Origin of the sequence: Lentibacillus kimchii (assembly GCF_042666895.1) — a bacterium.
GTDB lineage: Bacteria > Bacillota > Bacilli > Bacillales > Amphibacillaceae > Lentibacillus > Lentibacillus kimchii.
On the sequence record NZ_JBHTGR010000002.1, the window covers coordinates 57672 to 115342 of the forward strand.

Annotated in this window: 58 protein-coding genes, 1 pseudogene and 1 riboswitch; of the genes and pseudogenes, 50 read left to right on the plus strand and 9 right to left on the minus strand. The window is 47.1% G+C overall.

Going from position 1 to position 57671, the window contains the following annotated elements; genetic code table 11:
- Window positions 1-33: 33 nt before the first annotated feature.
- Genes ACFQU8_RS01640 through ACFQU8_RS01655 form a run of 4 tightly spaced genes read left to right on the plus strand, consistent with a single transcriptional unit; the run spans window position 34 to window position 6217 of the window.
- On the plus strand, window positions 34-765 hold the full coding sequence (locus tag ACFQU8_RS01640) for a heptaprenylglyceryl phosphate synthase (RefSeq protein ID WP_382357421.1): 732 nt from the start codon (window positions 34-36) through the stop codon (window positions 763-765).
- Window positions 758-2962, plus strand: coding sequence for a DNA helicase PcrA (pcrA, locus tag ACFQU8_RS01645; protein ID WP_382357497.1), 2205 nt, complete (start codon window positions 758-760; stop codon window positions 2960-2962). Before ACFQU8_RS01640 ends, pcrA begins: the two co-directional genes overlap by 8 nt.
- A gap of 12 nt (window positions 2963-2974) precedes the next feature.
- A complete protein-coding gene (gene ligA / locus ACFQU8_RS01650) occupies window positions 2975-4978 on the plus strand; it encodes an NAD-dependent DNA ligase LigA (protein WP_382357422.1) in 2004 nt (667 codons plus the stop codon).
- Window positions 4979-4990: 12 nt separating this feature from the next.
- A complete protein-coding gene (locus ACFQU8_RS01655; RefSeq protein WP_382357423.1) occupies window positions 4991-6217 on the plus strand; it encodes a CamS family sex pheromone protein in 1227 nt (408 codons plus the stop codon).
- A gap of 64 nt (window positions 6218-6281) precedes the next feature.
- On the opposite strand, the gene ACFQU8_RS01660 is transcribed toward ACFQU8_RS01655, so the two are convergent.
- Entirely contained in the window at window positions 6282-6530 is a 249-nt protein-coding gene (locus ACFQU8_RS01660; RefSeq protein ID WP_382357498.1) for an asparagine synthase-related protein, read from the minus strand.
- A gap of 277 nt (window positions 6531-6807) precedes the next feature.
- On the opposite strand from ACFQU8_RS01660, the gene gatC reads away from it, so the two are divergent.
- The 13 genes from gatC to ACFQU8_RS01725 all read left to right on the plus strand — a co-directional run bounded on the left by gatC (window position 6808) and on the right by ACFQU8_RS01725 (window position 17340).
- Window positions 6808-7098, plus strand: a complete 291-nt coding sequence (gene gatC, locus ACFQU8_RS01665; protein ID WP_382357424.1) for an Asp-tRNA(Asn)/Glu-tRNA(Gln) amidotransferase subunit GatC — start codon at window positions 6808-6810, stop codon at window positions 7096-7098.
- A gap of 14 nt (window positions 7099-7112) precedes the next feature.
- Entirely contained in the window at window positions 7113-8582 is a 1470-nt protein-coding gene (gene gatA, locus ACFQU8_RS01670; RefSeq protein ID WP_382357425.1) for an Asp-tRNA(Asn)/Glu-tRNA(Gln) amidotransferase subunit GatA, read from the plus strand.
- Window positions 8579-10009, plus strand: a complete 1431-nt coding sequence (gene gatB, locus ACFQU8_RS01675) for an Asp-tRNA(Asn)/Glu-tRNA(Gln) amidotransferase subunit GatB (RefSeq protein ID WP_382357426.1) — start codon at window positions 8579-8581, stop codon at window positions 10007-10009. The genes gatA and gatB overlap by 4 nt, the downstream gene beginning before the upstream one ends.
- A gap of 141 nt (window positions 10010-10150) precedes the next feature.
- A complete protein-coding gene (locus tag ACFQU8_RS01680; protein WP_382357427.1) occupies window positions 10151-11050 on the plus strand; it encodes a diacylglycerol kinase in 900 nt (299 codons plus the stop codon).
- Window positions 11051-11480: 430 nt separating this feature from the next.
- Window positions 11481-12362: an ABC transporter ATP-binding protein gene (locus ACFQU8_RS01685; protein WP_382357428.1), complete on the plus strand. Its 882-nt coding sequence runs from the start codon at window positions 11481-11483 to the stop codon at window positions 12360-12362.
- Between the two features lie 2 nt (window positions 12363-12364).
- Window positions 12365-13174 (plus strand): ABC transporter permease subunit, encoded by an 810-nt coding sequence (locus ACFQU8_RS01690; RefSeq protein WP_382357429.1) that lies wholly within the window; start codon window positions 12365-12367, stop codon window positions 13172-13174.
- Window positions 13175-13428: 254 nt separating this feature from the next.
- The gene (locus tag ACFQU8_RS01695; protein ID WP_382357430.1) at window positions 13429-13707 is read left to right on the plus strand and encodes a DUF3953 domain-containing protein; all 279 of its coding nucleotides are present in this window, start codon (window positions 13429-13431) and stop codon (window positions 13705-13707) included.
- Between the two features lie 115 nt (window positions 13708-13822).
- The gene (locus tag ACFQU8_RS01700; RefSeq protein WP_382357431.1) at window positions 13823-14146 is read left to right on the plus strand and encodes a hypothetical protein; all 324 of its coding nucleotides are present in this window, start codon (window positions 13823-13825) and stop codon (window positions 14144-14146) included.
- A gap of 57 nt (window positions 14147-14203) precedes the next feature.
- Window positions 14204-14665 carry a hypothetical protein gene (locus tag ACFQU8_RS01705; RefSeq protein ID WP_382357432.1) on the plus strand — a complete coding sequence of 154 codons (462 nt, stop codon included), beginning with the start codon at window positions 14204-14206 and terminating at the stop codon, window positions 14663-14665.
- 97 nt (window positions 14666-14762) lie between these two features.
- A complete protein-coding gene (locus tag ACFQU8_RS01710; protein ID WP_382357433.1) occupies window positions 14763-14924 on the plus strand; it encodes a hypothetical protein in 162 nt (53 codons plus the stop codon).
- 228 nt (window positions 14925-15152) lie between these two features.
- On the plus strand, window positions 15153-15452 hold the full coding sequence (locus ACFQU8_RS01715; protein WP_382357434.1) for a hypothetical protein: 300 nt from the start codon (window positions 15153-15155) through the stop codon (window positions 15450-15452).
- 166 nt (window positions 15453-15618) lie between these two features.
- Entirely contained in the window at window positions 15619-17016 is a 1398-nt protein-coding gene (gene rlmD / locus ACFQU8_RS01720; RefSeq protein WP_382357435.1) for a 23S rRNA (uracil(1939)-C(5))-methyltransferase RlmD, read from the plus strand.
- 90 nt (window positions 17017-17106) lie between these two features.
- Window positions 17107-17340 carry a hexameric tyrosine-coordinated heme protein gene (locus ACFQU8_RS01725; RefSeq protein WP_382357436.1) on the plus strand — a complete coding sequence of 78 codons (234 nt, stop codon included), beginning with the start codon at window positions 17107-17109 and terminating at the stop codon, window positions 17338-17340.
- A gap of 73 nt (window positions 17341-17413) precedes the next feature.
- Here the strand turns inward: ACFQU8_RS01725 and ACFQU8_RS01730 are convergent, their stop codons facing one another.
- Window positions 17414-17692, minus strand: coding sequence for a phospholipase (locus ACFQU8_RS01730; protein ID WP_382357437.1), 279 nt, complete (start codon window positions 17690-17692; stop codon window positions 17414-17416).
- 269 nt (window positions 17693-17961) lie between these two features.
- Between ACFQU8_RS01730 and cyoE the strand changes: the two genes are divergently transcribed.
- The 6 genes from cyoE (at window position 17962) to ACFQU8_RS01760 (ending at window position 21715) form a co-directional block, all read left to right on the plus strand.
- Complete coding sequence (gene cyoE, locus ACFQU8_RS01735; protein WP_382357438.1) at window positions 17962-18903, plus strand: heme o synthase; 942 nt, start codon at window positions 17962-17964, stop codon at window positions 18901-18903.
- Window positions 18904-18963: 60 nt separating this feature from the next.
- Window positions 18964-19236 carry a GNAT family N-acetyltransferase gene (locus ACFQU8_RS01740; RefSeq protein ID WP_382357439.1) on the plus strand — a complete coding sequence of 91 codons (273 nt, stop codon included), beginning with the start codon at window positions 18964-18966 and terminating at the stop codon, window positions 19234-19236.
- Between the two features lie 93 nt (window positions 19237-19329).
- Window positions 19330-19926 (plus strand): transporter, encoded by a 597-nt coding sequence (locus tag ACFQU8_RS01745; RefSeq protein ID WP_382357440.1) that lies wholly within the window; start codon window positions 19330-19332, stop codon window positions 19924-19926.
- A gap of 110 nt (window positions 19927-20036) precedes the next feature.
- Window positions 20037-20360: a PadR family transcriptional regulator gene (locus ACFQU8_RS01750; RefSeq protein ID WP_382357441.1), complete on the plus strand. Its 324-nt coding sequence runs from the start codon at window positions 20037-20039 to the stop codon at window positions 20358-20360.
- Window positions 20353-20913: an HAAS signaling domain-containing protein gene (locus ACFQU8_RS01755; RefSeq protein ID WP_382357442.1), complete on the plus strand. Its 561-nt coding sequence runs from the start codon at window positions 20353-20355 to the stop codon at window positions 20911-20913. Before ACFQU8_RS01750 ends, ACFQU8_RS01755 begins: the two co-directional genes overlap by 8 nt.
- Window positions 20906-21715, plus strand: a complete 810-nt coding sequence (locus tag ACFQU8_RS01760; protein WP_382357443.1) for a DUF4097 family beta strand repeat-containing protein — start codon at window positions 20906-20908, stop codon at window positions 21713-21715. Before ACFQU8_RS01755 ends, ACFQU8_RS01760 begins: the two co-directional genes overlap by 8 nt.
- Window positions 21716-21757: 42 nt before the next feature.
- Here ACFQU8_RS01760 and ACFQU8_RS01765 read toward each other — a convergent pair whose 3' ends face one another.
- Window positions 21758-22747 (minus strand): DmpA family aminopeptidase, encoded by a 990-nt coding sequence (locus tag ACFQU8_RS01765; protein ID WP_382357444.1) that lies wholly within the window; start codon window positions 22745-22747, stop codon window positions 21758-21760.
- 155 nt (window positions 22748-22902) lie between these two features.
- On the opposite strand from ACFQU8_RS01765, the gene ACFQU8_RS01770 reads away from it, so the two are divergent.
- From ACFQU8_RS01770 to ACFQU8_RS01820, 11 genes are all read left to right on the plus strand, one after another.
- Window positions 22903-23571 (plus strand): hypothetical protein, encoded by a 669-nt coding sequence (locus tag ACFQU8_RS01770; RefSeq protein ID WP_382357445.1) that lies wholly within the window; start codon window positions 22903-22905, stop codon window positions 23569-23571.
- 41 nt (window positions 23572-23612) lie between these two features.
- Window positions 23613-24227, plus strand: a complete 615-nt coding sequence (locus tag ACFQU8_RS01775) for a peroxiredoxin family protein (protein ID WP_382357446.1) — start codon at window positions 23613-23615, stop codon at window positions 24225-24227.
- A gap of 40 nt (window positions 24228-24267) precedes the next feature.
- Window positions 24268-24951: a response regulator transcription factor gene (locus ACFQU8_RS01780; protein ID WP_382357447.1), complete on the plus strand. Its 684-nt coding sequence runs from the start codon at window positions 24268-24270 to the stop codon at window positions 24949-24951.
- Window positions 24944-26023 (plus strand): sensor histidine kinase, encoded by a 1080-nt coding sequence (locus ACFQU8_RS01785; RefSeq protein WP_382357448.1) that lies wholly within the window; start codon window positions 24944-24946, stop codon window positions 26021-26023. Before ACFQU8_RS01780 ends, ACFQU8_RS01785 begins: the two co-directional genes overlap by 8 nt.
- A 74-nt stretch (window positions 26024-26097) precedes the next feature.
- Window positions 26098-26243: riboswitch (FMN riboswitch) on the plus strand.
- A gap of 203 nt (window positions 26244-26446) precedes the next feature.
- A complete protein-coding gene (ribD, locus tag ACFQU8_RS01790; RefSeq protein ID WP_382357449.1) occupies window positions 26447-27556 on the plus strand; it encodes a bifunctional diaminohydroxyphosphoribosylaminopyrimidine deaminase/5-amino-6-(5-phosphoribosylamino)uracil reductase RibD in 1110 nt (369 codons plus the stop codon).
- Entirely contained in the window at window positions 27537-28133 is a 597-nt protein-coding gene (ribE, locus tag ACFQU8_RS01795) for a riboflavin synthase (RefSeq protein WP_382357450.1), read from the plus strand. Before ribD ends, ribE begins: the two co-directional genes overlap by 20 nt.
- Before the next feature lie 18 nt (window positions 28134-28151).
- Window positions 28152-29357 (plus strand): bifunctional 3,4-dihydroxy-2-butanone-4-phosphate synthase/GTP cyclohydrolase II, encoded by a 1206-nt coding sequence (locus ACFQU8_RS01800; RefSeq protein ID WP_382357451.1) that lies wholly within the window; start codon window positions 28152-28154, stop codon window positions 29355-29357.
- Window positions 29358-29380: 23 nt separating this feature from the next.
- The gene (gene ribH, locus ACFQU8_RS01805) at window positions 29381-29851 is read left to right on the plus strand and encodes a 6,7-dimethyl-8-ribityllumazine synthase (RefSeq protein WP_382357452.1); all 471 of its coding nucleotides are present in this window, start codon (window positions 29381-29383) and stop codon (window positions 29849-29851) included.
- 172 nt (window positions 29852-30023) lie between these two features.
- Entirely contained in the window at window positions 30024-30176 is a 153-nt protein-coding gene (locus ACFQU8_RS01810; protein WP_382357453.1) for a hypothetical protein, read from the plus strand.
- Between the two features lies 1 nt (window position 30177).
- Entirely contained in the window at window positions 30178-32058 is a 1881-nt protein-coding gene (locus ACFQU8_RS01815) for an ABC-F family ATP-binding cassette domain-containing protein (protein WP_382357454.1), read from the plus strand.
- Between the two features lie 120 nt (window positions 32059-32178).
- Window positions 32179-32850: a hypothetical protein gene (locus tag ACFQU8_RS01820; RefSeq protein WP_382357455.1), complete on the plus strand. Its 672-nt coding sequence runs from the start codon at window positions 32179-32181 to the stop codon at window positions 32848-32850.
- Between the two features lie 209 nt (window positions 32851-33059).
- Here the strand turns inward: ACFQU8_RS01820 and ACFQU8_RS01825 are convergent, their stop codons facing one another.
- Window positions 33060-34403, minus strand: a complete 1344-nt coding sequence (locus ACFQU8_RS01825; protein ID WP_382357456.1) for an FAD-dependent oxidoreductase — start codon at window positions 34401-34403, stop codon at window positions 33060-33062.
- A gap of 169 nt (window positions 34404-34572) precedes the next feature.
- Between ACFQU8_RS01825 and ACFQU8_RS01830 the strand changes: the two genes are divergently transcribed.
- The 7 genes from ACFQU8_RS01830 (at window position 34573) to ACFQU8_RS01860 (ending at window position 42284) form a co-directional block, all read left to right on the plus strand.
- On the plus strand, window positions 34573-35199 hold the full coding sequence (locus ACFQU8_RS01830) for a hypothetical protein (protein ID WP_382357457.1): 627 nt from the start codon (window positions 34573-34575) through the stop codon (window positions 35197-35199).
- Between the two features lie 285 nt (window positions 35200-35484).
- Window positions 35485-36663, plus strand: a complete 1179-nt coding sequence (locus tag ACFQU8_RS01835; RefSeq protein ID WP_382357458.1) for an LL-diaminopimelate aminotransferase — start codon at window positions 35485-35487, stop codon at window positions 36661-36663.
- The gene (locus ACFQU8_RS01840; RefSeq protein WP_382357459.1) at window positions 36664-38334 is read left to right on the plus strand and encodes a thiamine pyrophosphate-dependent enzyme; all 1671 of its coding nucleotides are present in this window, start codon (window positions 36664-36666) and stop codon (window positions 38332-38334) included.
- Window positions 38335-38364: 30 nt separating this feature from the next.
- Window positions 38365-39861: an aldehyde dehydrogenase family protein gene (locus tag ACFQU8_RS01845; RefSeq protein ID WP_382357460.1), complete on the plus strand. Its 1497-nt coding sequence runs from the start codon at window positions 38365-38367 to the stop codon at window positions 39859-39861.
- A 75-nt stretch (window positions 39862-39936) separates the two neighbouring features.
- Window positions 39937-41109, plus strand: a complete 1173-nt coding sequence (locus ACFQU8_RS01850) for a saccharopine dehydrogenase family protein (protein ID WP_382357461.1) — start codon at window positions 39937-39939, stop codon at window positions 41107-41109.
- 74 nt (window positions 41110-41183) lie between these two features.
- Window positions 41184-41948, plus strand: a complete 765-nt coding sequence (locus ACFQU8_RS01855) for an IclR family transcriptional regulator (protein ID WP_382357462.1) — start codon at window positions 41184-41186, stop codon at window positions 41946-41948.
- An 18-nt stretch (window positions 41949-41966) separates the two neighbouring features.
- Window positions 41967-42284, plus strand: a complete 318-nt coding sequence (locus ACFQU8_RS01860) for a DUF3870 domain-containing protein (protein ID WP_382357499.1) — start codon at window positions 41967-41969, stop codon at window positions 42282-42284.
- Window positions 42285-42315: 31 nt separating this feature from the next.
- Here ACFQU8_RS01860 and ACFQU8_RS01865 read toward each other — a convergent pair whose 3' ends face one another.
- From ACFQU8_RS01865 to mreBH, 3 genes are all read right to left on the minus strand, one after another.
- Window positions 42316-43518 (minus strand): acyl-CoA dehydrogenase family protein, encoded by a 1203-nt coding sequence (locus ACFQU8_RS01865; protein ID WP_382357463.1) that lies wholly within the window; start codon window positions 43516-43518, stop codon window positions 42316-42318.
- A gap of 71 nt (window positions 43519-43589) precedes the next feature.
- Window positions 43590-44741: a CaiB/BaiF CoA transferase family protein gene (locus ACFQU8_RS01870; protein ID WP_382357500.1), complete on the minus strand. Its 1152-nt coding sequence runs from the start codon at window positions 44739-44741 to the stop codon at window positions 43590-43592.
- 399 nt (window positions 44742-45140) lie between these two features.
- Entirely contained in the window at window positions 45141-46148 is a 1008-nt protein-coding gene (gene mreBH, locus ACFQU8_RS01875; protein WP_382357464.1) for a rod-share determining protein MreBH, read from the minus strand.
- Window positions 46149-47384: 1236 nt separating this feature from the next.
- Here mreBH and ACFQU8_RS01880 point away from each other — a divergent pair.
- A pseudogene (locus ACFQU8_RS01880) lies at window positions 47385-47771 on the plus strand (CAP domain-containing protein); the annotation flags it as partial.
- 190 nt (window positions 47772-47961) lie between these two features.
- Here the strand turns inward: ACFQU8_RS01880 and ACFQU8_RS01885 are convergent.
- Window positions 47962-49140 carry an MFS transporter gene (locus tag ACFQU8_RS01885; RefSeq protein ID WP_382357465.1) on the minus strand — a complete coding sequence of 393 codons (1179 nt, stop codon included), beginning with the start codon at window positions 49138-49140 and terminating at the stop codon, window positions 47962-47964.
- A gap of 226 nt (window positions 49141-49366) precedes the next feature.
- Between ACFQU8_RS01885 and ACFQU8_RS01890 the strand changes: the two genes are divergently transcribed.
- The 8 genes from ACFQU8_RS01890 to pdaA all read left to right on the plus strand — a co-directional run bounded on the left by ACFQU8_RS01890 (window position 49367) and on the right by pdaA (window position 55538).
- Window positions 49367-50032 (plus strand): SOS response-associated peptidase, encoded by a 666-nt coding sequence (locus ACFQU8_RS01890; protein ID WP_382357466.1) that lies wholly within the window; start codon window positions 49367-49369, stop codon window positions 50030-50032.
- A gap of 99 nt (window positions 50033-50131) precedes the next feature.
- Window positions 50132-50602, plus strand: a complete 471-nt coding sequence (locus ACFQU8_RS01895) for a low molecular weight protein-tyrosine-phosphatase (protein WP_382357467.1) — start codon at window positions 50132-50134, stop codon at window positions 50600-50602.
- A 22-nt stretch (window positions 50603-50624) separates the two neighbouring features.
- Window positions 50625-50930: a YtxH domain-containing protein gene (locus ACFQU8_RS01900; protein ID WP_382357468.1), complete on the plus strand. Its 306-nt coding sequence runs from the start codon at window positions 50625-50627 to the stop codon at window positions 50928-50930.
- A gap of 23 nt (window positions 50931-50953) precedes the next feature.
- Window positions 50954-51778 carry a YihY/virulence factor BrkB family protein gene (locus ACFQU8_RS01905; RefSeq protein ID WP_382357469.1) on the plus strand — a complete coding sequence of 275 codons (825 nt, stop codon included), beginning with the start codon at window positions 50954-50956 and terminating at the stop codon, window positions 51776-51778.
- A gap of 139 nt (window positions 51779-51917) precedes the next feature.
- Window positions 51918-52310 (plus strand): OsmC family protein, encoded by a 393-nt coding sequence (locus tag ACFQU8_RS01910; RefSeq protein ID WP_382357470.1) that lies wholly within the window; start codon window positions 51918-51920, stop codon window positions 52308-52310.
- Window positions 52311-52391: 81 nt separating this feature from the next.
- Entirely contained in the window at window positions 52392-53189 is a 798-nt protein-coding gene (locus tag ACFQU8_RS01915) for a YfkD famly protein (protein ID WP_382357471.1), read from the plus strand.
- Window positions 53190-53364: 175 nt separating this feature from the next.
- Window positions 53365-54675, plus strand: coding sequence for a Na+/H+ antiporter family protein (locus ACFQU8_RS01920; protein WP_382357472.1), 1311 nt, complete (start codon window positions 53365-53367; stop codon window positions 54673-54675).
- A gap of 71 nt (window positions 54676-54746) precedes the next feature.
- Complete coding sequence (pdaA, locus tag ACFQU8_RS01925) at window positions 54747-55538, plus strand: delta-lactam-biosynthetic de-N-acetylase (protein ID WP_382357473.1); 792 nt, start codon at window positions 54747-54749, stop codon at window positions 55536-55538.
- A gap of 274 nt (window positions 55539-55812) precedes the next feature.
- Here pdaA and ACFQU8_RS01930 read toward each other — a convergent pair whose 3' ends face one another.
- Complete coding sequence (locus ACFQU8_RS01930; RefSeq protein ID WP_382357474.1) at window positions 55813-57534, minus strand: bifunctional diguanylate cyclase/phosphodiesterase; 1722 nt, start codon at window positions 57532-57534, stop codon at window positions 55813-55815.
- Between the last annotated feature and the right edge of the window lie 137 nt (window positions 57535-57671).

The window sequence follows — 57671 nt, forward strand, 5'->3', positions numbered from 1 at the left end:
AACACAGTCATTAATCGATCAGGGGGCTATATAGTGAATGCGTTTCTGCAAGATGCCAGGCATGTCTTTAAACTGGACCCAGCCAAATTTATAACGGATGATGATCTCGAGGCTGTTTGTGAATCAGGCACCGATGCTGTGATTGTTGGCGGAACTGACCATGTCACACTGGACGGCGTGCTTGACTTGCTCATGCGCATCCGCCGCTATTCTGTTCCCTGCGGTTTGGAGATCAGCAGCATGGAGGCTATCACACCCGGTTTTGATGCTTACTTGATACCGATGGTCATGAACAGCCGTGATAAGAAATGGATGATGGATATACAGCACCAGGCTATTAAAGCCTATAAAGACTTGATAAATTGGAATGACATGGCAGTCGAAGGCTATTGTATTTTAAATGAAGATGCCAAGGCCTTTCAATATACCAACTGTGATCTGCCGGATCATGATGATGTTGTGGCCTATGCGTATATGGCGGAGCATATGTTTCATCTGCCGATTTTTTACCTGGAATACAGCGGCATGTATGGGGATGAAGAGCTCGTTCAAGAGGTCAGAGAACAGCTCTGTCATACCCAGCTTGTCTATGGCGGCGGAATTGCGTCAAAGGCCCAGGCTCGGGAGATGACGAAACATGCCGATACGATTGTTGTCGGCAATCTGATTTACTTGGATATCGGGGAAGCACTGCAGACAGTTGAGGCAGTTAATACGGAGAACATAGCCAGAGGTGGTGACAAGCGTGCGTCAGACAATGCATGAATTAGTGAATGGCTTAAATGAACAGCAGCAGGAAGCGGTTAAACATACAGATGGCCCGCTTTTGATTATGGCGGGAGCAGGGAGCGGCAAAACGCGTGTGCTGACACACCGCATTGCTTACTTGCTTGCGGAAAAGGATGTTTCGCCCAGAAGTGTGCTCGCTATAACATTTACGAATAAAGCGTCTCGTGAAATGAAGGATCGTGTGAATAAACTCGTTGGCGCTGAGGGCAAACAGATCTGGGTGTCGACTTTTCACGCCATGTGTGTCCGGATTTTGCGCCGGGATAGTGACAGAATCGGCTACAGCCAGAATTTCACAATCCTCGACAGCGGTGATCAGCTGTCAGTCGTCAAACAGATCTTGAAAGACTTGAATATTGACCCGAAAAAATTCAATCCCAAAAGCATGCTGGGACAAATCAGCTCGGCGAAAAATGAGCTGATCACACCGGAGGAATACAGCAAGAATGCTGCGGACTTTTTCCAGCGGCAAGTGTCGCAGATCTATGAACGCTATCAGAAAACGCTGCGGAAAAACCAGGCACTTGATTTTGATGATCTGATTATGCAGACGATTCACTTGTTCGAACGCGTGCCTGAGGTGCTGGAGTACTACCAGCGGCGTTTCCAGTATATCCATGTGGACGAGTACCAGGACACCAATCATGCCCAGTACTATCTGGTTCAGCAGCTGGCAAGCCGGTTTCAGAATCTTTGTGTTGTCGGCGACTCTGACCAGTCGATTTATGGCTGGCGTGGTGCTGATATTACGAATATCATGTCGTTTGAACAGGACTACCCATCGGCACGGGTGATTTATCTGGAACAGAATTACCGGTCGACGAAGTCTATTCTTGAGGCCGCGAACCATGTCATCGCCCATAATACCGGCCGCAAACCGAAAAATTTGTGGACGGACAATCAGGACGGGAACAAAGTGAATTACTACCAGGGAGCGACGGAGCAGGAAGAAGCGTTGTATGTGACCCAGGAAATTCAAAAACTGACCCGTGAAGAGGGATTTTCCCTGGATGATGTAGCGATCCTTTATCGGACGAATGCTCAGTCACGTGCGGTGGAGGATACGTTTCTGAAATCGGATATTACGTATCAGATGATTGGCGGCACGAAGTTCTATGACCGGAAAGAGATCAAGGACCTGATCGCTTATTTGCGTCTGATTACCAACCCGGATGATGATATCAGCTTCGAACGCGTGGTGAACGTTCCGAAACGCGGTGTTGGCCAGACAACGGTTGACCGGCTGCGCGCCTACGCTGCGGATCAGGATATCTCGTTTTACAGGGCGGTTAAAGAGGTTGATTTCATTGGCGTGACGAAAAAGGCTGCGAATGCGCTGTCGGAATTTGGCAGTCTGATTCAGACGCTGACCCAGCAGCAGGAATTTCTGACCGCTACGGATATGGTTGAGGCGGTTATTGAACGGACTGGCTATGAAGATATGCTGAAAAAAGAGCAGTCTCTGGAATCGCAGAGCCGTCTGGAAAATCTGGAAGAATTTAAAACTGTCACAAAGGACTTTGAAGAGGAAGCTGAGGATAAAACGTTAATTGCTTTTCTCACCGATCTGGCATTGGTAGCCGATATTGACAGAACTGAGGAAGACGAAACGGCCAATGAGCCGAAAGTGACGCTGATGACACTGCATGCCGCGAAAGGACTGGAGTTTCCTGTGGTCTTTTTGCTCGGGATGGAGGAAAATGTCTTTCCGCACAGCCGGTCACTGTTTGATGATGAAGGCATGGAAGAAGAGCGGCGTCTGGCTTATGTGGGCATTACAAGGGCGGAACAGAAACTTTACTTAACCCATGCCAAAATGCGCACGATTTTCGGCCGGACGAATATGAATCCGGTGAGCCGGTTTATTACTGAAATTCCGGAAGATCTGGTTGAAGGGATCGAGCAGATGCGCGGGACGCTGTATGGATCGAAGGAAAAGGCATCTGAGACGCCGGCGGCACCTAAGCGCCAGGCCGGCAAAATCCAACAGTCGACCGGTGCTGAAGCACAGACGTGGAATCCCGGTGATAAAGCGGAACATAAAAAATGGGGCGTCGGAACGGTCGTTAAAGTGCAGGGCGAAGATGATGCAATGGAACTTGACATTGCCTTTCCCGCACCAATGGGCGTTAAACGGCTTCTGGCCAAATTCGCACCGATTACGAAACAATAGGAGGTGCTTGACATGGAACAGCAGCAGGCAAAACAGCAGATACAAACATTGCGGGACGTGCTGAATCATTATAATCATGCCTATTATGTGCTCGATGATCCGAGTGTGCCGGATGCCGAATACGACCGGAAAATGCGGGAGCTGATCGAGCTGGAAGAGGCGTTTCCGGAACTGGTGACCGTTGATTCACCGTCCCAGCGTGTCGGCGGTGAGCCGCTCGATGCGTTTCAGAAGGTCGCCCATAATATACCAATGCTCAGTCTCGGAAATGCTTTCAGCGAAGCGGAATTGCGTGATTTTGCCCGGCGCGCTGATGAGGGGACTGATGCGCCGATTTCGTTCGTCTGTGAACTGAAAATTGATGGACTCGCCGTCTCACTTCTTTATGAAAATGGCCGTCTGGTCCGCGGTGCCACCCGCGGCGACGGCACGACCGGTGAGGATATTACAAGCAACCTGCGAACGATCCGCAGCATCCCGTTGTCGGTTCAGGCGGATCAGACGATTGAGGTGCGCGGCGAAGCGTTTATGCCGCATCGATCATTTCTGCGTTTAAATGAGCAGCGCGAGAAGCTGGCCAGGGACCCTTTTGCCAATCCGCGCAACGCAGCTGCTGGCTCCCTGCGTCAGCTCGATCCGAAAATCGCTGCCAGCCGTCATTTGGACGTCTTCCTGTATGGTGTTGGTGATTGGGAAGCTGAGACGTTCACATCTCACAGCGAACGTCTGACACGCCTGCAGGATCTGGGATTTAAAGTGAATCCGGAGTGGCGTCAGTGCCAAACGATTGATGACGTGATTCAATTTGTCAAACACTGGGAACAAGCACGTCCGGAACTCGATTACGATATCGATGGTGTCGTGGTGAAGGTGGACAACACCGCTCAGCAGGAGGAACTTGGTTATACCGCCAGAAGTCCGCGCTGGGCGATTGCCTACAAATTCCCGGCCGAAGAGGTGCTGACTGTCTTGCGCGATATCGAATTAAGTGTAGGTCGGACCGGCGCTGTCACACCGACAGCTGTCCTGGATGCCGTCCGGGTGGCTGGAACAACGGTCAGACGGGCTTCCTTGCACAATGAAGATCTTATCCGGGAACGGGATATCCGTCTCGGCGATGCAGTTATCGTCAAGAAAGCTGGTGACATTATTCCGGAAGTTATCCGGGCGGTGGAGGAAAAACGGACAGGTGAGGAGAAGCCATTTGTCATGCCTGAAGAATGTCCCGAGTGCGGCAGTGAACTTGTTCACCTTGAGGAAGAAGTTGCCCTGCGCTGCATGAATCCGAATTGCCCGGCACAGCTGAAGGAAGCGCTGATCCATTTTGCCTCACGGTCAGCGATGGATATAGACGGTTTGGGCGAAAAAGTGGTCATTCAGCTGTTCCAGGAGAATCTGGTCCATTCAATCGCGGATATTTACCGGCTACAGCAGGATGCGCTGCTGGAACTGGAGCGGATGGGCGAGAAATCGTCTGATAATCTGCTCAAGGCGATTGAAGCCTCTAAAACAAATTCGCTGGAACAGCTGCTGGTCGGACTCGGCATCCGGTTTGTCGGCTCCAAAGCAGCACGGACCCTTGCCGCTCATTTCCAGACAATGGCTAACCTGCAGCAGGCTTCCCGCGAAGCTATTGTGTCAATCGAGGACATGGGTGAGGTGATCGCCGATGCCATTGTGAATTACTTTGCCGCTGACGAGGTGACGCAGCTGCTGAATGACTTGCGAGAGCTTGGTCTGACTATGACGTACAAAGGCCCGGCGCTGGAAGCCGCTGCTGACGATACAGCGTTAGCAGGCAAGACTGTTGTCCTGACAGGCAAAATGAATACCTTAACGCGGTCTGAGGCCAAGGCGCTGGTTGAGCGGTTCGGCGGGTCGGTCACGGGAAGTGTCAGCACAAAGACTGATATTCTCGTAGCTGGAGAGGACGCTGGCTCGAAGCTGAATCGTGCGGAGCAGCTGGGCGTAGCGATTTGGAACGAACAGCAGCTGAAAGATGTTTCGAACGATTAAGGAGTGGGGTATGTGTTAAAAAAACTAACGATGTCACTGGCCGTTGCTATTCTGCTTCTCACAAGCTGTGCGCCATCAATTAATAACGAAGACGAGGTTGTCAAAGACGAGGATAAGTCAGAACAGGAGACGTCGATTGTTTCGAACAAACTGTCAGATGAAGATTACCGGACTCTCCTGCCATACCGTCCCAGTGCCTCCCGAGGCGTTATTACGGGGCAAATGGGGAACCGTCTGGACATCGATGAGGCCGAAACAGGTTTAAGAAGACTTTCCAAAGACTATTTCGATCCTGATGAGTACCTGTTTGAAGAAGGCCAGTATTTGGACTCGGATATGCTGTACAGGTGGCTTGAAAGTTATCCGACGGACGATGAACTCAGTGAATTGAAAAACCAGCTGGAAAAACAGGTGAAAGACAACAAAATCAAGAAAAAAGAGATGGAAAAGCGGCTAGCTAAGCGGAAACAGGCATTAAATCCGCCATTGGATGAAGAAAACGCCACAATAGATGATCATGAACAAAATCCCAAATATGTGTCCCATATTCTGGAGCAGGATTTCTTGAAGCGGCATGATGATGACAAGGTGGAACTGTCCGGTGTATCGATTGGTATTGCTTTAAAATCTGTTTACCGTTTTGAAGTGGAAGGCAATCCTGGCAAGGTGGAGATATCCAAGTCAAAAATGCTGGATAAGGGAAAGGAAATAGCCAAAACCGTGCTGAAGCGCGTCCGGAACATTGACGCGTTAAGCGATATTCCGATTATGATAGCCCTGTACCGGGAAGAAGACGAGAACGCGCCCGTACCGGGAAATTTCGTTGCCAAAACATCAGTGAAAAGCGGCGAAGCAAGCATTAGTGACTGGGAGAACCTTAATGAAGAGAATGTGCTGTTCCCTTCGGATAGAGGGGAAGAAAAAAACTACGACACACAGCAGCTCGTTAAAAACTTCGGCAGCCGAATTGAGGAATACTTTCCAAATTACGTTGGCGTTATTGGAGACGGCTTCTATATCGGTGATGACCTGCAAGAGCTGACACTGGAAATTCCAATTGAGTTTCACGGAAAGGAAGAAGTTGTTGGTTTCACCCAATATGTATCAAAACTCGCGGATGAGATGTTTGAGGACTACTATGATCTGAACATTAACATCAAGTCTGACGAGAAAATGGAAAGTGTGATATCACGGGATGCTGGAGACAGCGAAAAGCAAGTGCATGTTTTTGATACATAAACAGGACTGGGACAAAATACGTTTGTCCCAGTCCTGTTCACTCGCAGCCATTCGTTCACCTGAATCACCAGAGATATTGAACCAGCCGGTGATCACAAAAAGGTGTGCGGACTTCCAGACCGGCCCTGACACTTAGACGATTGGATCGGTCCATCAACATCGGCAGGAAGTGCGTCAAATTGAGAAATTGCATCTCCTGACGGCGTTGTTCAAGTCCCTGGAGCTGAGACTTAGGCATTGCCTGAAGTGCTTCCTCATAGCGTTTCTGAATGTCAGCCGCCGGTGGGCCAGAGCCACATGATCGGATGTCCAGAAACCTTTGTCATCTCGGCCGCGGTGTGCAATTTGTTCGGACATCGTTTCAAGTGTTCGGCGCTTATCTGTTATAGTCTTCATATTTGAACCATCCCGTTATTCCTGACATATCATGTGAACTTTAGGATTATGTTTGTTAGTAGATGAGAAGGGCTGTGTGACATGATTTTGCTTGCTTTGAAACACGGGGATTTGCTATGATCTATTAGTGTGTTTTAGCTTATCTAATGGTATACTGATGGTACATGCTATTTAATGACGGAGGTGTTTTACCAGTGGCAGATATAACGAAAGAGCAGATCAAGCATATCGCTGAAACAGCAAAAATTGCCATAACCGACGAAGAAGCTGACAGGTTTACTGACGATCTCAGTTCGGTCATTCACTATGCCGATAAGCTTCAGGATGTTGATACGGAAGGTGTTGAGCCAACCATTTTCATGACCGATTTGCAGAATGTCATGCGCGATGATGAGCCAACAAATTGGACCTCACGTGAGGATCTATTGAAAAACGCGCCGGACAGGCAGGATGGGTATTTCCGCGTCCCATCGATTTTGGATTAAGGAGGGAATAACTGATGGCCTTATTTGATCACAGCATCAAGCAACTGGAAGAGATGCTACATAAAAAGGAAATATCGGCTGAAGATCTGGTTAATACCTCATTTGACCGGATCAGTGAAGTCGATGACCAGGTTCAGGCGTTTCTGACCCTGGATGAGGAGCATGCCCGCAGTCAGGCGAAGCAGCTTGATGATGCGCCGGATGCCAGTGCCCGTTTGTTTGGTATTCCCAACGGCATTAAGGATAATATTGTGACGAAAAATTTGCGGACAACAAGTGCCAGTCAATTTCTGAAAGACTTTGACAATCCGCTGTACAATGCTGCCGTTATCGAAAAATTACAAGCCGACAAGTCGGTAACAGCAGGCAAATTAAACATGGACGAGTTTGCGATGGGCTCAACAACGGAAAATTCGAGCTTTCAGGTGACACGCAATCCGTGGAACACTGATTATGTGTCAGGCGGATCCAGTGGCGGTTCAGCAGCAGCTGTTGCCGCCGGTGAAATTGTCTTTTCACTTGGCTCCGATACAGGCGGATCTGTCCGTCAGCCTGCTTCTTTCTGCGGTGTTGTCGGCATGAAACCGACGTACGGGCGTGTATCACGCTTTGGTCTGATTGCATTTGCCTCATCGCTGGACCAGATCGGCCCGGTTACACGCTCAGTTGAAGACAACGCCCGCGTGCTTGAAGTGATTGCTGGCCAGGACAAAATGGATTCCACCAGTGCAGCTGCCGAGGTTCCAGCCTATACTGACGCCCTGGATGGCAATATGGAAGGCATGAAGATTGCCGTTCCTAAAGAGTATCTCGGTGAGGGTGTTGCACAGGAAGTTAAAGACGCTGTTATGAATGCGCTGAAAGTTTATGAATCGCTCGGTGCTGAATGGGAAGAAGTGTCCCTGCCGCATTCCGAGTATGCTGTTGCAGCTTACCAGATGATCTCCTCAGGTGAAGCATTTGCCAGCATGGGCCGCTTTGACGGTGTCCGCTTTGGTAAGCGTTCGGATAAAGCAGATAACATGGATGATATGTTTACGTATTCCCGGGCTGAAGGCTTTGGCGATGAAGTAAAACGCCGGATTATGCTTGGAACATTCGCGCTCAGTTCCGGCAATTATGAGGTCTATTATAAAAAAGCACAAAAGGTCCGTACACTGGTTAAACAGGACTTTGACAACATTCTGCGTGACTACGATGTCGTTATCGGCCCAACAGCCCCTGCGCCTGCATTTAAAGCTGGCGAAAGCACTGATGATCCCATGGCTCTGTATATGAACGATATGCTGACTGTTCCCGTGAATCTGGCCGGACTGCCTGGGCTATCGCTTCCATGCGGTTTTTCCGGACAAGGGCTGCCAATCGGCCTGCAAATCATCGGAAAACCGTTTGCGGAAAGCACAGTTTATCGCACGGCGCACGCATATGAACAAGCAACTGAACACCATACAAAACGCCCTCAATTAGGAGGTGCTCAATCATGAACTTTGAATCAGTTATAGGGCTTGAAGTCCACGTTGAATTAAAAACAGCATCGAAAATTTTCAGCCCAAGCCCCAATGCATTTGGGGATGAACCCAATACGAATGTGAATCCGGGTGATCTCGCTTATCCAGGCGTCTTGCCGGTATTGAATGAGGAATCCGTTAACTATGCGATGGAAGCGGCTATGGCCTTGAATTGCGACATTGCCACTGACATGAAATTTGACCGGAAGAGCTATTTCTATCCGGACAATCCCAAAGTCTATCAGCTGTCTCAGTTTGAACAGCCGATTGGATCAAACGGTTCAATAGAGATTGAAGTCAATGGTGAAAAGAAACAAATCGGCATCACCCGCCTGCATATGGAAGAGGATGCCGGCAAGCTGGTTCACCAGGATGACGGTTATTCGCTGGTGGACTTTAACCGCGCAGGAACACCGCTGGTCGAAATTGTTTCCGAACCGGATATCCGGTCGCCGGAAGAGGCCTATGCTTACTTGGAGAAACTGAAAAATATTATTCAGTACACGGGTGTCTCGGACTGTAAAATGGAGGAAGGCTCACTCAGATGTGATGCGAACCTGTCCGTTCGTCCGGTCGGCCAGGAAGCATTTGGTGTTAAAACCGAGCTGAAAAATCTCAACTCCTTCTCCTTCGTCCAAAAAGGTCTGGAATATGAAGCGAAACGCCAGGAGCAGGAGCTGCTGTCGGGCGGTGAGATCCAGTCAGAAACACGCCGTTTTGACGAGAAAACGAAAAAAACGGTTCTTATGCGTGTGAAAGAAGAAGCCGAGGATTATCGCTACTATCCTGATGCGGACATTCCGCCTCTTCACGTTGATGAAGCGTGGAAACAACGGATTAAAGATAAGATTCCAGAGCTCCCGGATGCGCGCAGACAGCGTTATATTCAGGAACTGGAGCTGCCCGAATATGATGCCAGTGTTTTGACCGCTTCGAAAGAGATGGCTGACTTTTTTGAAGAAACCGTCAGCCACGGCGCTGATATTAAACAGACGTCTAACTGGATGATGGATGAAGTGTCTGCCTACATGAACAAGAACGATAAAGAATTGGACGAACTGGCTCTGACGCCTGAGACGTTGGCTAAAATGATCAAATTGATAGAAGACGGCACGATATCGTCCAAAATAGCCAAAAAAGTGTTCGCCGAACTGGTGGAGAACGGTGGCGACCCAGGAAAAATCGTTCAGGATCAGGGACTGGCTCAGATTTCTGACGAAGGCCAGCTGACAGACATTATTACGAAAGTGCTCGATGAGAATGAACAATCGATCATTGACTATAAGAACGGCAAGGACAAAGCTATTAAGTTCTTAGTCGGTCAGGTTATGAAAGCAACGAAAGGCCAGGCTAATCCGCCAATGGTCAACAAGATTTTGCAGCAGGAAATGGATAAGCGGTAACGCCGCCGCGTTGAAAGAGAACGTGTTCAATCGGGCTGCTGTCATATATGGCAGCAGTCCCTTGTTTGACCTTCGACTCAAGGGCGCATTTTGATACGATGCCGCTAAACTGCTTAGTCGTGCGCGGGAGGGGGAGCGGATATGCGAAAAGCACGTATTATTTATAACCCGACATCCGGACGGGAAAATTTCAAACGTGAACTGCCAGCTGTGATGAACCGTCTGGAAATAGCCGGCTATGAAACGTCAGCTCATGCCACAACAGGTGAGGGTGACGCAACGGTTGCGGCTGAACAGGCAGTTGCCGGTTATTTTGATCTGGTTGTTGCTGCGGGTGGTGACGGAACCATTAATGAAGTGATTAAAGGCATAGCCGAGCAGCCGCACCGTCCGAAACTCGGCATTATCCCGACCGGTACGACGAATGATTTTGCAAGAGCTCTGAATATCCCTCGTGCGATTCATAAAGCTGTGGATATCTTAGTGTCGGGTCAGTCAAAACCGCTCGATATTGGACGTGTGAACGAGCACTACTTTATGAATATTGCAGGCGGCGGCAAACTGACAGAGCTGACCTATGATGCGCCGAGTAAATTAAAAACGGTTCTCGGCCAGCTGGCTTATTATGTCAAAGGAATTGAATTGCTCCCGTCATTACGGCCGATACGCAGCAGAATTGAATACGACGGCACCATTATTAATGAAGATATTATGCTGTTTCTTGTTGCCAATACAAATTCAGTTGGCGGATTTGAAAAATTGGCCCCTGACGCCCGGATGGATGACGGTTATTTTGACCTGCTGATTTTGAAGAAAATGAATCTGGCCGAATTTGTCCGAATAGCGACACAAGCTGTGCGAGGGGCTCATCTTGATGATGAGCGCATCATTTACACGCAGGCGAAACATATCAGTGTTGCCACCGATGAAAAAATGCAGCTGAATATCGATGGTGAATACGGCGGGCTGCTGCCAGGGGAATTTGAAAACTTGCCGCAGCATATTGAACTTTTAGTGCCGGACGCGTTTTTGAACCAATGAAGCCGTGCACTTACTGAGGCGAAAATTAACATGATAGAAGTAAAAGACACATCAATTCACATATAATTGGTGTGTTATTTTTTTATTGCGAAACTTATTGTTCATTTTAATTTAGCAGTCACACGTCGCTCTTTATTTGTTTCAAACAGTACCCTTTCATTCCATCTTGACCTGCTATTCATATCATGATTTGATTCGAATATATTCATTTATGAATGCATTCAGCATTTGCTGTATACAGTGTTATGGCAACATAAACTATCCTTTATATTTTTGACGGAAAATTGCATTACTAGAACCTTTCAAAAAGATCCAGAAGCTTAACGGTATGGCTATAAACACGTTCAATCGGAAGAAGTATCTTTTTTCTATCTAACGGGGCTGATGAATTAAACGCCGTCCGCATTCTTATTAAGGAGGACGAGAAAAGATGATTCAAATTGAAAATCTAACGCAACAGTTTTCAAATGGAAAAGGTATATCTGACGTGTCTTTTAATGTAGAAAAAGGCGAGGTGTTCGGATTTCTTGGTCCTAATGGCAGTGGTAAATCAACAACGATACGTCATCTAATGGGGTATATGAAGCCACAGAAAGGTTATGCAACGATTAAGGGATTGGACACATGGGAGAAACAAGCTGAAGCACGAAGTCACGTTGGTTATCTTCCTGGTGAAATTGCTTTTTTGGATGGCATGACCGGTCATGATTTCCTTAATATGATTGCTGGCATGCAAGGTGTTCATAACAAACAACGGCGGACAGAGCTTATTGACAAACTACAATTCAACCCAAAAACGCCAATTCGGAAAATGTCGAAAGGGATGAAGCAAAAAGTAGGCATCGTAGCAACTTTTATGCATGATCCAGATATTTATATACTGGACGAACCAACATCAGGGCTGGATCCTCTTATGCAAAAACTCTTCATTTCTTTGGTGCTTGAGGAGAAAGAAAGAGGAAAAACGTTCCTTATGTCTTCCCATAGTTTTGCTGAAATTGAACGTACTTGTGATAGAGCTGCAATCATTCGGGATGGTAAGATTGCTGCTACGAGAAACATTCATGAACTTCAAACCATGCAACGGAAAGCCTTTAATGTGACACTAACTGAAAAAAAAGATGTTGAAGCCATTTTGGAGTCTGAACTGAAGCCTGAAAAAATCGATGATTTCACCGTAAGCATTAAACTTCAAGGTAATTATGATGCTTTTATTGATACTTTGTCTGGTTATCATGTGAAAAACATCAGTGCTGACGATCAAAGTTTGGAACAAATTTTTATGGATTATTATAATAGGGAGGAGTTGTGATTATGAATTTCTCACTTTATACGCAAATGATGAAAACCAACCTAAAGACTGTTCTCGGCTTTGGTCTTGGTTCAGCATTATACGTCACACTTATGACTTCTCTCTTTCCTATGCTCGATAAGAATATGGAGGAAATTGATAAATTGATTGATATATTCCCTGATGCATTCTTGCGGGCAATGGGTTTAGAATCTTTTAGCAGTTATGGGCAGTTTGTTTCAGCTGAATATTATGGTTTGTTTTATTTGCTTATTCTTGGTGTATTCAGTGTCATGATTGCAGTCCAATTAATTGCAGGCCTTGTTGATCGTGGTTCTATGGCTTATTTGTTGTCAACCCGTGTTTCTCGAGTTCAAATTGCTGTTACACAAATCACAGTACTTATTAGCGGTCTAATTGTTATTCATGTATTAACATTTGGTGGAGGATTTCTTGCTGCCGAATTTTTAATAGATACTGAAAGCACCATTGCATTCGGGGAATTTTTTCAAATTAACGTTGTAGGATTTCTGTTATTTTTTGCAGTGGGAGGTTATTCATTTCTTATTTCGTCTCTGTTTAATGATGAAAAGAATGCCTTTGCATTGGCGGGAGGCTTAACATTCCTGTTTTATGGCATGAACATGATGGGTAAAATTGTGACTGATATTGATTGGATTCGCGATTTCACTCCTTTCTCTTTATACGAGCCAGGTAACATTGCAAGTGGTGAGGCGGATGTCTTGGTATCATCCGCTACGCTTGGTTCAATTGGTATTGCGACATGTGTTATTGCAGTGCTTATTTTCAGGAAACGTAATTTACCACTGTGAAATAGGGTTTGCAGATAGCTTAACCTATAAAGAAGTCTATCTTAAAAAGGGTAGACTTCTTTATGTGTTATTGAATGATTCGATCTATTGTTTTTATAGATCCTTACATTACTAATTAAATTTGTGAAATAATTATGTTAACATTAAGTCAAAAAATTTTTGAGTGAAGTTTATTCAAGGAATGAACTTTTCCCTAATAAGAAATAGTGCCAGAGCCAGGTAATCAAACAGTACAATAATTGGTAACTTCATAAGTGCGTCTTTCTGAAGATGGCAAAATTGAGGGAGGGAAGACTATTTTTAAGATACTGCGAGTAATTTTTTCAATAGTTGTTGCAGTGTTAGCTAGCTATATGCTGATAACTCAAGATTTTGAGCTTATGCCTTACCTGATGCTGGGATTAGGTATATCGACTTTGATTACTGGAGTAGTTGAACTTCAAAATGATAAAAAAGCATTTTGGGGTTATATGAGTATTATTGTTTCGTTGTTTATGTTTTTTGTTTCCATACAGGGATTCTTATTAAATTAAAGGGCGCCATTCCGGTATAAAACTTGATGTTTATGGCGCCCGTTCTGTATATAAGGGCAGATAGATAGTTGATACACCTAAATGACCTAATTTTGTAAAAAAGGCGGGATGACATATGATTGATGCTGGTTGGCTTAACATCGGCAGTTTGATACTGGGATTAGTAGCTTGGATAATTCCTATGATTAATATTGCTGCAAATAAAAAGCAGAAGAATAAGAAATGGATTGCTCTTTCCATTATCATCAGTTTCAGCGCTTGCGTTATCGCAATATGTTTCCAAATTTTTTATAACCTTTACTTGGTGAACATTGAAGACTTTGCTGCTTTGGCGGATACAATGCGCGGTGTAGCTGTTGCTTCAACGGTACTTGCCATTTTTACCATTCTGTTAAATGCACTTACGTTGTTTTTATATCGCGATAGGAGCGTATTATAAAACAATTGGGCGATTCTACGGGCTTATTAAATAGAATTATTGGGATCGAATCGGTTTATGACTGCCTCATCGGATCAGATTGTGGAAAAATGTTTGTGTGAGAGGATAGGAGGGTTAACCATTTTTCTTGTCGTTATTATCATTTTATTGCTTGTGATATCTTTATTAATTAAGGAATCTGCTTTATATAATAAGTGGGTGAAAATGGCAGTGGCCCTATATTATACGCTTATTACTATTGTATTTATCACCGGTCGCCACCGTATTCACGAGAAATACAATATGTATGATGGTCCTGTCATACCAGAGGGGTGGGACGTTAATTCAAATTGGGCATTCTGGTTTAGTTTTGCTTTTATCATTCCAATTGGCATACTTGTTCTATACGCTATTATTCGAAAAATAAAACCATTGGAAAAAAATCGCTGGACTCAATTTACAATAGCCGTACTGCTTAGCGGTATCATATTATTTTTTCTATATATCATTTTCAACCTCGCATATGGCTTGAGACCTTGAGTTCATGTATTACCCATTGTTGAACTATCGGGTGCAATTCTGGCGTAAGGATTGTGCTGGAATCGGGTCAGATTTTCAGAAAAGAGAGGGTTTGTATATGAATAACTGGTTGTATGCTTTATACGCTTTAATTTTAGGTGTTGTATCTTTCTTTACAGGCGAAATTATAACATTCGTAATGCTTGGCTTTATATTAATAAGTTTAAATAACATCAATGCAACGCTAAAAAAGATTTATAAGAAAGAAAATGAAAACTAATAAATATTCCGGAATCAGGCGCAATTTTGGAATAAGAATTATATTGGAATCGGGCCATTATGCTGAACATTCGCACTAGATGTCAGGGAAGATATATATGATTTTAGAGGCATCCCCCTTTTGAATTAAAGGGTGCGTTAAATGCGATGATACTTGTAAAGCAGAAATAAAACAGGCAGTTCAGTTCAACGATTTCTAGAAGAACTAAAAATTGGAGTGAAATCTAATATGAGCCTATTTATAGGTATTGTTATCGGTGCATTTTTAATCTGGGCGGGTTATATTGTTCGGACAAAAATGGTATTTTCATTTCTCGCAGATGTCACGCAAATATGGGAACCAGTTAATCGAGAAAGATTAGGGACCAGGATTGGTGTACTCTTGATTATTGCAGGTTTTTTAGCCATTTTAACAGCTATTTTCACCATATGGTTTGGGGATACAGTTGGAAAAATCTCTGGGATTTTAGCTATTATTGATGTGATTATGATTATTATAGCGGTCGGACTAGATCAAATGGGATATTGAAAAGGGAGAGTACATAGAAAAACTGGAGAATCAAATAAGTGCCAGCCTCGTTTTTTATTATTTGCATATCAAACGATTTCTTCTGTATTTTATTCGGGAAAATTCCTTTTGCATCGCGGGTATGATAAGATGGAAAGCACATTCACGAACGAAAAGGAAGATATTTATGGCAAAACAAGCAGCACCTGTGAAAAAGAACCAGACCATCACGCTTCAATTCGAGGATCTGACGCATGAAGGCAACGGTGTCGGGAAAATCAGCGGCTATCCTCTGTTTGTTCCATATGCACTCCCGGGAGAAGAGGGGGATGTGAAGGTCGTTAAAGTTAATAAAAACTTCGGTTTCGGCAAATTGCTGAAGTTGACTGCATCCAGCCCGGAACGTGTTGAGCCGCCGTGCAATGTGTTTTATCAATGCGGCGGCTGCCAGCTGCAGCATATGAGCTATAATAAACAGCTCGATATGAAACAGGAGCAGGTTAAAAACACATTGCGGAAAGTCGCCCACCTGGACCATGTACCGGTGCATTCGATTATTCGTATGGACGATCCGTGGCGCTACCGCAACAAAGTGCAGATGCCTGTCGGCGAAACAGATGATGGGGAACTGAAGACCGGTTTCTATCAAAAACGGAGCCATCGCATCATTGACGGCATGGAGACGTGCGTTATCCAGGATGAAGTCAATGATCGCATGGTGGAAGGCGTACGCCGCATCGCCAGCCGCCTCGGCATTTCCGCTTATGATGAAGCGCAGGATACCGGCGTATTGCGGCATATTGTTGTTCGCACCGCTGCTAAAACCAATGATACGATGATTGTTCTTATCACAAGAACGCCGGACTTGCCGAACGGGGATGAACTTGTGGACGAATTGCTTAAGACTTATCCGCATATTACATCGATTGTGCACAATATTAATGATCAGGAGACGAATGCAATCTGGGGTAAAAAGTCGCAGACCATCTGGGGCGACGATTACATTCAGGATCAGATTGGTGACCTGACGTTTGCGATCTCCGCCCGGTCGTTCTACCAGGTAAACCCGCCGCAGACGACGAAGCTGTACGATAAAGCACTGGAATACGCCAATCTCGGCGCAAACGATACCGTGGTCGATGCTTATTGCGGAATAGGTACACTGTCGCTGTTCATGGCCAAGGAAGCTAAACAGGTTTACGGCGTGGAAGTGGTGCCGGATGCTGTTGATGATGCCAAGAAAAATGCCCGGCTGAATCAGATGACGAACGCTTCCTTCTATACGGGTGAAGCAGAAAAAGTGATGCCCTGGTGGACCGCCCAGGGCATGCGTCCGAATGTGATCGTCGTTGATCCGCCGAGAAAGGGCTGTGATGAAGCATTATTACAGGCAATGATTGGCATGGCACCTGACAGAATCGTTTATGTATCCTGCAATCCGTCGACACTTGCCCGCGATTTAGGCATTCTCGAAGATGGCGGTTATGCTGCCAAAGAAGTGCAGCCCGTCGATATGTTTCCGCAGACACATCACGTGGAAGCCGTGTGCCGCCTGGAAAAGAAAGTATCCGACGCGTCAGTCTGAGACGATGCTTTGTGACAAGACGAAAACAGGAACGTCGTGCGGTGATGGGCATATAGTGTAGAAGATACACTATAAAGGGAGTTGTGTTTCATGGAGAAGTGGATTAACAGTTTACAGACGAAGACACCGCAGGAAGGATTTGAATTGGCGATCACTTTGGCCCAGAAAGGGATCCAATATACACAGCCGTCTGAAAAGATCAGGAAAAAACTGCGCCCCAAGTATTCGGAGGATGCTGAGAATCTCATTGCGTCATCGCAAGTTATTGCGATTCATTTTGAGACAGTAGCGGCCGCCAATAATTACTGGTATAAACGCGGCTGATCAAAAAATTGCTCTCACTCAGCCGGTTTATTGCTATTGGTGAGGTAACTCAAAACGTCTGCTGGCTGAGTGATCAGCATCGAAAACGGGCTGCGATTCGCATGGCATAATACATTGTGCCAGCTTGCCTGCCCTCTTTTGTGTATGGATTCATCAGTCTCTGGAGATGCTGAATAAACAGCTGATCACAGATACATGGTGAGCCACCGCTTTCCAGACATGCATCATGCGCCTGGCATGCAGCATCAGTCATATTAACCGGTGGACCCGGACCGCTGCAGTTCGGGCCGCAAAAGCGGTAGCCAGGAAAGACACAGCGTCCTGGACGAGCCCTGTTGTTGTATCGGATCATTTTCTCCTCCCTCCCTTTCAATCGGTTTCAGTTTCTATAAGATATGCAGCCAGTCTGATGCCGGATTGTTCAAATGCCTAAAGCGTCACAAAGATGTCATATGGAACAAGATTTGGTTATCACCCCGGATGTGTTATTATAAATTAGGATATATATAGCCGATAATGCTATCATAAGTTTCCTTAAGAATGGCGATTTAAACGAGTTCGGCTTAACGTATAGTGATATCACTCTGTATAAAGCAGTGTGCACATGAGAGGGTGGATCAGATGAGCAGACAAATCATAACGTCATCAACTATCAATCAGACTGATATAGCAGCAGATAATGAAAATGAGGTATCCTTAATGGCCGATCTGAAATCCCTTTTTAAACTGCCGGTCCTGATCGCTAACGCTGTGCCGGTTTTCACAGGGTTCTGGCTGGCAGTTTATTTCACGGAGGCGTCGTTTACAGCTAATGCTGGTTTGTTTTTACTGACGCTTATTGGCAGTACGCTCGTGATGGCTGGAGCGCTCGTGCTGAATAATTGGTATGAGGCGGATATTGATAAGGTGATGGACAGGACGAAAAAACGTCCGACGGTGACTGGCAATATATCAATGCGGACGGTTATGTGGATTGGAAGCTCTGCCAGTGTTCTGGGTTTTTTAATGCTTGCATTCACGAGGTTTGAAGCTGTTATTTATGCCCTGATTGGCTGGGTTACGTATGTTATATTCTATACCATGCTAACGAAGCGTAGGTATACCCTGAACACGGTTATCGGCAGTATTTCCGGTGCGGTGACACCATTGATTGGCTGGGCTGCGCTTGTACCCGCGACCCATGTTATGCCATATGTTCTGGCACTGATTATTTTTATTTGGCAGATGCCGCATACGTTTGCCATTGCCATTCGCAAGTATGATGACTATAAAGCCGCTAACGTGGCGATGCTGCCGGTCGTCTACGGCATGGACATAACGAAGCGTCAGATGGTCGTGTATATTGCCTGTCTTGTGCCGCTTCCTTTCTTACTGTTCCCTCTTGGCACGGCATTTGTTGTGATAGCGACAGTGCTGAATATGGCTTATTTAGCTCTGGCGTTCAGTGGCATGTTTACAACCGAGAACCGGAAATGGGCGGACAAGATGTTTATGGTATCGGTCAATTATTTAATGATTATTCTTGCAGTGGCGATTATTGTAACCTCGCCCTGGCTGAATTAAACGAGAAAAACGATTAATAACCGCGGCTGCCGGGAATACCATGTATAAAGGAGTGATAGTATGGCGGATATCAAACAAGGTGATCACACATTTTATATTGGTGACCAGCAGCATCCAAAGGCAGAAGTCACGTTCAAAGAGGCTGGCGGTGCCTGGGATATTGATCACACGTATGTATCAGATGACATGCGTGGGTCAGGCATTGGCGGCCAGCTGGTCGAGAAGGTTGTTGCGCATGCCCGGGAAAACGGCATGAAGCTCAAAGCAACATGCCCCTTTGCCAAACAGATTATTGAAGATACACCGGCGTATCAGGATGTACTGGCGGAATAAACACCGCTGATTCATTACTGTGCCTCAGCCAGGGTTTAGAACCCTGGCTTTTTAGTTTTTGCAGGTTTTAAAGTGGCTGAAAGAGGGATGCACATGCAAAAAGTGGCAAGCATTTTCTATGAATCTGTCATGATTATCCTTGTGATGCTGACCATTATCACGATCTGGACCGACAGCACCTATAATTCAACCCTCAGCTGGATTGTGTGGGGCATCTTTTTTATTGATTTTATGGCCCGCTTGATCAAGTCGCCTTCAAAATGGGTGTTTATTAAGGAAAATCCATTTCTGGTTATTGCTATTATTCCCTTTGATCAGTTTTTCCAAATCGCGCGGATTGTCAGGCTTGTTCATTTATTCCGGTTGAAGACGATCACGAAATATTATCTCAGCCCTCTTCTAGAAAGAATGACATTACCATCCAAATCACTAATTCTTATGGGCATTCTCGTGCTGCTGTTAAGTGAGGCAGGTCTGATTCTGTTTCTGGAAAATGGCGTTCAGCATTATGGGGAAGCCTTGTTCGCTGTTTTTAGCTATTTATTCTTTTTTGGCCACCGCATCTTTGATTTTGATCAAACACTCTCAATTTGGACATTAACAGCTGTCACAGTCCTCGGCATCGCCCTGCAAGGATTAGCTCTCCAATGGCTGTTCAACCGGGGTGCCAGGTACATGAACAATTCCTAATATTATAAATTGTTCATGTACCTGGTACCTCTTTGAACTATGATTCATAATCTGGTACTATACAATATATAATACTATATAATCTGAATGAGATCGGAAGGGAAACTTTCATGAATATACAATTTAAAAAAGGGGTTCTTGGCATATGTGTGCTGGCACTTCTGGATAAGAAGGATCGTTATGGTTATGAACTTGTCCGAATGATATCCGGGCAGATTGAAATTTCAGAAGGGGCGGTATATCCCTTGTTACGAAAGCTTAAAAAGGATGGCTATTTGAGCACCTATTCACAGGAGTCTGTTGAAGGTCCATCACGCAAGTATTACAGATTAACAGATGAGGGGAGGGATTACATGCATACCATGATCAGGGAATGGAACGCATTTTCAAAGGGTGTTAACCAAATTATAGAGGAGGGGATAAGCGGTGAATAAGCAAACATTTATGAAAGAATTAAACCATTATCTGAACGGCCTCCCTGCCGAGGAGAAACGGGATATTAACCAGGATTTTGACGAACATTTTTCTGCAGGAGCCAAAGAGGGGAAATCTGAATTCGACATCGCAGCTGGATTGGGGTCGCCCCGTCAAATCGGGAAGGAAATGCGAGCGGCTTATCAATTGGAGACGGTTGATTCAGATAACTCAGTTTCCAATGTCCTTAGGGCAGTCTGGGCGGTGATTGGTCTCGGTTTTTTCAATTTGGTTATCGTACTCGGTCCGGTTTTAGCGCTCGCAGGCATTGGATTTGCCGGTTGGGTTGTTGGGGTCTCCTTTACGGCCACACCTCTTCTTGTTCTTGTGAATGCGCTCTTGTTTCCGGCAACGTTTATCTGGTTTGACGTGTTTTTTTCCCTGCTGTTATCAGGCGTCGGCATTCTTATCGGCATCGGCATGTATTATCTGACACGTCTTTTCATTCAAGGAATTATCAAGTATCTGCACTTTAATGTCAACGCCGTTAAAGGAGGGGTTAGCCATGCATAAACGTTTTAAAATACTCATTTTTGCAGCAGCTCTTCTGATTCTGTTTGGCGGAGCTGGCAGTTTGCTGACTGTTCAATCGGGGATTGGGAATGAATCGGGTATGGAAACAAAAAGAGTCGACGCGGACAGCGTTCATTCTATTAATATTCAAGCCGTTAATGGTAAAATAAATACTGTCCGGTCCGAGGATGCCAAACAGGCAACCGTTGAGTGGTCCGGTCCTGTCAAGGGTGATGGCGACCGTTTGTCAGTTGGTAAGAATAACGGTGAATTGTCAGTCCGTCTGGAAAGTAATCCATTTAAATTGTTTAGTTTTGGCTTTGACTTTTTTAATAAAAATGAACTGACGGTCTCCCTTCCTGAAAAATCATATGACTCACTTCACGTCAAGTCTAATAATGGCAAAATCGTCGCGAATCAGCTCGAAGCCCGCGATGTAACTATCCAGACCGACAATGGTCAGGTTGATCTCAACCATTTGACCACTGATCAAATTAATGTCGGAATGGATAATGGGCAGTTGCTGATGAAAGATATTAGTGGAAATGTGACCGGGCGAACGGATAATGGTGAGATTCGCCTTACCACATCTGACCTTGATCGCGATATTGATTTGACGACGAACAATGGACGCATTATCGTTCAAACAGATAAACGGCCGTCCAATGCGCTGCTGGATGCTCACACGGATAATGGCATCGTCAGCTTATTTGGCCGCGAAAACCGAAAAACCGTTTACGGCGACGCCGACCACCATGTTAAATTGACAACAAATAACGGCATGATTACCGTGAAAGAATAGAAATAATCGTGTAGGTGCCAGGTACACATACAATTCGCAATATTACCAATTGTGTATGTACCTGGCACCCGCTTCGACGACGCGTCCTTTACGGCCTGTTGTTGTTTCTGCGTGTTTGAGTGAGCTGATGATTGCGTCTTCGGTTGTGTCGGCGACTGCTTGGAAGAGTTTGTTCATAATGGGGTGTGTGTCACGGACTGCGGTGATTGTTTCCTCAGCTGTTTGTTGATACGGCGCTGTTTGATTGGCGGTGGAAAATGCAATGGCGATGTCGCCGCTGCCGTGCGCAAAATAACTGCCAGTTCGCCCGAGCCCCGCGGCACTGCGCTTAGCGAGCCGCTCCAGCTGCCGGTGATCAAGTGGGGCATCGGTGGCTATGACGATCATAATCGAACCATCCTGTGCAGCTTTTCGGTCTGGGCTGAAGTCAGCAAAGCGTGCGTCTTCCGATTTGCCGAAATTGCTAAGCACCAGTCCGCCGACAGTATAATCATCCACAACGCGTGAGGCTGTGCCAATACCGCCTTTACAGTCAAAAGAGACCATGCCTTTTCCCGCACCGACAGCCCCTTCTTCAATCGGTCCATCCGCAGCTTGCTCAATAGCTTCCACTGCGTGATCCGGTTTAACCGCCTGCAGTCTCATCGAATTCAAGTAGCTGTCATTGCACTCGCCGACAACGAGATTCAAAGAACTTGCGGTATCGCCGATTTCCGGATTTTGCTCCAGCATGTACTGCAGCGTTCCCTGCATGATCGCACCAACACTGAACGTATTGGTGAGCATGATGGGCGATTCCAGCAGCCCGAGCTCATTCACCTGTACGAGTCCAGCCGTTTTTCCGTACCCATTAATGATGTGGCTCGCAGCACGCACCTTGTGCTGGAACAGATTGCCGGTATGCGGCAGGATAGCCGTAACCCCCGTGCAAATGGTATCCTCATGATTAATAGGTTCATATAACGTAACATGGCCCGTTTTTACGCCAGGGACATCGGTGATACACTGATTGGGACCTTTTGGCAGCTGCAAGGCTGACACCCCTTTCGTCTTATAGCATTACGATTATTGTAACAGACACAACTTTCTGACGTCAGAACTGGCGACTATTTTTTGTTTGCATTGATTTTCATCAAATTTTCACAGAAATGGTCTATAATGAATGTAACGTGAATGGAGGACATACCATGTTATCGACTTGGGTTCTGGTACAGCTGACTTATATGGCTATGAGTATTGCGGCTGGACTGGTCTTGTTTTATGTGACCAGTCAGGCAGGCCGAAGTGAGAAAAAACAGCAACTGGAAGAAAGCGTATCACTAATTGTTAATTTTATTCTGTACATCTGGGCTGGTAAAATCGTGCTCAACATCGCTGTGTTTGTTACCGACCCACTTGCTGTGCTGGCTTATCCAAGTGATGCGAATGCCTTTTATATAGCGGTTTTACTGCTGTTGGTCAACATCGGTTACACTGTAAAACGTCACAAAAAGGATCTCAATTCGATACTCTCAGCGCTTGTTCCAATATTTCTCGGGTCGGGGTTTGTCTATGAGTTTATTGAAATCGCCGCCCATGACAACATGCTGGCTTCGTGGCATCTGGGATTATTTCTGATCCTGCTGGTTGTTTTTCTGTTTTTGCGCGAACGGCAAGTGCCTGTGGTGACCTCAGGGTTTGTTTTGGGCCTCTGGAGCTTAGGGCAATTCATTTTGACATTTCAGCTGCCATATACAGCCTTATATGGCTATACGTTATCACGATGGTTCATGGTCCTCGTATTTGTGCTGAGCATTATAAGTTTATACATAACCAATCGGGAAAAACCGGATAAAGGTGTTACGGAACATAACTGATCGCACGCGGCAATTGCATGTCATTAGAGGGAGGGCTTTAAATGAAAAAGACAATCATCATTGTTGTCATAGCAGGTATGTTTGCTTGGGCAGTTTATGATCTGGTCTATGATACAGAGGATACCGCACAGACGGGAGAAGATGATTTTACGGTCCAGGAGGATTCGGCTGAGGAGTCAGGCGGAGCGGATGAGAATACTGATGAATCAGATGAAAAGGCTGATCCGGATGAAGTGGGGCTTAACACCGGTAACCTGGCGCCGGATTTTGAACTAAAAACGATGGAAGGCGAGACAGTACGGTTATCTGATTACCGTGGTGAACGTGTCATGATAAATTTCTGGGCTTCCTGGTGCCCGCCATGCCGGGCTGAGGTGCCGGATCTGGAGAAGTTTTACAAAAACAAGGATATTAAACTTTTGGCGATTAACCTGACATCAACCGAAAGCAATGAAAGCGATATTGACGACTTTATTGAAGAATATGGGATGACATTCCCTGTTTTATTGGACCGTAATACAGAAGTTGCCAACCGTTATGGAATCCAGCCCATCCCGTCATCGTTTATGATTGACTCAAATGGACGCATTTCGTTCAGAGTATTCGGTCCTATGAACTATGAACGCATGGTGCAGGAGTTTGAAAAGATGTCCTAGCGTTGTTCCCAAGGCGTAAAATAAAGCAGAGGTGTTACGCGTGCAGCAAACAGTTTTAATCGTGGAAGATGATCATATGATACGCAGCCTCGTCCGTCTGCATCTGGAGAAGCATCTCTATGATGTCCTGGAAGCTTCTGATGGTGAAGAGGCGCAGGATGTGTTTCTGACATACCGGCCTTGCCTGGTCATTCTGGATTTGATGCTTCCGAAACTGAGCGGCGAAGCATTTTGTGATTGGGTACGTGAACGCGGGTCTCAGGATGTATCGATTATCATGCTGACGGCTAAAGCCCGGACCGATGATAAGATTGCCGGTTTAAAGATGGGGGCTGATGATTACGTTACCAAGCCATTCGATCCGGATGAGCTGATGGCACATGTTGAGGCGGTTCTGCGGCGTACAGGTCAAATGTGTCAGAAATTGGTTTATGATGGTCTTTGCCTGAAACCGCGCCAGGGTGTGGTGCTGCTCTATGATGAAGAGCTTCATCTAACAAAACATGAATTCACGCTGCTTTATTATTTCATGCAGCATCCGGACATGGTGCTGGACCGCGAACAATTGGTTAACGAGTTGTATCCTAATGCTGACAATAGTGTGCTGGACAGGACGATTGACGCGCATATTAAAAAGCTGCGGGAAAAAGTTGAAGTAACGCCCTCGAATCCAAGGCGCATTCAGACAATCCGGGGAATGGGGTATAAATTTGTCAGTGCGTAAATGGATAGGGTCGTTGATTCCAGACAGTTTTTTGTGGCGTTTATCGTTTTTAAATTTTATTATCGTTGCCTCGGCCATTGTCCTCAGCGGTCTTGCTGTTTATAACACGGCCTGTTTTTTAGTCGATGCTATGGGGACGCTTAATGATCCGCAGCAAAGTCAGTTCAATGCAACGCTGTTTCACTATTTATTGATTTTTTTAGGTCTTACCATTGTCGGTGGAAGTCTGCTCCATTTTTACCTGACGCGGAAGATGATTAAACCGGTCAGACAGTTGATTGCTTCGGCTGAACAGCTGAAAACAGGCGTTTATCCAGATCCAGTGACAAACGCTTCTAAGGGTGAGGTGGGTGAACTTATTGATCAGTTTAACGGGCTCGTCACACAATTGCAGGCCCGGGACGTGCACAGACAGACGTTTGTGTCCGATTTGTCGCACGAGTTGCGCACACCGCTCACCAACTTAAATGGCTATCTTCAGTCACTGGAACGCGGTGATATCGCAGGCAGTCAGGAGCTGTTCGAATCCCTGCACCAGGAGTCGAAGCGTTTAACAGCAATGCTGGAGCAGCTGGAGCAGCTTAAAGAGTGGGATGATGCCGCTTCGGCCGCATATGTCACACATACGGCCATTGATATGGCTGAATTAATCAGACAAAGCACGGCTATGTTCGAATGGCGGCAGGAACAGGAAAATATCCCGCTGACGGTCAGTGCGGATTCATGTCGACTGTCCGTGCATGTGGCCGGGATGCAGCAGGTTATCAGCAATTTGCTGGAGAATGCTTTTCAGTATTATACAGGTGATGGTCCGATCACAGTGCAGGGTGTTTTACAGGAATCGGTCTACTGTGTTTCGGTCAGCGGTCCCAGCAGAGCTATTTCTGATGACGAAGCAGCCCGTCTTTTTAAACGATTTTACCGGCCTGATGATCCCAGAACCCGGGAAACGGGCGGAAGCGGTCTGGGACTTGCGATCGCAGCCGACATTATCGAAAACCATGGCGGTGAGATAGGCCTGCAATCAGAGGGTCCATCTAATTCATTCTGGTTTACGTGCCCGCTCAAATGATAACGCTATGCAAAAGTACGTTTTGCATGATGTATCAGAAAGTGCTATACTATGAAAAATTAAATGAATATAGAATATTCCTTCGGGGTCGGGTGAAATTCCCAATCGGCGGTGATGAAGTATAGCTTCCAAGTCCGCGACCCGTGCGGTTTAATACCAAGCGGTGGACCTGGTGAAAGACCGGGACCGACAGTGAAAGTCTGGATGGGAGAAGGAGTTGTGCCGTATTTTATCAGGCCAGTGGACACGTATAGGCAGCTGCCTTTTTGGTTTGCCTTGTACAGGTGTCTAGTTTGGTGTCTGAATGATGCGGTAATAATTCGATCCGCAAACCTCTGAAGTGAATTCAGAGGTTTTTTAAGTGCGGAAAGACCAATCAGTGATACTGCAGCATGCCCCGACATTCAGGCGAGGAGGTCTATTGTGAATGATGACGTTTATATGCAGTTAGCCCTTAATGTGGCCAGATCCGTGTCAGGGCAAACGAATCCCAACCCGCCAGTGGGTGCGGTTGTCGTCAAGCATGGCACTATTTTAGGTTTCGGCGCGCATCTCAAGGCAGGCAAGTCACATGCTGAGGTCCATGCACTTGCCATGGCCGGAAGTGAGGCAGAAGGCGCCACAATGTATGTCACATTGGAGCCATGCAGCCATCACGGTGCGACACCGCCATGTGCTGATCTGATGATTGAAAAAGGCATAAGCCGGGCCGTTATTGCTGTGAAAGATCCGAATGCTAAAGTGGCTGGAAGCGGGGTGGCCAAACTCGAAGCAGCTGGCATCACGGTAGATTTGGGGGTTATGGCGGCAGAAGCAAAAGCTGTTAACAAATATTTTAACCATTATATTCGGATGAAAATGCCCTTTGTCACGATAAAGGCAGCAGCCAGCCTTGACGGAAAAACAGCCGCCCATACAGGCGACAGCAAATGGGTTACAGGTGAGCCGGCAAGACGTGATGTTCATCAATATCGTCACCGTCATGATGCAATTCTGACAGGCGTAAACACGGTGATTGCGGATGATCCGAGCCTGACTACGCGTCTTCCGGATGGCGGCAGGAATCCGCTGCGGATTATTCTTGATCACAGTCTGCGCACACCGATGGATGCTCGAGTTATCAATGACGCGCAGGCTGAGACATGGATTTTCACAGAGCGGACGATCACAGATGAACAGCTTGATTCGTTTAAGGAAAAGCGCCATGTGCATATCATTCCACTCGACACACTGGATATCAGAACGGTTTTGCAATATCTAGGGGAACAAAAGGTCATGTCACTGCTTGTTGAAGGCGGTGCGGCAGTGAACGGCTCTTTTCTGGAAAGCGGACACATTAATCAGTATGTGCAATATATCGCGCCGAAACTGATTGGCGGAAAAGATGCTCCGTCAGTCATCGCAGGGGGCGGTTTTGACAGCATGGCAGAAACGCTGTCGCTGTCCATTCTCAAGGCAGACATGATCGGCGAGGATATCAAAATCATCGCGGAACCCCGAAAGGATGATACGCATGTTCACAGGCATTATTGAAGAAAAGGGAACGATTAAAGATAGACAGCTGGTTTCTGAACAAGCCATGCTGATAACGATTGAAGCATCACAGATTCTGGATGATATGCAAATGGGCGACAGCATAGCGGTTAACGGTATCTGCTTAACTGTGACGGCCTTTTCAGAAACATATTTTCAGGTAGATATCATGCCGGAAACACTGAAAACTGCATCGCTCAAGCTGTTGACAGAAGGCTCATCTGTAAATCTGGAACGCTCGATGCCGGCTAATGGGCGGTTTGGCGGTCATTTTGTTTCTGGTCATGCTGACGGATCAGGAACGATTACCCGGAAAGAGACACGAGAAAATGCAGTCAACGTCGCTGTAGACGTGCCGGATGAACTAGCTGTCTATTTGATCGAAAAGGGCTCAGTCGCTGTAGACGGCGTCAGCCTTACGGTATTCGGCATAAGCGGCAGAACCATGACGCTTTCATTGATACCGCACACGGTGTCAGCGACAGTTCTGGGCGATAAACAAAAAGGAGACCCCGTGACAATTGAATGTGACATACTGGCGAAATATATGAAAAATATGCTCAGTGAGCAACATTAACATGAAGGAAGTGAGATTGTGTTTCATACCATTCAGGAAGCAATCAGCGATTTGCAAGCAGGCAAACCGGTCATTGTAGTCGATGATGAGGACAGAGAAAATGAAGGGGATCTTGTAGCTCTGTCGGAGAAAGCAACGCCTGATATGATTAATTTTATGATTACACATGGAAGAGGGCTTGTGTGTACTTCCATTCAAGCAGATTTAGCTGCGAACATGCAATTACCGCTTATGACGTACGAGAGCAGCGATCCATTCAAAACAGCATTTACCGTCAGTATTGATCATAGCGATACCGTGACGGGTATCAGTGCTGTCGAACGCTCTAAAACGATACAGGCGCTGCTTGATTCAGACGTTCAAGCGTCAGCTTTTAAACGGCCGGGTCATGTTTTTCCGCTCATTGCTAATGATGGGGGTGTTCTGACGCGTGAAGGGCATACAGAGGCCAGTGTCGAGTTGGCTAAACTAAGCGGTGCCTTTCCTTCAGGCGTCATTTGTGAAATTATTAAAGACGACGGCACTATGGCAAGGGTGCCGGATTTATATAAAATGGCTGATAAATTTCATTTGAAACTTATCTCGATAGCCGACCTGGTGTCTTACCGCAAACAACAGGAAAGTCATGTTATCAGAGAGCCGGAGGCCACATTGCCGACCGAATTTGGCTTATTTAAAATATATGGCTATACGAATGATCATGATCATAAAGAACATATTGCGCTTGTGAAAGGTGACATTAATCGGGCAGAGCCGGTGCTTGTTCGGGTGCATTCCGAGTGTCTGACGGGCGATGTATTTGGCTCACTCCGCTGTGATTGCGGACCGCAGCTGCAAAAAGCATTGCGTGACATTAGCGAAGCAGGAGCCGGTATTGTTGTGTATATGCGTCAGGAAGGGCGCGGAATTGGTCTCATTAATAAACTCCGGGCTTATCAGCTGCAGGATCGCGGGCTGGATACAGTAGAGGCCAATGAACATCTGGGATTTGCACCAGATGAGCGCGACTATAGGATCAGTGCGCAGATTTTGAAGGATCTGGGGGCTGAAAAGGTAAATCTTATGACCAATAATCCTGAAAAAGTAGAAGCACTCGAGTCGCATGGTATCCAAATTAACACGCGTATTCCGATTGAGACAGGTTTAACGGCAGAAAATGAACACTACATGCACACAAAAGTACAGAAAATGGGACATCTTATCAGTTCTTCGCAGCACTCATAATTTACACAAGGGAGATGAGCAATTTGGGGAAAACGTTCAGAGGTAGTCTTGTCGGCTCAAATTTGAGAATTGGCATTGTGGTGGCAAGGTTTAATGATTTTATTACGAATAAGCTGCTGGAAGGCGCGGTTAATACGCTGAAACAGCATGGTGTTAAAGAAGACAACATCGATATTGCTTGGGTTCCGGGCGCATTCGAGATACCCGTGGCAGCACAAAAAATGGCCATGAAGGTCGATTATGATGCTGTCGTGACACTTGGAGCGGTTATTCGCGGATCAACGCCGCATTTCGATTATGTCTGTCGTGAAGCCGCTGGAGGTATAGCCAATGCGGGCCAGCATTCAGAGAAGCCGGTCATATTTGGCGTTCTGACGACCGATACGACCCAACAGGCAATTGAACGGGCCGGAACAAAATCTGGCAATAAAGGATCCGAAGCAGCTGCCGCGGCAATTGAAACAGCCAATGTTATTAAGGAACTTAGCAGCTGAGTCAGTACGGCCTGGTGCTGCCGGGCGGAGGTTTCGTTGAATGTTCCTGGTGGTAAAGTGGCTGTCAATAAGATAAAATAGATGTGATAAATGATTTCAGGGGGCAATCGCTATCAAACCTATTAAAGTTTTAGCTTATCAGGCTTTCGCGTTAGGCATTATTTGGATCGGGATGGCTTTCTTTTTTCAGGATATGGACCAGACCGGCAAATTAGTGTTCTATGTGGCCACGTCCTGGCTGTTATTTTTGCTTGTGACGCTGATCAGCCAGCTGATTAAAAGACGCAAAAATCATGACAATGAGTCAACAATAGAAAGGGATTAATATGCTGACGGTTGAGAATTTATATAAAACGTATGGTGCTAAAACATTGCTGAACAGCATCTCCTGCATCATCAAGCCGAACGACCGGATCGGGCTGATTGGTGTTAATGGGACTGGTAAATCAACATTTTTGCAGGTGCTGGCGGGCATTGATACGGCCGAACAGGGAAACATCCAGCATGCCAAGGACTACCGCATTGAATACTTGGCCCAGGATCCTGAACTGGAATCGGACTTGACGGTGATTGAGCAAATTTATTACGGGGATGCTGCGATCATGCAGGTTATGCGCGAGTATGAACAAGTTTTGCTTGACTTGCAGAATGATCCGGAGAATGAAAAAGTTCAGGAGCGGCTGCTCAATAAACAGCAGCAGATGGATGACTATGATGCGTGGGAAGCCAACGCAACGGCCAAGACGGTGCTCACGAAATTGGGCATTACGGCTTATCATAAGCACGTATCAGAGCTTTCCGGCGGGCAGAAAAAACGGGTGGCAATCGCCAAGGCCCTAATCCAGCCTGCTGATCTGCTGCTGCTTGATGAGCCGACCAACCATCTGGATAATGAGACAGTCGAATGGCTCGAGCATTATTTGGCATCCTATGAAGGCGCCCTGCTGCTCGTGACACACGACCGCTACTTCCTGAACCGGGTAACGAATCAGATATTTGAGCTGGATGAAGGCCAGCTGTATACCTATGAAGGCAATTATGAACTGTTCCTTGAGAAAAAAGCGGAGCGGGAGGCCCTGGAACGCAGCTATGAAGAAAAACATCAGAATATCCTGAAGAAAGAACTCGCCTGGCTGCAGCGGGCACCACAAGCAAGAGGAACGAAGCAAAAAGCCCGTGTGGAACGTGTCGAGGAAATGAAAAAGCAGACCTTTCATACGACGAAAGACCAGGTATCCTTTGAAGCGGGTTCGACCCGGCTGGGTAAAAAGGTGATTGAACTGGAAGGCATCAGCAAAGCTTATGAAAACAAGCCGCTGATTAACGCCTTTGATTATCTGGTTGTTCCTGGTGACCGTCTCGGGATTGTTGGACCCAATGGCTCAGGCAAGACGACCCTCTTGAATATTATAGCCGGACGCATCACCCCCGATGAAGGCACGATTGACATTGGACCAACTGTCAAAATTGGCTATTACACGCAGGATGGGGAAGAACTTGACGGGAGCAAACGGCTGATCGACTATATCCGGGAAACAGCCGAAATCATTCACACTAAAAAAGGTGAAGAGATTACAGCGGAGCAAATGCTCGAACGCTTTCTGTTCCCGCGTCCGCAGCAATGGGATTATATCCGGAAATTATCCGGCGGCGAAAAGCGCCGACTGTATTTATTGAAGGTGCTCATGGCTGAACCCAATGTGTTGTTATTGGATGAGCCGACCAACGATCTGGATACAGAAACACTAGGTGTTCTGGAGGATTATTTAGAACAATTTCCGGGAGTTGTGATCACCATATCGCACGACAGGTATTTCCTTGATCGTGTCGTTGACCACATGCTGATTTTCAAAATGGAAGAGCCAATTGAGCATTTTTACGGCAATTATCATGACTTGCTGGAGCGGGCGAAACAGGAGACGCCTGAACCAGCCGCGAAAGCAGCCCGGAAACCGCAGCAGCCGGCGACTGCGCAGAAAAAGAAGATGTCGTATCAGGAAAAGCAGGAATGGCAGACAATTGAAGATGACATAACGGAGCTGGAGGCTGCACTTGAATCGATTGAGCAGCAAATAGCCAGCGCTGGGAGCGATGCTGAAAAAGTCCAGAATCTTTATCAGGAGCAGCAGGAAAGAGAGGCTGAATTGGAAGCCAAAATGCAGCGCTGGGAAGACTTGTCGCTTTTGGCTGAGGAGCAGGGCAGCTAGCTGCTGTCTTGCAAGTGCCGTCTCTAAATAAATTTGTGTTTTGTATGATTTTATGTTTAATATATGTGGTATGATGGAAAATAATAAACATAGAATTGCTAAAATCAAGGAGGCATCCGAATGAAGCTATTTCAGGTGAGAAAAGGGCAGTTTGTTTTTTATAAAAATGAACTTCATAAAGTTTATTCCGTCAAGCCAATGTTTAAACATTCTATTCACCTCTATCGTTTCAAGGATATGCAACAGGAAATCACAAGCGCGAGTAATATTGAACCATGCCGGCCGAAACATAATGATACATTCATTTTTTACGGCAGACGCTATACCATTGATAAAAATAAACGGCCAGACCCAGGTGAGCTTATTTTAATTGTGAAGCCAGCGCCTGATTTTCTGGATTATTATTCACTTAACGAAATTGAAAAGGTTGAAAGTGTGGAAAATGGGAACGTTGTCACGACACGCGATAATGGTGTCAAACATAGTGAGTACGTTGTCATGGTGCCTGGAAAAGCCGAGGATGCTGAGGATATTGCTTACTATGATAAGTCCCTCGTATCAGATGAACAGCTCGGGGATGACGAAACAGCAGGCCTGACAGCTGAGCAGGATCACTTCGACCGGCCGGTTGTCGGTGATATGTATTTAGATATCGATCGTAATGTGAAAGCCATGATCGTGGCGATGTCTGATGATGAGGTCTATTTTGGCCATGATGTGAAAGTCCATGTAAAGGATCTTTTAAATGAAGATAAATTCCGCTTGATTTACCGGTTTGAAGAAGGTTTTTAACAAACGAAGCTGGGACAAAACAAGGTTATCACATTCAGAGGACGCATGACGCTTAAAATCGGCGGAGTAAAAGCGGAGAATCCTGCGGGAACAGCCGCCCGAAAAAAGCGACGTTTATTTCCGAAGCGGTTTGTTCACGCAAGCGTTCATTCTGATTGTTCATTTTTGTCTCAGCTTCGCTTTATGTGTATAGCTGTTTAGCAGCCTTATCATTCCGGCAGTTTGCTGGCGGCTTTGTAGCCGATCACATTGACCGGGTCTTTCGGTGAGGAATAAGGCGGTGCATAACCAAGTTCCAAGTCAGGCAGCTCATGGACAGGCAGGTTTGCTTTCAGAGCTGTTGCAAGCACGGCCAATCGTTTATCAACACCTTCTTTTCCGACAGCTTGAGCTCCGTATAACCGGCCGTCTTTAGCATCGAACAGCAGTTTAAGGCGGACTTTTTCTGCTCCAGGATAATAGGCAGCGTGTGCCCGTGATTCGTGGGTGACTTCCTGATAGTTTATGCCGAGGTCATCAAGTGCGGCTTTATTCAGCCCAGTGGTACCGACACTTAAATCAAAGACTTTGAAAATGGCGGTTCCTTGAATGCCTTTGTAAGGCTCACGTCTGCCATTTATATGACTGGCTGCAATCGCCGCCTGGCGGTGTGCTGGTCCGGCCAGGGCAACATGACGCGGCTTCCCGGTTACGACGTCCGGTGTCTCCACGGCATCACCCAGCGCATATATATCAGGGTCATTTGTTTGCATATAGCTATTGACGTGTATGCCGCCGGTCTCGCCGGTAGTTAGACCACTGGCCTCAGCCAGTTCCGTGTTCGGTTTGATGCCGACCGCTAGAATCGTCATGTCTGCCTGGATAGGCTTGCCGCTCTCTAAGTTTAACGTGGTGCCATCGTCAGAGAATGATGCCAGGCCTTCATTCAGCAGCAGCCGAACACCTTTTTCCTGGATGTGGTCTTCAATATCGGATGCCATATCACTTTCAACCAGCTTCATCACGTGCCTGGAATGATTAATGAGTGTGCAGTCGAGACCAAGTGCCTGAATATTTTCCACCATTTCCATTCCGACAAAACCAGCGCCGACAATAGCACAGCTCTGTGGCTTGTATGTGTCAACGTAGTCTTTGATCGCATCCATATCGGAAATGGTATGGAGTGTGAATACGCGTTCCTCATTCATGCCTGCAAAATCAGGTTTGACAGCTGACGCGCCGGGTGTGAGGACAAGTTTGTCATAAGCCGTCTGCTGTGTGCCTGATGCATCCCGATAGGTCAATAGCTTGTTCGTCCGGTCAATCGCCGTGACTTCTGTCTGCGTATAAACATGGCTATTGTATTTTTGTGCAATTTTGTCAGGACTGACGAGCAGATGATCCCGCTCTTCGACAACATCCCCTATGTAATAGGGCATACCGCATGTGGAGAAGGCAATATGCTCGCCCTTATCAAACAGGGTGATTTCTGCTTCACTGTCATCATGGCGCAGTTGGGCAGCCACATTGGCGCCGCCGGCAACACCGCCCACAATCATGATTTTTCGTGCCATACAAACGACCTCCTTTTTCTGTAAAGTTCCCTTTTATTAAAAATTTAAACCTTTTCAAGCGTGTGAGAGATCTGAGGCGGTTTTTTTAGTTTTCCCTGCCAAAAAGTGGCGTCTGCCTGCTTGAAAAGAAGCGCTTTTTACGTGATAATTCTGGCAGGAGGAATGGACAATGCGTTCGTATTTACATAAGCATTTTAAAATATGGCTATCCGTTGCCGGTGCGCTTATTCTAATACTGGCGGGTTCAGGCATGGTATGGGCAGCATTCAATTCATTATCATCGTCTGAGACAGAGACGCAAAAGGCTGCAAATTCGGAGATGGCGGACCCGGACAAGAAGGCAGAGGACGCCTTACCGGAAGCGAAGAATAGAACTGATCCGAAAAATACGGAAACAGCAGCTGAGAAAACGAAGGAAAATCAAAAGCAAGCGGAAAAGAACGAATCGTCACCAGATGACAAGGTGGGAGGTCGTTCCGCCAGTTCAGATAAAAAAGAGGCAGAACTCTCTGATCAGGACGCCCAAGCGCCGGCAGAAGAGAAGTCGGCAGAACCTGAGGAGAATCAACTAACATCCGAAGAGGGTCCTGGAACGGTGTCATCATCGAGAGAAACCGGCGATACGCCATCCGGACCAACAGAACCGACGGAACCGTCTATGTCATCGGAGGCTGAAGGCAGCAGTCAGCATGACCGAAACGCTGACGAAGAGGATGACTTTCTTTCCGGTGATCCTGCAGGTGAAAACGGCATTGGTGAAGGTGACATGCCTGAATTCCATGTCCCACAGCGGTGATTGTTCTGACAGCGTTAAAATGGGATTGGAACAAAACTTAAGATTTATGCCAGCTGTTCGGGGTTAACGTCATAAAAATACGTTTGTCCCAGCTTCGAAAAGGAATCAGTACATGAGGTGCTGGTTCTTTTTTTAGGTTTTCGTAATGGCTGCAGAAGTTGTTGACAATTAATCGTATGACGACAATATTAGACTTTTAAAACAATTGAAAATTTAATGCCGTGCCTTTATACTTCCTGCAGATATCTGAAATGGCATTTCACATAATGAAACGGGGAGGATAACATGGCTTTTGTCTCGGATAACGTAATGAATTTGCCGCCTTATCTATTTTCGCGATTCCAGGAACAGAAACAGTTGCTTGAAGCAGATGGTGTCGATGTGATCGATTTAGGAATTGGTGCCCCGGATCTTCCGCCGCCTGATTTTGTGATTGACCGTCTGACTGAGGAAGCGCGGAATCCGGCGAACCACGGTTATTCCGCCTATAACGGTTCCCAGGAATTTCGTGAAGCGGTTGCTCAGTTTTACGACAAGCATTACGGTGTGCAGCTTGATCCGGATACAGAAGTGCTTGCGGTGATCGGTTCTAAAGAAGGCATCGCACATGTGCTGCAGGCTGCGCTGAACCCCGGAGATGTCGCGCTCATTCCCGATCCCGGCTATCCGGTTTACAGGTCAGCTGTCCATTTGGCGGGCGGGAAGAGTGCTGCGCTGCCGCTGGACAGCACCCATCATTATCAGCCGGATTATGCTGCGATAGACTCCGACGTATTAAAACAGGCCACATTACTGCTGTTAAATTACCCCAATAATCCGACCGCTGCCGTTGCTGATTCCGACACATTTTTGAAAGCGATTTCCTTTGCTCGGGAAAATCGGCTGCTGCTTGTCCATGATGCTGCCTATGATTTGCTGACATTCGCTGATTATGAAGCACCAAGTGTGATGCAGGTTCCAGGTGCCAAAGAGCAGGCAGTGGAATTCGGCTCATTATCGAAAAGCTTCAATATGGCTGGCTGGCGGATTGGCTATGCTGTCGGCAACCCGGAAGTGATTCAAGCACTGTCAGCACTAAAAAGCAATTTGGATACCAGTCAGTTTCTCCCAGTGCAAAAGGCGGCAGCCACAGCTCTCACAAGTGATCTAAAAGCCGTGGCCAGGCATAATCAAATCTATCAAGAGCGGCTTTCAGTTGTGTATCAAGGGCTGAAAGAACTCGGTATTAGCGTTTCGAAACCGAATGGGACGATATTTGTCTGGGCAGAAGTGCCGGCTGGTTTGACGTCTATGACCTTCGCTGACAAATTATTGCAGGAGGCAGGTGTGATCGTGACACCAGGGAATGCCTTTGGTGAGCGGGGCGAGGGCTATTTCCGCCTGGCCTTAACGGTACCGGCCGCTCGTTTGCGTGAGGCTGTGGAACGTTTGCGTGAACTGGATCTGCAGGAGGTGACACGCTAAATGGGGAAAAAAGGCGTCTGTCAGACGGAACGCATGACAGCTGCACAGGCGATTGTGACATGCCTGAAACGGGAAGGGATCCGTCGTGTATACGGTGTCCCTGGTGAAAGTTATTTGCCATTATTGGATGCATTGCTCGATGAAACGTCGATTGACCTCATTTCGAATCGGCATGAAAGCGGTGCGGCCTTTATGGCTGAGGGGTATGCCAAAGCTTCCTTAACACCGGGGGTTGTCATGGCAACACGCGGTGTGGGGGCGTCCAACTTATCGATTGGTGTTCATACAGCTTATCAGGATTCCACCCCGATGGTCGTGTTTCTCGGCCAGGTGCACAGCGGATTCCGCGGACGGGAGGGCTTTCAGGAAATCGATCTGGAGCAGTACTTGCAGCCGATTGCAAAATGGACGGTGGAAGTGACGGATCCAGCACGTATGCCGGAATTGGTGCAGCGCGCATTCCGTGTGGCCCGAACAGGCCGTCCTGGTCCTGTGGTTGTGTCTCTGCCCGAGGATGTTCTCCCAGCACAAGCGGACATGACATTTGGTCCGGTTGCGGCAAATCCGCGACCAGCACCAGCTGACGCGGAGATCAGCCAGGCCGAAAATCTGCTCACGAAAGCTGCCAGACCGCTGATTATCGCTGGCGGGGGTGTGAAACAGGCGCAAGCCGAAGATAGTCTTGTGACATTTGCCGAAACGCATCATATACCGGTCATCGCTGCTTTCCGCCGCCATGACGTGTTTCCGAATGATCACCCGCTATATGCCGGCCATCTCGGGCTGGGAACCCATCCGAATATCCTGCAGACGGTCGCGGAGGCGGATACAATTCTCGCCATCGGAACACGTCTGTCCGAAGTCACGACGCAGGATTATCAGATTATCACACCGGATAAGACACTCATCCATATGGATATCAGCCATGAGCCAATCGGTCAGGTTTACCCGCCGGATCTCGGCGTTGTGACAGACGCCAGCGAAGCATTAGCTGCCCTGACGGCTATCGACGTGCCGGGTGATTGGCAAAATTGGGCAGATGAGCGCCGGCAGGCTTTTGCAGCGTCGAGCCGTCTGGACATTTCGCATAATGATCCAATCAACAAACATATAGTTAAAGTGATGGACCGTATGTTACCAGAAGAAACACTCCTGACCACGGATGCCGGCAATTTTGCAGGCTGGTTCCATAAGCATTACGTCTTTACGGAAAAACAGACATACGTCGGCCCAACATCCGGCGCGATGGGTTATGGTATGCCAGCCGCACTCGGGGCCAAGATGGCTTTGCCGGCCAAACCCGTTATCGCATTGACAGGGGATGGCGGCTTTATGATGACGATGCAGGAACTGGAAACCGCCGTTCGCTATCACATCCCGGTGATTACATTGGTGTTCAATAACCGGATGTATGGGACGATTCGCATGCATCAGGAAATGCATTATCCTGAAAAAGTGATTGGTACCGGACTGGGTGATGTGTCGTTTGCAAAAATAGCACAGAGTGTTGGGGCTGACGGCTATACGGCCGGTACGCCCGAGGAATTTGCGAAGGCACTTGAAACGGCGCTGCAGGCAAATAAGCCAGCCGTTATCGACATTGCGACGGATCAGGAACACATTTCGGTGTCATCCACGATTACAAACCTGCATGATCGTGCCAGCAACTAACTAAAACTGATCAAAACAGGAGGTATTTATATGACACAAAGTTTGCTTACATCCGAAAAACTGACCAATTTTATTGGCGGAGAATGGCTGGAGACAAGCGATACGGCGGCTGTGACGAATCCAGCCAATGGGGAAACAGTCGTCCGAGTGCCGCTCTCAGACCATACGGCCATTGACAAAGCAGCAGCTGCTGCCAAAAAGGCCCAGAAGAAGTGGGCGCTGACACCGGCCCCGCAGCGGGCGGAAGTCCTTTTCACAGCCGGTCAAATGATGAAAGACAGGAAAGAACGGCTGGCCCGTCTCTTGACATTGGAGAACGGCAAGGTGCTGGAGGAAGCACGCGGCGAAGTGCAGGAAGGCATCGATATGGCTTTTTATATGGCGGGCGAGGGACGCCGTTTGTTCGGGCATACGACCCCGGCGGAACTGCCGAATAAATTTTCCATGAGTGAGCGTTTTCCTGTAGGTGTCGTTGGGATTATTACACCGTGGAATTTTCCCATCGCGATTGCGACCTGGAAGTCTTTCCCGGCGATTGTTTCCGGTAACGCGGTCATCTGGAAACCGGCGACCGAAACGCCGATTATGGCTGCTGAACTCGCCTCAATTCTTGAAGAAGCTGGTTTGCCTAAAGGTGTTCTGAATGTCGTATATGGCAGAGGTTCCGCTGTTGGCGATGCGCTGGTGCATCACGCTGATCTTCAGGTGATTTCCTTTACCGGCTCAGGGGACACGGGGCGTCAGATTGCCAGCGAGTGTGGCAAGCAATTGAAAAAAGTATCGCTCGAAATGGGCGGCAAAAATGCCATAACGGTTATGGACGACGCTGACTTGGATCTGGCCGCGGAGAGCATTGTCTGGAGTGCATATGGCACCAGCGGGCAGCGCTGCACGGCAGCCAGCCGGGTGATTGTGCATGAAGATGTCAAAGAGAAGCTGGAGGAGCGGCTGCTGCAGGAAATCGACAAGCTGTCAATTGGTGATGGTCTTGAAGAAGCAAATCAGGTCGGCCCGATCATTAACCAGGCTGGTATGGACAAAATCACCCGCTATATGCAAATCGGCAAGGACGAGGGTGCTAAATTGCTGGCCGGCGGTTATGCGCTGGATGAAGGCAAATATGCGGAAGGCCTTTATTTCGCTCCGACACTTTTCACGGATTGCACAGCTGACATGCGTATCTCACAGGAAGAAATCTTCGGGCCGGTTGTTTCCTTGATCCCTGTAGCCAGTTTTGACGAAGCGATTAACGTTAACAATGGCGTGCCGTATGGCTTGTCCAGCTCCATTTTCACGACAGATGCCAACCGTGTTTTTCAGGCCCAGCGCGATCTCGATACAGGCATCGTCTATGTAAACGCAGGTACGACAGGTGCAGAAATTCATTTGCCATTTGGCGGTACAAAGGGAACAGGCAATGGCCATCGGGATTCCGGTGTGCAGGCTTTGGATGTATTTACAGAATGGAAAGCGGTTTATATAGATTTCAGCGGAAAGCTGCAGCGCGCGCAGATTGATACGGAGTAACGCTCTGGGATATGGCCTGGTCAGAACGAACCTGCCAGATTTAAACGAAACATACGCAGATAAGGAGTGGATGATATGAAAATTGGTGTACTCGGTTCAGGATTGATGGGAAAAGAAGCGGCGCGGGATCTTGCATCCAGTGACGAGGTGACAGCTGTTGGTCTGGCGGATATCGACCTTGAGCGAGCCCGTGAAGCGGCCGCACAGCTGAATTCACCGAAACTGACCGCTTATCAGGTTAACGCTCAGGACGAACAGGAACTGGCCAGCTATATGCGGCAGTTCGACGTTATTATCAATGCTTTATTTTACGCCTTTAATGAAACGGTTGCCAAAACAGCGATTAAAGAAGGGGTCAGCTCAGTTGACTTGGGCGGCCATATCGGACATGTCACCGATAAAGTGCTGACCTATGATGAAGAGGCCCGGGCTGCTGGTGTCACGCTCATTCCGGATTTAGGTGTTGCCCCCGGCATGATTAATATTTTATCCGGCCACGGGGCAGGCAAGCTGGATGAACCGGGCGAAATCAAATTGTATGTCGGCGGCATCCCGGTGAATCCCGAGCCGCCCCTTGAGTACAATCACGTGTTTTCCATGGAAGGGGTGTTTGATCACTATACAGATCCGGCTTTAATCGTTCGTAACGGTCTGAAGCAGGAAATTGCCTCTTTAAGTGAAGTGGAACGGGTGCATTTTGAGAAATTCGGACCGCTGGAAGCCTTCCACACATCGGGGGGCACATCAACATTATCGATTTCGTATCCGCAGCTGCAAACGCTGGAATATAAAACGATTCGCTATCCAGGTCATGCAGAAAAGTTTCAGCTGCTTGTGGATTTGAATTTGACGCGTATGGATTATTCGGTGGATATAAATGGTCAGGAAGTCAGTCCCAGGGATGTGCTGCTCGAAGTGCTTGACCCGATTGTCGAACTGGGTGAAAAGGACGATGTGGTGCTGCTGCGAGTCGAGGTCGGCGGTAAGAAGGGCAACCATCCGGAAACCCATGTGTTTGAGATGACGACGTATAAGGACCGAGAGACCCAAGTGACGGCAATGGCCCGGGCTACTGCTAATACCATTTCAGCAGTCGCGCAAATGATTGGATCAGGCGACATTAACAAACGGGGAGTTTACCCGCCTGAACAGATTGTCCCGGGCTCTGTGTATATTGACGAGATGGCCAAACGGGATGTGCATATACACGAATCTATCAGCCAGGCAAGGGCACATGCCACGATGTGAATAGCGACCAAAGGCTGCTGTGCTTCTCAGGCGGCAGCCTTTTTTAGTATAAGGCGGTCACAAGGAGTTTTGACATGAATCAGAGCGTTCTTAAAGCACTCGGTTTGCTAAATTATTTCACAGGTGATACACCGTCATTAACGCTTAAGGAAATTGCTCAGCAAGCAGGCATCCCCAAGCCGACTGCTTACCGGTTATTATCTGCTCTGGAGGCAGGTGGCTTTCTGTCCAAAGTTAAGGTAACGGAACACGACAGCACGTATCAGCTCGGCCTTAAACTATTGGAGCTCGGTCAGATTGTTACCGACCAGCTGGAAGTCCGAACGGCTGCTTTACCCTATATGCAGCAGCTGGCAGCAGAAGTGAATGAAGTTGTCCATTTGGTTATTCACAGCCAGGATGAGGCTGCTTATATTGAGAAGGTTGATAGTTTCCGGGCGTTGCAGCTGAATACGCGTATCGGTAAAAGGTCACCTTTATATTTGGGATCAGGTCCGAAAATGCTGCTTGCACACATGTCCCGCTATCAGCAGGAAGTGATTTTGGACAAGGCTTATGCGGAAGGTGAGCACAGGGTGGCCAGTTACGAGCACTTGCTGCAGGAGCTGGCTGAGATCTATGAAACAGGTTATGCCTCTAGTATTGGGGAGCAGGATGCCGATACGACAGGGATAACGTATCCGATCTGTGATTATAGTGATGATGTCATAGCGGCTTTAGCGGTAAGTGGCTTGTCCCGTTATTTTACAGGGGATAACTTAACAAAGCTGCAGCAGAAGACGCGGGAGACGGCGGAGACGATTTCCCGAAAACTCGGTTATCGCAGGCCGGATTTCTAACAGGAGGCGAATCTATTGATGAATACGGTATTTATTGCAGGCCATGCCAGATTGCCCTCAGGCATGGCTGCAAAAAGCGTTTATGAAACATTAACGATTACGGCGGAAATTGACAAACGTTATGGTGTTATTGTAATGGCCAGTTGTACGCTGGCGACCGAACACGGGCGGCAGTTTGTTCATCAGTTATTAAAAGGGCATAGTCTGCAGGACGGAATCAGCTCACCTGCCGATCTGCTGAAAACGCATTATTTGGGCAAGGCTGGCAATGCTCTCGTCTCAGCATTGCACGATCTGTACCGGCAGTATGAGCATTACAGGGAAAAGCAGGTTTAAAGAGCCCATACAAGCACGATGCAAACCACAATCAGATGTTGGCCGGATTTCCGTCCCAGGCTGGCAGCATCTTATTCAGCGGTTTATCCTGGCGGTAGCCGAGGGCATATTCCGCTTGCATAATCGTATGGATTTCACGTGTGCCTTCGTAGATCACAGGTGCTTTGGAATTGCGCCAATACCGTTCAACCGGATACGCATCCGAGTAACCGTAGGCACCGTGAACTTGTATGGCATCATCAGCCGCCCTGGCTGCGAAGTTACACGCCTGCCATTTGGCCATCGATGTTTCTTCTGTATTGCGTTTGCCGGCATTTTTCAATTCACCGGCGCGGAAAACAAGTAAACGGCTCATTTCCAGACCGGCTTTCATATTCGCAATCATTTGCTGGATGAGCTGATGATCGGCAATTGGCTTGCCAAAGGTTTCACGCTCACTGGCATAGCTGGTGCTGGCCTCCAGGCAGGCGCGAATTTGGCCGACAGCACCTGCGGCAACAGTGAACCGGCCATTATCGAGCGCTGACATGGCAATTTTAAATCCTTCACCCTCGTCACCGAGCAGATTGGCTTTTGGAACCTTGACCTGATCGAGAAAAATTTCGCCGGTATTGCCGGAGCGAATACCTAATTTGCCTTCGGTTGCTTTGGAGGCAAATCCATCCCGGCTGCGTTCAACGATAAAGGCGGACATCCCTTTATGGAGTTTGGCTTTGTCGGTATAAGCGATTACCAAAAAATGATCGGCCGTATCACAGAGGGAGATCCAGGACTTGGAGCCATTCAGAATGTAATAATCGCCTTCTTTCGTTGCTGTCGTCTGGATAGCGGTAACATCGGAACCAGCACCGGGTTCTGTGAGGCCGTATGCCCCGATTTTGTCACCTTTTGCCTGGGGGACGAGATAGGCCATCTTTTGCTGTTCAGTCCCCCATTGCAGGAGTGTCATGCTGTTCAGGCCAGTGTGCACCGAGACAGCCGTCCGAAATGCTGTATCGCCCCGTTCCAGTTCTTCACAGACGATCGCCAGGGAATTATAGTCCATGCCGCTCCCGCCGTATTGTTCAGGGATGCAGACACCCATCAGACCGAGACTGGCAAGCCGCTGCATCATAGCCGGATCGAATTGTCCCTGCCGGTCCCATTCAGCCATATGTGGGAGGATCTCATTATCGACAAAATTTCTGACGGTACGCTGCAGCATTTCCTGTTCTTCGGAAACGTTAAAATCCATATGTTCATCTCCTCAGTCAAAAGTGATCGTTAAATTGTCATGATGGCTGTCCGATTTTAGACAGTCAAAGGTCATTCCGGAAACCCTGATCGTTTTAAAATCTCAGATGTGTGCTCACCCGCATCGGGCGGGTGATACCTGATCTGGACCGGTGTCCGTGATAGTTTCAGCGGACTGCCAACCATCCGGATATCGCCGGCTGTTGGATGATGTTCTGTTACAAACATTTCCCGCGCATTCAGCTGCGGGTCACTGGCCACCTCGTCCACCGTTTGAATGGGGCCGCACGGGATATTATTTGCCTCACATGCCTCCTGCCAGTAAGCGGTTGAGCGCGTTTGGAATATTGCCTGCAGCAGCGGGATTAGCGCAGCACGGTTGCTGACACGATCCGGATTGGTCTGGAAACGGGCGTCTGCCGCGTATTCAGGCTTGTTCATAAGGGTGCACAGACGTTCGAATTGCTGATCATTGCCAACCGCAATGACCATTTGCCCATCCATCGTGGCAAATGTCTGGTAGGGCACAATATTAGCGTGCTGATTGCCCAATGCCTCTGGGATTTTTCCAGCCATTAAATAATTGCTGCCGATATTCACAAGCGCGCTCACAGCGGTATCATACAGCGAAAGATCGAGTTTTTGACCTTTGCCTGAATTCATGCGTTCAATAAGCGCTCCCTCGATCCCGATGCATGCATATAAACCGGTTAAAATATCCGTTATAGCGACACCAACTTTCTGAGGTCCGGATTCCTGATCACCAGTAATGCTCATCAAGCCGCTCATTGCCTGGATAATAAAGTCATAGCCGGCCCTATTCTGATAGGGTCCTGTTTCCCCAAAACCTGTAATCGAACAGGCAATGATACCCGGATTGATGGCAGCCAGGGTTTCATAGTCGAGACCGAGACGCTGCATCGTGCCCGTTTTAAAATTATTAACGATAACATCACTGTCTCTGACAAGGTCCAGAATCGCTTGCTGCCCTTCATCTGATTTCAGATCAAGGGTGATGCTCTTTTTGTTGCGATTGGCAGAGAGATAGTAAGCACTGACGCCATTTTGAAAGGGCGGTCCCCATTTGCGTGTTTCATCACTGCCTCCCGGTGCTTCGACTTTAGTCACCTCAGCACCCAGATCACCGAGAATCATGGTGCAGTAAGGCCCAGCAAGCACACGTGACAGGTCGAGAATTTTGATGCCTTCAAGTGCTCCAGCCACTTCATCACGCCTTTCCAGCATAAAAATAAGCCACTTCAAAACAAGGACAGTCAGGTGTCCATTCGTTTGAACTGGCTTGTATCTGCTGTTTCAGAACTGGCATTGAACGGAAAACAGATTTGGCAGTTATGCTTGATTTTAAGGTTGTATCCGACTCATGTACCATGCGTTACCAGCGTGGCTCGCTTCTGCATGATTAACATTAGTATATCGTATTCAGAAAAATTTGTAAAGTACCTGCTGGAAGTTAGAGCAATCAGGCCGCTCCGGAAATAGACGATGCTTCCCGCGGGCGGCTGGTGACCCTCATCAAGCTGCTATGCTCCGGGGTTCACCTATCATTTGCTCCCTTAGACGTAAGTGTTGCCCCAGTTCCTCGGAAAAATGATTCAGTCACGTTTATTTAGCAGCTTTTTGCAGTTTCGTAATCATTTTCAAAGAACGGCCTGTTCCGATGGCAACAGATTCCAGTGGGCTGGGAGCAACGTGGACAGGTACGGAAATTTCCTCTGACAGCCAGTCTCGCAGCCCATTTAAGATGGCACCGCCGCCCGTCAGCACGATACCATGGTCAACAATATCACCGCTTAGTTCAGGCGGGCAGTTCTCTAAGGTCGAACGGATTGTTTCCAGTATCTGCTCAAGTGATTCTTTTAAAGCGACATGGACTTCTTTGGATGAGACGGTGACCGTTTTGGGCAAACCTGAGACCATATCACGTCCCCGGACATCCATGGATTCCTCAATGTGCTCTTCATCGGCATGGCCGATTTCCATTTTGATATTTTCAGCAGTGCGTTCGCCGATAAGAATATTATATTTTTTACGGATGAAATTGGAAATCTCCTCATCCATTTTATCACCGCCAGTGCGGATGGACTGGCAGGAAACGACGCCGCCGAAGGAAATGATGCCGACTTCAGTTGTTCCGCCGCCGATGTCGACACTCACATTGGCAATCGGTTCGTCAACCGGCAAATCGGCACCAATGGCAGCTGCTACCGGCTCTTCAATTAAATGAACATTTTTAGCGCCATAGCTGGTGATAGCGTTATGGACAGCACGGCGCTCTACAGAAGTGCTTCCGGATGGGGTGCACACGACAACCGTTGGCTTGCGCATGGATGTGCCCATTTTTTTACTTACTTTTTTCAAGAACGCTTTCAGCATTTGCGCTGTCACATCATAATCCGCGATGACACCATCTTTCAACGGTCGGATTGGGACAATATTCTGCGGTGTCTTGCCGACCATTTCTTTAGCCTCTGCACCGACAGCTACGACATTTTTCGTATTTAGATCAATCGCCACGACAGATGGCTCGTTCAATACAACGCCTTTTGATTTGGAATAGATCAGGATGTTAGCTGTTCCCAGATCAATTCCGATCTCTGAAGTTGAAAACATCTTAGGTTCCTCCAATGAAGTATATAATCGATTGAAAAGCAATTCGTGTTCCACCAACAAGCCACATGCCATTTTCTGTTGGTTCATATTCTATTATGAATTCAGGGATGCTGAATAGCTGTCAGCAATTGGCTATGCATCGTCGCGTGAACATGCTATTCTCCCTCTATTTCAAATCATAGTTTAGCAGAAATCAAGTAACATTTCATTTACATTTAAAGGTAAATTGTAATAAGTTATCCTGCCTGAGATGGTGTCAACACAGATGTTTATGTAAATGTTGCCAGATAAGCAAAATATTTCTTACAAGTTTTCTGAATGGAATGATACATCGCCTGTCGCGCTCCCATTTTTCAAAATAGTAAATTCATGGAATCGGATTACGTCGAATTATGACAGAATGTAACAAAAAAACCATGATATGCTGAATGTACAAATTAAACAAGGGAGAGGAAAGCTGACATGTTTAACAAGTTAATCACCGGTTCACTAACCGCAGCACTAGTCTTTGGCGGAGCGCTGACGACAGCAGATGCATCGCCCAGTTCTGATCATTTAACCAATCAATTATACCAGAATCCTGTATCTTTCGCTATGAATGGAAATGACTGGACAAATTCTTTTGCGACTCAGATGAACCCCTTAGGTAATTATTTTCCACAGATTCAGTGGGATTGGGGTCAGGAGGATGATGATGCAAGCAGTCAACAAGGTGAAACTGATCAGGATGGTCATCAGGAGCAGGATAACCCTGATGGTCATAATGACGCTGATCATTCGGCTCACGACTCCGGCCAGAATACGGGGGATCAGCACCAGGGGAATGCTGACAAACCTGATATAGACGACCAGCAGTCGAATCAGCCAGAGCAGCCAAATACGGGTGCACAGCATCAGAATCCGTCCGAACAGCCAAATACGGATGATCAGCACCAGTCAGAACAGCCAAATGCGGATGACCAGCATCAGAATCAATCAGGTCAGCAGGAAGCAGACGGTCAGCAGCAGGATCATCCCGGTCAAGCGGACACGAATGATCAGTGGCACCAGGATCAATCTGATCAGCCGGGTACTGGTGATCAACAGCAAGATCAGTCCGGTCAGCCAAATACAGGCGGTCAGGATCAGTCCGATCAGCCGGGTACAGATGACCAGCAGCAGGACATTCCTGAGCAACAGCCAAACAAGCAGCAATCGGGACAGTCGAGTGAGCAGCAGTCTCAGCAGAATCAAGGCTCACAACAGGTGAGTTCATATGAACAGCAAGTGGCTGAATTGACAAATGAGGAGCGCACTTCAAGAGGACTCGAGCCGCTGAAAATTGATACGAGCTTAAGCAACGTGGCACACAAAAAATCCAGTGATATGGCATCGAATAACTATTTTTCACATGACAGCCCAAATTATGGATCACCATTTGATATGATAAAACAATTCGGTATTTCGTATCAGACGGCTGGGGAAAATATTGCCAGAGGCCAGAAAACGCCAAAAGAAGTTGTTGATGGCTGGATGGACAGTAAGGGCCACCGGGAAAACATCCTGAATTCTGATTTCACACATATCGGAGTTGGCTATGTCAAAGATGGCAATTACTGGACACAAGAATTTATTGGTAAGTAATCACACCTGAAGAAGCCGGGACAAAAGACTTTTATCAAACGACATTTGAACAATCAGATTAAAATCAGAAGAGCTCATCAACCCCCCGCAGAAATAGACGCTGCTTTTCCGCGGGCGGCTGATGAGCCTTCTTGTGCTCGTCGTACCCGCACGTTTTCCGGCGAGGCTGGCACGCCTCCCAGATTGGAATTTATGAGTGAGCTTTTGTGTCAGCTTCTTTCCGGGCTGAGTGTGTTTGACCGTACATGGACAGGAATGCCGCCCCAACGGAAAGAATGACAAACACAGCACCAATTGTGGGATTGTGCTCAACCGAAGCATAATCAATAACCAGTCCGCCGATAAATGAGCCAAACGCAATCCCGAGGTGAAGAGCTGAGTTATTCAGACTTTGCTGGATGTCTGATGTTTCGGGTGACAGGATCATCAGATTGCTCTGTGTAGCAGGTGCCAGCATCCAGCTGACAACACCCCAAATCAGCAGCATCACCAAAAAAACCGGCAGTGAAAAGGTGGTAAAGGGAATTACAAACAGAATAACAATCATTGAAACTGTCGTCATTATAATGGTCCGTTTTGGCCCAATTTTATCTGAAAGCGTTCCGCCGACTCCTCCGCCAGATACGGCTGCTGCACCGAAAAAGAGATAAATGATGCTGATCCAGGAGCCATCAATCCCCAGCGTCGATTCGGCAAACGGCGTTAAAAACGCATAAAGCGTCATGTGCCCCGTCATAAAGAGGAACGTAATTGCCTGCCCAAAAAATATCTTCCGGTCCTTTAACGTTGCCAGCTGTTCGCCGATCGGATGGGACGGCTTAGGCTCAACACGCCCCATCAGGAAAAAGACACCGGCCATGGACAGGACAGTCAGCAGGGTGATCAGGACAAACGGAGCGCGCCAGCCAAATGCATTACCCAGAATCAGGCCGATCGGCAGACCAAGGACGATTGAGGCACTGACCCCCATGGACACAATTCCAATTGCCCGTCCGCGGTAATGTGGCTGAACAATTGACGGAGCGATGGTCAGGCACAATATAATCAAAAGCGCACCGCTTAAAGCTGAAATTACTCTGCCGATGAAAACGACACTGTATGTCCAGCTGAACACGGTAACCAGATTGCCCGCGAGAAATACACACAGTGACAAAAGCATGAGCCGCTTACGTTCGATTTTAGCTGTCATAATCAGTAATACCGGCGAGCCGACTGCAAAAATCAGAGCAAAGATGGTGATTAAAAGGCTGACTTTACTAAGACTGACGCCTAAATCTTCAGCCATCAGATCCAGAATCCCACCGATAATTAACTCGACCATACCCACAACAAATGAAACAATCATTAAAAAGTAGACACGTTTATTCATCTTCTGACGCCTTTCTATATATGAATTCAATGATTCATCGTACGCCCAATGGCAGAAAAAAACAAGAGGCTCAAACCGTTCTGCAGAATAGTTGTGTCTTTTCATAAACCTTTTTCAAGGGTATAATAAATGTGTTATCCGGAAGCATTTCAAGTCATAGGCAGCTGGCATCGTCTTAACAGGCTTCCGTAAAATGCATTTTTTAGCAGAAGGAGGTGCCCGAGTTATGTGCGGACGCTATACATTGCTGGCTGATGAAAAGCAAATCGCGCAGACATTCGGGCTTGATCAGCCGATTGATCTTAATCAGCCCCGTTATAACGTGGCACCCGGTCAAAATGTGCTGGCGATTATTCACGACGGCCAGAAGAAGCGGGCTGGCTACTTGCGCTGGGGGCTGATTCCGTCATGGGCAAAGGATGAAAAAATCGGTTATAAAATGATTAATGCCCGCAGTGAAACGGCTCACGAAAAGCCAAGTTTCAAACATCTTCTGAGCCGGAAACGCTGTCTGATTCCGGCGGACAGTTTTTATGAGTGGAACCGTGACAGTCAGGAAAAACAGCCGAAACGCATACAGCTTCAGGACCGCCGCTTATTTGCCTTTGCCGGCCTATGGGATAAATGGGAGCAGAATGGTCAGAAACATTTCACATGCACCATCCTGACAAGAGAGGCGAATGCATTTATGCAGCCGATTCATCACCGGATGCCCATCATTTTGTCAAAGGAGCAAATGAATGCATGGCTGGAAGCAGGTGAGCAGAAGCCAGAAGATGTGCATCGCTTTTTGAGCACGCTTGAACCGGAAGACTTGCAGGCTTATGATGTTGCGAGCTATGTCAATTCAGTCAAAAACGATGATGAGACGTGCATTGCGCCGCTCGTTTAGCCTGGACGATCAGCCAGCTTTTTACGGGCTAGTGGCTATTAAGATGTTTTCACCTTATAATAGGTGAGACATAGCAGAAAAGGAGCAGGAGCTGACAAGATGATACGTGTATTATTTGTATGTCTCGGGAATATTTGCCGCTCGCCCATGGCAGAAGCAATTTTCCGGGATTTGCTGAAAAAAGAGGCGCTTTCTGATAAAATTAAAATGGATTCGGCCGGTCTGGGTCACTGGCATGCTGGAATGCCTCCTCATGAAGGGACGCAGGACGTACTGCGCCAGCACGGTATTTCCTCTGATGGTCTTCATGCCCGCCAGCTGCAGAAACAGGACTTGCAGGATTTTGACTATGTCGTGGCAATGGATCAGCAAACGATCAGCGGAATAGAGCGACTGGGAGCAGATACGGAAGAAACCATGGTGGCCCGGCTGATGGATTACGATGCCGATGCGGCTGAACACGATATTCCGGATCCCTATCTCACAGGCGGTTTTGACTACACTTATACGCTAGTGTCAGAGGGCTGTCGTGAATTACTTAGTGCTATAAGGAAGCATCATAACATATAATTAGCAAAAGGAGCGATTGGTTATGGGTAAACAAAAACTATGTGCAGGGTTGATAATCGGTGCCATTGCAGGTGGCCTGCTTTCCTTGCTGAGTCGGGAATCACGCGATTATGCAAAACTAAAAATGGGAGACGTTAAAAATGGTTCTTCCTTCTATGTTAAACGCCCATCAGAAGCTGTAAGAACTGCTAAATCTGCATTTGAACGCTTTAACGCGGCGCTGTCCCGGAATACTGATGGGGCCATTAATGCACTGGAACAAGTGGAGGACACGCTAAATCAGTTTACCAGCTCGGAAGATGAGGAAGAGACGATTAATCATCAGTAAACGATTCATGCGAGGATGATACCATGTGGCATAAAACGGTGAATTTTGCGCAAACATTATTTCAGCGTATCACAGGCGATGATATTTTAGGCACAGGTGCACAGATTGCCTACTTTTTATTGTTGTCTTTATTTCCCTTTTTGTTGTTTTTGGTATCATTAGTCGGCTATTTACCATTGGACACAGAGGTCATTATCAATTTTATCGAGAGGTATGCACCTACCGAAACGTTTAAACTGATTCGTGACAATGTCAATCAGCTGGTGTCCAATCAAAGCGGCTCTTTATTGTCATTGAGTGTTATTGGCACACTCTGGGCGGCGTCTAATGGGATAAATGCTATAATGAAGGGATTTAATCGAGCCTACGAGCTAGAGGAAGACCGTTCATTTATTCTCAGGCGGCTGATTGCAATCGGATTGACGATTGCCATGATTCTGGTTATTTGTGTGGCTTTCCTGCTGCCGGTTTTCGGCAAAATGATCGGGGAATACATCTTCGCATTTATTGGCCTTTCAGACGGCTTTATTGCTGTGTGGGACACGATGCGCTGGTTGATATCATCCATTATTTTGTTCATTGTGATGCTGGTCTTATACACTCTGGCACCCAGCATGCGGATCCATTTTAAAAACGTCGTTTGGGGTGCCTTGTTTGCGACGCTTGGATGGCAGCTTTCCTCACTGGTATTTTCCTTTTATGTCAATTCAATTGGTAATTATGCGGCAACATACGGCAGTCTCGGTACTGTTATTGTTCTGATGATATGGTTTTATCTGACCGGTATTATTATTATGATCGGTGGCGTTATTAACGCTGTACTGCGGGAAAAATACGCTTCTGACTAGCCTCGGCTGCCACTCTTCTGGCAGCCTTTTTATATACCGATCTTTAATAGGGTCTGATCCAAATATTTCACCCAGCTTGCGTTATCATTTAAGATAATGGGTAAACCTATAATGAGAAAAATGTAAGGAGATGAAAGTTATGCAATTTAATATGAAAGAAGAAGGCATGCGCATTAACCTGGACTATGGTCAGCTGGATATATCGGGTGATGAAACATATGGCTTCCGCCCGTTTCAATTAATGGTAGCTTCCATTGCCGGATGCAGCGCTTCGGTTTTCCGCAAAATCTTATCAAAACAGCGTATCGCGTTTGAAGATCTGCAGGTGACAGCAGACGTCGAGCGCAATCCTGACGTCGCGGACCGGATCGAAAAAATCAGCCTGCATTTTGTCGTGAAGGGGCAGCATCTCAATGTCGATAAACTGCGAAAAAATCTGGACCTTGCGCGGAAAAATTGTTCGATGGCCCGCTCGGTGGAAGATAGCATCACCATTGAGGAATCATTGGAAACGATCGATTTAAGCCTTTAAGTGCATAATATTCATGTGTCCGCCAAAACTATAGCTAACAATGGCGTATCTTGTTATTAGCTAATGAAAGGAATGGGGACCATGACGAAAAAGGTTTACACGGTGTTTTTTCTGATCATGTTTGTTTTAATGCTTCCGATCAGTACGCTGGCAGCAGAAAACGAGGACGATAGTGAGGATGCTGCAGAGGTGCCGGATCACGTTTTCGATATTTCCCAGGAAAATACCTATCCGAACGCGACGGAGGAGCAGGAAGTCGTTGAGCCGAGTGACCTGACGCAAGCGTTGATGGAGGATCTGGATATACCCATTGAGAACCCGGAATTGATTAAAATGCTGAACGAAACATCGATTGATCCGTCTCCGATTTCGTTTGGCTATCGGGGGATGGTTTATATCGGCAGATGGCCGCTGCATTACGAGTCTGAAGAAACCAATACCAATTGGGAATATCAATCCATCAATACGAATGAGCTGAACAATATAGGCGGTGACTCTGACAAGGAGATGCAATACGAGCAGCAGGAGAAGCAGGAAGTTAAAGGCGCTTTAACGACTAAAATTGCCAATTCGGAAGATGTCAAAAAAATGATCCTGCTGCAGGCAAAAGATAAAATGGATTTACCGCTTGCGTATACAACAGTCGTAGGACAAAATACCAAAAAGGCAAACGCGTACAATGTCCCGGTGAAAAAACATGCCAAACTGAAAACGTATGCCCCAGCTGTGAACGAGCGGGGACAAGTGACATTCGGTGAAGTTTATTTTCAGCTAAAAGGAAATAAAAAGAAACTGGTTGTGCAGAATGTTACAAAGCAAGGTATTGGCGCATGGCTGCCAGTACAGGACCATGTCTCGTTTTCTTTTCAGCTTAAATAGAATGAATGGAGGCTGGGAGAAATCCCAGCCCTTTTGCATGTCAAAGCAAAACAATCACGCTTCACAGGACTTCCCAGCTCATAAACAAGTAACACACGTATTGACTTCATTTGTTTAATGCTTTATCATGATAAAGTAGTTAGGAACGGAAGTTAGTTAGAGAGGGGAAACGAATATGGCGTGGGTTGTTATTATATCGGTTCTCGTATTAACAGTTCTCTGTCTGCTCAGAGTTAATGTGATCCTATCAATTATCGCTGCGGCACTGTCAGCTGGTCTTATGTCGGGGCTGTCAGTCGTTGATTCCATTGAAATGATGGTAAACGGCATGGGCGGTCAGGCAGAGACAGCGTTAAGTTATATTTTGCTTGGAGCCTTTGCTGTCGCGATCAGCTACACGGGCATTACAACGATTCTAGTTAACTATTTAATTAAGGCTCTGACCGGTAAAAAAACGATGATGGTGCTTGCTATAGCCGGTGTGGCGTCACTTTCACAGAATCTGGTACCCGTGCATATCGCATTTGTACCCATTCTTATACCGCCATTATTAAAATTATTCGATGATATGAAAGTGGATCGGCGCGGTGTGGCAGCGGCCCTGACATTCGGCCTTAAGGCGCCGTATGTGATGATCCCGGCCGGTTTTGGCCTGCTTTTCCATCAAACGATTCAGGACGGGATGGCAGAAAACGGGGTGTCGATTACAATTGGGGAGACAGCATTAGCCATGCTGATTCCGGGCTTTGGCATGATTGTCGGACTTCTGATTGCCATTTTAGTCACCTACCGGAAAGACCGTGTTGCTGTTCCAGGAGCAGGTGGAAGTGAAGCGAATTTCACAGCACCGCCAGCTGAAAAGGTGACATTTAACCGGAAACATGGTCTGACCCTGATTGCCATTACAGGGGCACTGATTGTGCAGATCATCACGCAGAATTTGATTGCGGGTGCGCTGACCGGTCTTGTTCTCATGTTCGCACTTGTTGTTGTTCCGTTTAGAAAAGGGGAGCAAGTGATGGCTGATGGTGTTGCCATGATGGGTCAGATTGCTTTTATCATGCTCGTTTCCTCCGGTTTTGGGAAAGTGCTGCAGAAAACGGGTGCTGTTGATGCCCTTGTCGAGGCTGCCTCTGGTTTTCTCGGTGACAATCAGGCGCTCATTGCGCTGGTGCTCTTGCTCGTTGGCCTCGTTGTGACGATTGGTATTGGCTCTTCATTTGCCACGATCCCGATCATCGCAGCATTGTTTGTCCCGATCTGTCTTGCATCAGGCTTTTCAACGCTTGCTACCGCGTCCTTGATTGGAACGGCTGGTGCCCTCGGCGATGCGGGTTCGCCAGCATCAGACAGTACGCTTGGTCCGACTTCCGGACTGAATGCGGACGGTAAGCACCATCACATCTGGGATACATGTGTGCCGACGTTTATCCACTTTAATATTCCTTTGATCGTCTTTGGCTGGGTGGCCGCGATCGTTCTTTAAGACGCGTTTGATTCGGCTGCTGCATAAAAAGGCCGGCTGCGGAGATCCTAAGGGGAAAAGGTGGCCTAGTAATGCAGAAATATGGTGTGGTGGCTGTAACAGCTGTCCTGGTTTTCCTTGCTTGTTCAATGCCAGCTTATGCGGCCGATGGCTACGGATGGGGCTTTAAAAAGAGTGATGATCATAACATTCCGGACGTCGGCAAGTATCAGCAAATGCTCGATGACTATGGTGCTTATTATGCGGATCATTCTGGTGAAAAAACAGTCTATTTAACGTTTGATAATGGCTATGAAGAAGGCTATACTGATGACATTCTTGATGTATTAGGCAAACATCAGGTGCCAGCTGCTTTCTTTGTAACCGGTCATTATGTCCAGGATAAACCGGAACTGGTGAAACGTATGGCTGATGAAGGTCACATTATCGGTAACCATTCCTATCATCATCCGGATTTCACTGTCGTCAGCAAGGAAAATATGCAGAAAGAACTGGCGGATCTGGAAGAAGAAGTGGCCGACATAACAGATCAGAAGAGCATTACTTATATGCGTCCGCCGCGAGGCATGTTCAATGAAGAGACACTCGGCTGGGCACAAGAACTCGGCTACACGCAAATTTTTTGGTCGCTCGCATTCGTTGACTGGAAAACGGATAAACAAAAAGGGTGGAAGCATGCGTATGATAATATTATGGAGCAGATCCATCCGGGAGCGATTATACTGCTTCATACGGTGTCATCAGACAATGCCAAAGCTCTGGACAAAACGATAACGGAATTGAAAGAACAAGGTTATCAGTTCAAGAGTCTTGATCAGCTGGTAATCAAAGACCACTTGCCAGAGCCGATTTACGGCTATTAATGGCGGTGAAACTGAACGGCAGAGAACAAGGGTCTGGGACAAACGTGCGAACCAGTTGCGTAACTGAACCGCTCCGGAAAAAGACATCTTCTCCGCGGGCGGCTGGTGAGCCTCCTCACGCTGGCGCGCTCCGGGGTCTCACCTATCCTTTGCTCCCGCAGGAGTCTCCGTCTTTTCCTCCGCTGAACCGGAGCATTGTTCGACGCTTGAGTTATTCGCTTTCGTTTGTCGTTTGTCCCAGCCCCTTGTTGTTTCTATAGCTATTACGCAAGCATCAGGCTTGGGGAGGGGCAGGTTTCAAATAGCCATCTGCGAGCATTTGCTCGAATGTTTCGACGGGAACGGGTTTGGAAAACAAAAACCCTTGAATGATCTCGCAATGATGGTCGCGCAGAAAATCCAGCTGGACGTGTTCTTCAACGCCCTCGGCAATCACTGTCATATTAAGTTCTTGGGCCAAATGAAGAACGGTTGACGTAATCGCGGCATCAATGGTTTGTTCATTTCCAATACTCTGAACGAAACCTTTATCAATTTTAATGATATCAGGTGAAAACTTCTTCAGATGCATCAGCGATGAAAACCCTGTGCCAAAGTCATCAATGGCGATCTTGATACCCAGATTGCTCAGTCTTTGCAATTTATCAAGCACCGTTTTTTCGTTTCTAAGCAGAGAGCCTTCCGTAATTTCCAGTTTCAGGTACTTGGCTGGAATGTTGTAAGTGTTTAATTGTTCTTCGATGAAGGCAACCAGCTCTTCGTTCATGAATTGAATAGGCGATACGTTGATCGCAACGGGGAACATGGGTAATCCCTGATCCATCCAGGCTCGTAGTTGCTGGCATACTGTCTGGATCACCCAGCTGCCGATTTCATGGATAAGATGATTTTCTTCGGCCAATGGCACAAATTCACCCGGCGATACGAAACCCCGCTCAGCATGGTACCATCGCAGCAGCGCTTCCGCTCCGTTGATAGCCCCTGTAGACGCATCTACCAGTGGCTGGTAATAAAGCTTAAAATCCTCGTTTGCAATCGCCTGGCGCATCTCTTCTTCCAGAATAAGCTTCTCGGAAGAGGAGAATTCCTGCGATGCTTCATACAGCTGATAATTATTTTTGCCCAGCTCTTTAGCATAGCTCAAGGCATTGTGGGCATTCCGCAGCAGTAACAGCTTTTTTTCCCCATCTGACGGGTAAAAACTGATGCCAATACTGGCGGTGACATGCAATCTGAGATCGTCTTCTTCAATCTGGAATGGTTCCTTAAGCGTCTTAATGATGCGAGACGCTGCCTGTGTTGCGTCTGTTTTGGAAGCATACGCCATGAGGACAATAAAATCATTGTTGCTGACGTGTGCCAAATAGGCTTCAGCCGGCAGCACAGACAAGAGTCTTCTCGTCGTTTCCTGCAGCAGTTTATCGCCTGTTATGTACCCAAGGGAATCGTTGATAAGCTGAAGTCTGTCCAGATCAATATGAAGCAGGGCAAACGGCTCGGCTGTATGACGGCTGCAAAATGTATCGAGTTTATCGTATAAACTTTGCCGATTCGGCAGCGATGTCAGAGCGTCATAGCTTGACAGATGCTTCAGCTTACGCCGCATGTCGACTTCCGGGGTTATATCTGTCAGTGTGCCGAACAGGGAGATAGTTCTTCCGTCATCATTCAACGCTTTAATGGTTTGATCAAAGACCCATCGTACCGAACCGTCACCACGCAGAATGCGGTAATGGTGATCCAGTGAGTCACCCGTTTGCAGTGAGTCGTATGTTTGGAGCACGCTATCCTTGTCTGCAGGGTGAATCAGGTCTTTCCATAAATCGGGATTATCATAGAGTTCCTGCACGGGATGCGCCAGTATATCACTGATGCCTTCTGACACATATTCAAATGCATCCCACGTATAATCCTTTTGCCACATACCGATTTTTAAATGGCTCGATACAAATTCAGCATTCTTTTTGGCTTCGTCATTGTGCTGCAGATTGCTCAACGTTTATCCCTTCCTTAAACAATCATAATCCGTATAAACGATTTTCTTACAATAATTGTAATATATATTGTATGAAAATGGAATACTCTGCAGACGGAAAATGTCGAGAAACGTCAAATGGCGTTTAATAGTGAAAT

What these genes read in the sequence shown, in the direction of transcription:
- pcrA (WP_382357497.1), top strand. Translation starts at nt 758, where the DNA reads ATGCATGAATTAGTGAATGGCTTAAATGAACAGCAGCAGGAAGCGGTT.
- ligA (WP_382357422.1), top strand. Translation starts at nt 2,975, where the DNA reads ATGGAACAGCAGCAGGCAAAACAGCAGATACAAACATTGCGGGACGTG.
- gatA (WP_382357425.1), top strand. Translation starts at nt 7,113, where the DNA reads ATGGCCTTATTTGATCACAGCATCAAGCAACTGGAAGAGATGCTACAT.
- gatB (WP_382357426.1), top strand. Translation starts at nt 8,579, where the DNA reads ATGAACTTTGAATCAGTTATAGGGCTTGAAGTCCACGTTGAATTAAAA.
- ACFQU8_RS01680 (WP_382357427.1), top strand. Translation starts at nt 10,151, where the DNA reads ATGCGAAAAGCACGTATTATTTATAACCCGACATCCGGACGGGAAAAT.
- ACFQU8_RS01685 (WP_382357428.1), top strand. Translation starts at nt 11,481, where the DNA reads ATGATTCAAATTGAAAATCTAACGCAACAGTTTTCAAATGGAAAAGGT.
- ACFQU8_RS01690 (WP_382357429.1), top strand. Translation starts at nt 12,365, where the DNA reads ATGAATTTCTCACTTTATACGCAAATGATGAAAACCAACCTAAAGACT.
- ACFQU8_RS01700 (WP_382357431.1), top strand. Translation starts at nt 13,823, where the DNA reads ATGATTGATGCTGGTTGGCTTAACATCGGCAGTTTGATACTGGGATTA.
- ACFQU8_RS01705 (WP_382357432.1), top strand. Translation starts at nt 14,204, where the DNA reads ATGACTGCCTCATCGGATCAGATTGTGGAAAAATGTTTGTGTGAGAGG.
- ACFQU8_RS01710 (WP_382357433.1), top strand. Translation starts at nt 14,763, where the DNA reads ATGAATAACTGGTTGTATGCTTTATACGCTTTAATTTTAGGTGTTGTA.
- ACFQU8_RS01715 (WP_382357434.1), top strand. Translation starts at nt 15,153, where the DNA reads ATGAGCCTATTTATAGGTATTGTTATCGGTGCATTTTTAATCTGGGCG.
- rlmD (WP_382357435.1), top strand. Translation starts at nt 15,619, where the DNA reads ATGGCAAAACAAGCAGCACCTGTGAAAAAGAACCAGACCATCACGCTT.
- ACFQU8_RS01725 (WP_382357436.1), top strand. Translation starts at nt 17,107, where the DNA reads ATGGAGAAGTGGATTAACAGTTTACAGACGAAGACACCGCAGGAAGGA.
- ACFQU8_RS01730 (WP_382357437.1), bottom strand. Translation starts at nt 17,692, where the DNA reads ATGATCCGATACAACAACAGGGCTCGTCCAGGACGCTGTGTCTTTCCT.
- cyoE (WP_382357438.1), top strand. Translation starts at nt 17,962, where the DNA reads ATGAGCAGACAAATCATAACGTCATCAACTATCAATCAGACTGATATA.
- ACFQU8_RS01740 (WP_382357439.1), top strand. Translation starts at nt 18,964, where the DNA reads ATGGCGGATATCAAACAAGGTGATCACACATTTTATATTGGTGACCAG.
- ACFQU8_RS01745 (WP_382357440.1), top strand. Translation starts at nt 19,330, where the DNA reads ATGCAAAAAGTGGCAAGCATTTTCTATGAATCTGTCATGATTATCCTT.
- ACFQU8_RS01750 (WP_382357441.1), top strand. Translation starts at nt 20,037, where the DNA reads ATGAATATACAATTTAAAAAAGGGGTTCTTGGCATATGTGTGCTGGCA.
- ACFQU8_RS01760 (WP_382357443.1), top strand. Translation starts at nt 20,906, where the DNA reads ATGCATAAACGTTTTAAAATACTCATTTTTGCAGCAGCTCTTCTGATT.
- ACFQU8_RS01770 (WP_382357445.1), top strand. Translation starts at nt 22,903, where the DNA reads ATGTTATCGACTTGGGTTCTGGTACAGCTGACTTATATGGCTATGAGT.
- ACFQU8_RS01775 (WP_382357446.1), top strand. Translation starts at nt 23,613, where the DNA reads ATGAAAAAGACAATCATCATTGTTGTCATAGCAGGTATGTTTGCTTGG.
- ribE (WP_382357450.1), top strand. Translation starts at nt 27,537, where the DNA reads ATGTTCACAGGCATTATTGAAGAAAAGGGAACGATTAAAGATAGACAG.
- ACFQU8_RS01810 (WP_382357453.1), top strand. Translation starts at nt 30,024, where the DNA reads ATGGCTTTCTTTTTTCAGGATATGGACCAGACCGGCAAATTAGTGTTC.
- ACFQU8_RS01815 (WP_382357454.1), top strand. Translation starts at nt 30,178, where the DNA reads ATGCTGACGGTTGAGAATTTATATAAAACGTATGGTGCTAAAACATTG.
- ACFQU8_RS01820 (WP_382357455.1), top strand. Translation starts at nt 32,179, where the DNA reads ATGAAGCTATTTCAGGTGAGAAAAGGGCAGTTTGTTTTTTATAAAAAT.
- ACFQU8_RS01825 (WP_382357456.1), bottom strand. Translation starts at nt 34,403, where the DNA reads ATGGCACGAAAAATCATGATTGTGGGCGGTGTTGCCGGCGGCGCCAAT.
- ACFQU8_RS01830 (WP_382357457.1), top strand. Translation starts at nt 34,573, where the DNA reads ATGCGTTCGTATTTACATAAGCATTTTAAAATATGGCTATCCGTTGCC.
- ACFQU8_RS01835 (WP_382357458.1), top strand. Translation starts at nt 35,485, where the DNA reads ATGGCTTTTGTCTCGGATAACGTAATGAATTTGCCGCCTTATCTATTT.
- ACFQU8_RS01840 (WP_382357459.1), top strand. Translation starts at nt 36,664, where the DNA reads ATGGGGAAAAAAGGCGTCTGTCAGACGGAACGCATGACAGCTGCACAG.
- ACFQU8_RS01845 (WP_382357460.1), top strand. Translation starts at nt 38,365, where the DNA reads ATGACACAAAGTTTGCTTACATCCGAAAAACTGACCAATTTTATTGGC.
- ACFQU8_RS01850 (WP_382357461.1), top strand. Translation starts at nt 39,937, where the DNA reads ATGAAAATTGGTGTACTCGGTTCAGGATTGATGGGAAAAGAAGCGGCG.
- ACFQU8_RS01855 (WP_382357462.1), top strand. Translation starts at nt 41,184, where the DNA reads ATGAATCAGAGCGTTCTTAAAGCACTCGGTTTGCTAAATTATTTCACA.
- ACFQU8_RS01860 (WP_382357499.1), top strand. Translation starts at nt 41,967, where the DNA reads ATGAATACGGTATTTATTGCAGGCCATGCCAGATTGCCCTCAGGCATG.
- ACFQU8_RS01865 (WP_382357463.1), bottom strand. Translation starts at nt 43,518, where the DNA reads ATGGATTTTAACGTTTCCGAAGAACAGGAAATGCTGCAGCGTACCGTC.
- mreBH (WP_382357464.1), bottom strand. Translation starts at nt 46,148, where the DNA reads ATGTTTTCAACTTCAGAGATCGGAATTGATCTGGGAACAGCTAACATC.
- ACFQU8_RS01885 (WP_382357465.1), bottom strand. Translation starts at nt 49,140, where the DNA reads ATGAATAAACGTGTCTACTTTTTAATGATTGTTTCATTTGTTGTGGGT.
- ACFQU8_RS01890 (WP_382357466.1), top strand. Translation starts at nt 49,367, where the DNA reads ATGTGCGGACGCTATACATTGCTGGCTGATGAAAAGCAAATCGCGCAG.
- ACFQU8_RS01895 (WP_382357467.1), top strand. Translation starts at nt 50,132, where the DNA reads ATGATACGTGTATTATTTGTATGTCTCGGGAATATTTGCCGCTCGCCC.
- ACFQU8_RS01900 (WP_382357468.1), top strand. Translation starts at nt 50,625, where the DNA reads ATGGGTAAACAAAAACTATGTGCAGGGTTGATAATCGGTGCCATTGCA.
- ACFQU8_RS01905 (WP_382357469.1), top strand. Translation starts at nt 50,954, where the DNA reads ATGTGGCATAAAACGGTGAATTTTGCGCAAACATTATTTCAGCGTATC.
- ACFQU8_RS01910 (WP_382357470.1), top strand. Translation starts at nt 51,918, where the DNA reads ATGCAATTTAATATGAAAGAAGAAGGCATGCGCATTAACCTGGACTAT.
- ACFQU8_RS01915 (WP_382357471.1), top strand. Translation starts at nt 52,392, where the DNA reads ATGACGAAAAAGGTTTACACGGTGTTTTTTCTGATCATGTTTGTTTTA.
- ACFQU8_RS01920 (WP_382357472.1), top strand. Translation starts at nt 53,365, where the DNA reads ATGGCGTGGGTTGTTATTATATCGGTTCTCGTATTAACAGTTCTCTGT.
- pdaA (WP_382357473.1), top strand. Translation starts at nt 54,747, where the DNA reads ATGCAGAAATATGGTGTGGTGGCTGTAACAGCTGTCCTGGTTTTCCTT.